Origin of the sequence: Veillonella seminalis, from assembly GCF_003992065.1 — a bacterium.
In the GTDB taxonomy this organism is placed as follows: domain Bacteria; phylum Bacillota; class Negativicutes; order Veillonellales; family Veillonellaceae; genus Veillonella_A; species Veillonella_A seminalis.
The window spans coordinates 57,672-112,059 of sequence record NZ_RQUZ01000010.1; the positions used below are offsets into that span (position 1 = coordinate 57,672).

Annotated in this window: 47 protein-coding genes, 7 tRNA genes and 1 other annotated feature; of the genes, 7 read left to right on the plus strand and 47 right to left on the minus strand. The window is 42.6% G+C overall.

The annotated features are described in order from the left end of the window. The first annotated feature begins 153 nt into the window (after positions 1-153). From EO126_RS07820 to EO126_RS07830, 3 genes are all read left to right on the plus strand, one after another. Positions 154-1,434: a Fic family protein gene (locus EO126_RS07820; RefSeq protein WP_164726724.1), complete on the plus strand. Its 1,281-nt coding sequence runs from the start codon at positions 154-156 to the stop codon at positions 1,432-1,434. 164 nt (positions 1,435-1,598) lie between these two features. Then, entirely contained in the window at positions 1,599-2,585 is a 987-nt protein-coding gene (locus tag EO126_RS07825; RefSeq protein WP_127008364.1) for a virulence RhuM family protein, read from the plus strand. A 136-nt stretch (positions 2,586-2,721) separates the two neighbouring features. After that, positions 2,722-3,801 carry a tyrosine-type recombinase/integrase gene (locus EO126_RS07830; protein WP_127008366.1) on the plus strand — a complete coding sequence of 360 codons (1,080 nt, stop codon included), beginning with the start codon at positions 2,722-2,724 and terminating at the stop codon, positions 3,799-3,801. A 229-nt stretch (positions 3,802-4,030) separates the two neighbouring features. On the opposite strand, the gene EO126_RS07835 is transcribed toward EO126_RS07830, so the two are convergent. The 5 genes from EO126_RS07835 to EO126_RS07855 all read right to left on the minus strand — a co-directional run bounded on the left by EO126_RS07835 (position 4,031) and on the right by EO126_RS07855 (position 9,897). Beyond that, the gene (locus EO126_RS07835; RefSeq protein ID WP_127008368.1) at positions 4,031-5,200 is read right to left on the minus strand and encodes an iron-containing alcohol dehydrogenase; all 1,170 of its coding nucleotides are present in this window, start codon (positions 5,198-5,200) and stop codon (positions 4,031-4,033) included. A 167-nt stretch (positions 5,201-5,367) separates the two neighbouring features. Further along, the gene (locus EO126_RS07840; protein ID WP_127008370.1) at positions 5,368-6,519 is read right to left on the minus strand and encodes an aldose epimerase family protein; all 1,152 of its coding nucleotides are present in this window, start codon (positions 6,517-6,519) and stop codon (positions 5,368-5,370) included. A 179-nt stretch (positions 6,520-6,698) separates the two neighbouring features. Continuing rightward, a complete protein-coding gene (locus EO126_RS07845) occupies positions 6,699-7,766 on the minus strand; it encodes a GTP 3',8-cyclase MoaA (protein ID WP_225723688.1) in 1,068 nt (355 codons plus the stop codon). Positions 7,767-7,855: 89 nt separating this feature from the next. Then, positions 7,856-8,293 (minus strand): MOSC domain-containing protein, encoded by a 438-nt coding sequence (locus EO126_RS07850; RefSeq protein ID WP_006556323.1) that lies wholly within the window; start codon positions 8,291-8,293, stop codon positions 7,856-7,858. 269 nt (positions 8,294-8,562) lie between these two features. Beyond that, a complete protein-coding gene (locus EO126_RS07855; protein WP_006556322.1) occupies positions 8,563-9,897 on the minus strand; it encodes a nucleobase:cation symporter-2 family protein in 1,335 nt (444 codons plus the stop codon). Between the two features lie 654 nt (positions 9,898-10,551). On the opposite strand from EO126_RS07855, the gene EO126_RS07860 reads away from it, so the two are divergent. Then, the gene (locus tag EO126_RS07860) at positions 10,552-11,550 is read left to right on the plus strand and encodes a YihY/virulence factor BrkB family protein (protein WP_127008374.1); all 999 of its coding nucleotides are present in this window, start codon (positions 10,552-10,554) and stop codon (positions 11,548-11,550) included. A 196-nt stretch (positions 11,551-11,746) separates the two neighbouring features. Here EO126_RS07860 and EO126_RS07865 read toward each other — a convergent pair whose 3' ends face one another. After that, a complete protein-coding gene (locus EO126_RS07865) occupies positions 11,747-12,937 on the minus strand; it encodes a M20 metallopeptidase family protein (RefSeq protein WP_127008376.1) in 1,191 nt (396 codons plus the stop codon). A gap of 196 nt (positions 12,938-13,133) precedes the next feature. Here EO126_RS07865 and EO126_RS07870 point away from each other — a divergent pair, with 196 nt between their 5' ends. Then, positions 13,134-13,868, plus strand: coding sequence for a LysE family translocator (locus EO126_RS07870; RefSeq protein ID WP_127008377.1), 735 nt, complete (start codon positions 13,134-13,136; stop codon positions 13,866-13,868). Between the two features lie 153 nt (positions 13,869-14,021). On the opposite strand, the gene EO126_RS07875 is transcribed toward EO126_RS07870, so the two are convergent. Next, positions 14,022-14,345, minus strand: coding sequence for a nitroreductase family protein (locus EO126_RS07875; RefSeq protein ID WP_206168764.1), 324 nt, complete (start codon positions 14,343-14,345; stop codon positions 14,022-14,024). Positions 14,346-14,695: 350 nt separating this feature from the next. On the opposite strand from EO126_RS07875, the gene EO126_RS07880 reads away from it, so the two are divergent. Continuing rightward, positions 14,696-14,959, plus strand: coding sequence for a winged helix-turn-helix transcriptional regulator (locus EO126_RS07880; RefSeq protein ID WP_240631456.1), 264 nt, complete (start codon positions 14,696-14,698; stop codon positions 14,957-14,959). 94 nt (positions 14,960-15,053) lie between these two features. On the opposite strand, the gene EO126_RS07885 is transcribed toward EO126_RS07880, so the two are convergent. Together EO126_RS07885 and EO126_RS07890 are read right to left on the minus strand one after the other, a co-directional pair. After that, a complete protein-coding gene (locus EO126_RS07885) occupies positions 15,054-15,278 on the minus strand; it encodes a DUF6290 family protein (RefSeq protein WP_127008381.1) in 225 nt (74 codons plus the stop codon). A 563-nt stretch (positions 15,279-15,841) separates the two neighbouring features. Beyond that, entirely contained in the window at positions 15,842-16,765 is a 924-nt protein-coding gene (locus EO126_RS07890; RefSeq protein ID WP_164726725.1) for a zinc metalloprotease HtpX, read from the minus strand. 161 nt (positions 16,766-16,926) lie between these two features. Here EO126_RS07890 and EO126_RS07895 point away from each other — a divergent pair, with 161 nt between their 5' ends. Continuing rightward, the gene (locus EO126_RS07895; protein ID WP_127008385.1) at positions 16,927-17,448 is read left to right on the plus strand and encodes a metallophosphoesterase; all 522 of its coding nucleotides are present in this window, start codon (positions 16,927-16,929) and stop codon (positions 17,446-17,448) included. A gap of 202 nt (positions 17,449-17,650) precedes the next feature. Here the strand turns inward: EO126_RS07895 and EO126_RS07900 are convergent, their stop codons facing one another. The 38 genes from EO126_RS07900 to EO126_RS11065 all read right to left on the minus strand — a co-directional run. Next, positions 17,651-18,250: a LemA family protein gene (locus EO126_RS07900; RefSeq protein ID WP_127008387.1), complete on the minus strand. Its 600-nt coding sequence runs from the start codon at positions 18,248-18,250 to the stop codon at positions 17,651-17,653. A gap of 202 nt (positions 18,251-18,452) precedes the next feature. Continuing rightward, a complete protein-coding gene (locus tag EO126_RS07905; RefSeq protein WP_127008389.1) occupies positions 18,453-19,034 on the minus strand; it encodes a DJ-1/PfpI family protein in 582 nt (193 codons plus the stop codon). 77 nt (positions 19,035-19,111) lie between these two features. Next, complete coding sequence (locus EO126_RS07910) at positions 19,112-20,443, minus strand: RNA-binding domain-containing protein (RefSeq protein ID WP_006556310.1); 1,332 nt, start codon at positions 20,441-20,443, stop codon at positions 19,112-19,114. Positions 20,444-20,626: 183 nt separating this feature from the next. Further along, positions 20,627-20,701, minus strand: a tRNA-Arg gene (locus tag EO126_RS07915). A 111-nt stretch (positions 20,702-20,812) separates the two neighbouring features. Beyond that, a complete protein-coding gene (uraA, locus tag EO126_RS07920; RefSeq protein ID WP_006556309.1) occupies positions 20,813-22,093 on the minus strand; it encodes a uracil permease in 1,281 nt (426 codons plus the stop codon). Between the two features lie 154 nt (positions 22,094-22,247). Further along, complete coding sequence (locus EO126_RS07925; RefSeq protein ID WP_127008391.1) at positions 22,248-23,537, minus strand: FtsW/RodA/SpoVE family cell cycle protein; 1,290 nt, start codon at positions 23,535-23,537, stop codon at positions 22,248-22,250. Positions 23,538-23,539: 2 nt separating this feature from the next. Then, positions 23,540-24,190, minus strand: a complete 651-nt coding sequence (gene trmB, locus EO126_RS07930; protein ID WP_006556307.1) for a tRNA (guanosine(46)-N7)-methyltransferase TrmB — start codon at positions 24,188-24,190, stop codon at positions 23,540-23,542. 464 nt (positions 24,191-24,654) lie between these two features. Continuing rightward, positions 24,655-27,711: a YadA-like family protein gene (locus EO126_RS10755; RefSeq protein WP_164726726.1), complete on the minus strand. Its 3,057-nt coding sequence runs from the start codon at positions 27,709-27,711 to the stop codon at positions 24,655-24,657. Beyond that, positions 27,680-30,190 carry a hypothetical protein gene (locus EO126_RS07955; protein ID WP_127008393.1) on the minus strand — a complete coding sequence of 837 codons (2,511 nt, stop codon included), beginning with the start codon at positions 30,188-30,190 and terminating at the stop codon, positions 27,680-27,682. The genes EO126_RS10755 and EO126_RS07955 overlap by 32 nt, the downstream gene beginning before the upstream one ends. Before the next feature lie 233 nt (positions 30,191-30,423). Continuing rightward, a complete protein-coding gene (locus EO126_RS07960) occupies positions 30,424-30,957 on the minus strand; it encodes a hypothetical protein (RefSeq protein WP_164726727.1) in 534 nt (177 codons plus the stop codon). Positions 30,958-31,623: 666 nt separating this feature from the next. Next, positions 31,624-31,699, minus strand: a tRNA-Val gene (locus EO126_RS07965). A gap of 7 nt (positions 31,700-31,706) precedes the next feature. Further along, positions 31,707-31,781: transfer RNA gene (locus tag EO126_RS07970), tRNA-Glu, on the minus strand. Between the two features lie 6 nt (positions 31,782-31,787). Continuing rightward, positions 31,788-31,863 (minus strand) — tRNA-Lys (locus EO126_RS07975). A gap of 8 nt (positions 31,864-31,871) precedes the next feature. Further along, a tRNA-Gln gene (locus tag EO126_RS07980) sits at positions 31,872-31,946 on the minus strand. Between the two features lie 33 nt (positions 31,947-31,979). Next, positions 31,980-32,055: transfer RNA gene (locus EO126_RS07985), tRNA-Asn, on the minus strand. Positions 32,056-32,062: 7 nt separating this feature from the next. Continuing rightward, positions 32,063-32,137: transfer RNA gene (locus EO126_RS07990), tRNA-Gly, on the minus strand. A gap of 251 nt (positions 32,138-32,388) precedes the next feature. After that, entirely contained in the window at positions 32,389-33,216 is an 828-nt protein-coding gene (gene larC / locus EO126_RS07995) for a nickel pincer cofactor biosynthesis protein LarC (protein WP_006556302.1), read from the minus strand. Positions 33,217-33,218: 2 nt separating this feature from the next. Then, positions 33,219-34,283: a nicotinate-nucleotide--dimethylbenzimidazole phosphoribosyltransferase gene (locus tag EO126_RS08000; RefSeq protein ID WP_006556301.1), complete on the minus strand. Its 1,065-nt coding sequence runs from the start codon at positions 34,281-34,283 to the stop codon at positions 33,219-33,221. Further along, positions 34,280-35,320, minus strand: a complete 1,041-nt coding sequence (gene cobT, locus EO126_RS08005; protein ID WP_127008395.1) for a nicotinate-nucleotide--dimethylbenzimidazole phosphoribosyltransferase — start codon at positions 35,318-35,320, stop codon at positions 34,280-34,282. The genes EO126_RS08000 and cobT overlap by 4 nt, the downstream gene beginning before the upstream one ends. A gap of 9 nt (positions 35,321-35,329) precedes the next feature. Then, positions 35,330-36,193: a prephenate dehydrogenase gene (locus EO126_RS08010; protein WP_006556299.1), complete on the minus strand. Its 864-nt coding sequence runs from the start codon at positions 36,191-36,193 to the stop codon at positions 35,330-35,332. A 105-nt stretch (positions 36,194-36,298) separates the two neighbouring features. After that, the gene (locus EO126_RS08015; protein WP_006556298.1) at positions 36,299-37,651 is read right to left on the minus strand and encodes an MATE family efflux transporter; all 1,353 of its coding nucleotides are present in this window, start codon (positions 37,649-37,651) and stop codon (positions 36,299-36,301) included. 27 nt (positions 37,652-37,678) lie between these two features. After that, positions 37,679-38,026 carry a hypothetical protein gene (locus EO126_RS08020; RefSeq protein ID WP_006556297.1) on the minus strand — a complete coding sequence of 116 codons (348 nt, stop codon included), beginning with the start codon at positions 38,024-38,026 and terminating at the stop codon, positions 37,679-37,681. Between the two features lie 220 nt (positions 38,027-38,246). Then, the gene (hemL, locus tag EO126_RS08025; RefSeq protein ID WP_006556296.1) at positions 38,247-39,536 is read right to left on the minus strand and encodes a glutamate-1-semialdehyde 2,1-aminomutase; all 1,290 of its coding nucleotides are present in this window, start codon (positions 39,534-39,536) and stop codon (positions 38,247-38,249) included. Between the two features lie 101 nt (positions 39,537-39,637). Continuing rightward, on the minus strand, positions 39,638-40,612 hold the full coding sequence (gene hemB, locus EO126_RS08030; RefSeq protein ID WP_006556295.1) for a porphobilinogen synthase: 975 nt from the start codon (positions 40,610-40,612) through the stop codon (positions 39,638-39,640). 151 nt (positions 40,613-40,763) lie between these two features. Continuing rightward, on the minus strand, positions 40,764-42,293 hold the full coding sequence (cobA, locus tag EO126_RS08035; protein ID WP_006556294.1) for a uroporphyrinogen-III C-methyltransferase: 1,530 nt from the start codon (positions 42,291-42,293) through the stop codon (positions 40,764-40,766). Continuing rightward, positions 42,290-43,228 (minus strand): hydroxymethylbilane synthase, encoded by a 939-nt coding sequence (hemC, locus tag EO126_RS08040; RefSeq protein ID WP_006556293.1) that lies wholly within the window; start codon positions 43,226-43,228, stop codon positions 42,290-42,292. The genes cobA and hemC overlap by 4 nt, the downstream gene beginning before the upstream one ends. Beyond that, the gene (gene hemA, locus EO126_RS08045) at positions 43,225-44,511 is read right to left on the minus strand and encodes a glutamyl-tRNA reductase (protein WP_006556292.1); all 1,287 of its coding nucleotides are present in this window, start codon (positions 44,509-44,511) and stop codon (positions 43,225-43,227) included. The genes hemC and hemA overlap by 4 nt, the downstream gene beginning before the upstream one ends. Further along, positions 44,480-45,115: a precorrin-2 dehydrogenase/sirohydrochlorin ferrochelatase family protein gene (locus tag EO126_RS08050; protein ID WP_006556291.1), complete on the minus strand. Its 636-nt coding sequence runs from the start codon at positions 45,113-45,115 to the stop codon at positions 44,480-44,482. The genes hemA and EO126_RS08050 overlap by 32 nt, the downstream gene beginning before the upstream one ends. Before the next feature lie 139 nt (positions 45,116-45,254). Then, a complete protein-coding gene (locus EO126_RS08055) occupies positions 45,255-45,866 on the minus strand; it encodes a DivIVA domain-containing protein (protein WP_006556290.1) in 612 nt (203 codons plus the stop codon). A gap of 17 nt (positions 45,867-45,883) precedes the next feature. Beyond that, on the minus strand, positions 45,884-46,669 hold the full coding sequence (locus tag EO126_RS08060) for a YlmH family RNA-binding protein (protein ID WP_127008397.1): 786 nt from the start codon (positions 46,667-46,669) through the stop codon (positions 45,884-45,886). Between the two features lie 8 nt (positions 46,670-46,677). Next, the gene (gene proC, locus EO126_RS08065) at positions 46,678-47,478 is read right to left on the minus strand and encodes a pyrroline-5-carboxylate reductase (RefSeq protein ID WP_006556288.1); all 801 of its coding nucleotides are present in this window, start codon (positions 47,476-47,478) and stop codon (positions 46,678-46,680) included. A gap of 12 nt (positions 47,479-47,490) precedes the next feature. After that, positions 47,491-47,982, minus strand: coding sequence for a cell division protein SepF (locus EO126_RS08070; protein WP_006556287.1), 492 nt, complete (start codon positions 47,980-47,982; stop codon positions 47,491-47,493). Between the two features lie 26 nt (positions 47,983-48,008). Next, positions 48,009-48,695 (minus strand): YggS family pyridoxal phosphate-dependent enzyme, encoded by a 687-nt coding sequence (locus tag EO126_RS08075; protein ID WP_006556286.1) that lies wholly within the window; start codon positions 48,693-48,695, stop codon positions 48,009-48,011. A gap of 116 nt (positions 48,696-48,811) precedes the next feature. Further along, positions 48,812-49,675, minus strand: a complete 864-nt coding sequence (pgeF, locus tag EO126_RS08080) for a peptidoglycan editing factor PgeF (RefSeq protein ID WP_006556285.1) — start codon at positions 49,673-49,675, stop codon at positions 48,812-48,814. Then, positions 49,659-51,482, minus strand: a complete 1,824-nt coding sequence (locus EO126_RS08085) for a radical SAM protein (RefSeq protein WP_127008399.1) — start codon at positions 51,480-51,482, stop codon at positions 49,659-49,661. The genes pgeF and EO126_RS08085 overlap by 17 nt, the downstream gene beginning before the upstream one ends. Before the next feature lie 133 nt (positions 51,483-51,615). Continuing rightward, positions 51,616-52,161 (minus strand): glutathione peroxidase, encoded by a 546-nt coding sequence (locus tag EO126_RS08090; protein ID WP_006556283.1) that lies wholly within the window; start codon positions 52,159-52,161, stop codon positions 51,616-51,618. 245 nt (positions 52,162-52,406) lie between these two features. After that, on the minus strand, positions 52,407-53,642 hold the full coding sequence (locus tag EO126_RS08095; protein ID WP_127008401.1) for a sodium:solute symporter family protein: 1,236 nt from the start codon (positions 53,640-53,642) through the stop codon (positions 52,407-52,409). Positions 53,643-53,823: 181 nt separating this feature from the next. After that, positions 53,824-54,034: a binding site (T-box leader), on the minus strand. 248 nt (positions 54,035-54,282) lie between these two features. After that, positions 54,283-54,388: EF-Tu C-terminal domain-related protein (locus EO126_RS11065; RefSeq protein WP_164726728.1), on the minus strand; the 106-nt coding region annotated here is incomplete at its 5' end.

A 54,388-nucleotide genomic window follows, 5' to 3' on the forward strand; every position in this document is an offset into this window, starting at 1 on the left:
TCAATATAATTGAAAACTTAAAGAAGCGCAAAGGGAAATATATAGCATTTTTTCTAAAATGTTGGAGATAAATTTTTAACTCCTCTATTTTTGTAAAAATGTTGGAGATAAATTTTTAACTCCCCTATTTTCCCGAAAATGTTGGAGGTGCTCATGCAAAACAAACCTTTAAAAACAATCTTTCACATAGATGAAACCCTAGTTGATGAGATTTACAAAAGTAGATTTTATGCTCCTTATACTCAAAAACTAGGAATTTATACAAAAAAAGATTCTCGTGATAATACTTATGAAATGTTCACTTGTATTACCCCTGAAATGATGCTCCGTGAACAACGGATTAATGATTTAATATTAAAATTAGAACGCATTATACATCCAATTCCGCCTATAGCAATTAAGCAATTCTTTACTTCGTGTCTAAGAGATGAAATTAAAGCAACAAACGATATTGAAGGTGTCCATAGTTCAAGAAAAGAGATTGATTATGCATTAGAGCAACAACAACATCCAGAAGAAAAGAAAAATACACGCCTCTGGGGAATTGTTAATAAATACCAAAAACTCATTACTAATGAAAACATCTCTTTTAAAACATGTGAAGATTTAAGAATATTCTATGATGATTTTGCCTTAGATGAAGTTGTGAATGATGATCCTAAAAATATACCAGATGGAAAATATTTTCGAAAAGATAGTGTATCTGTAAATGATGGATTTAAAGATATCCACACAGGCTTATCTCCAGAAGATAAAATCATTTCTACCATGACTATTGCTTTAAACATATTAAATGATATTAATACGCCATTACTGACTAGGATAAGTATTTTCCATTATCTTTTTGGCTATATACACCCATTCTATGATGGTAATGGTCGTACATCCAGATTTATAACTTCTTATTATTTAGCCCATAATAAAAATCCACTGTTGGCAATTAGATTATCTGTAACAATTAAAAGAGCCAAACGCTTTTACTATAAATTATTTGAGGATGCCAACCAACCATTAAATAGAGGTGAATTAACCTACTTTATATTGGGCTTTTTGGCTATATTTGAAAAATCACTAACAGAAACTATAGAAATACTTGAAAAAAAAGCTAATGATTTTAATATTTATCAAAAAATACTCTTCTCAAGCGATTTGAAAAAACCAGATAAAAAAATATACAACGTACTACTACAAGCAGCTTTATTTTCTGATAATTTAGGTGCCACTGTAAAAGAAATTGCAGAAACTATTGATCAACATGAAAACACAGTTCAAAGAAATCTTCAACGAATGCAAGAAGAAACTAATTATGTACTCGTTCACCGTAACCAAAGGGCTTACAGATATGAGTTAAATTTAAACAATTTTTTAATTGCTCATCATGCTGATTTAGAAGATTTAAAAGAACTTGAAGAATTAATATCTAAACATAAATAAAAAATGTCCCCCACCCTGCGCCAACAGGATGAGGGAATAAGCTTATTATATCGCCTAGAAAGCAAAAAAAAAATAATAACTGAAATAGTTTGTTCAAATTATAGAAATAAGAAAAAGACCTTTGAGATATTGCAAAGGTATAGAAAATTTAGAAGGGCAAGTTCATGGATAATATAATTATATATAACACAGAAGATGGAGAAACTAATGTAAAACTATATGCCAATGATGGAACTGTATGGATGACACAAAAAAGTATGTCACAATTATTTGAATGTTCTACAGATAATATTTCGCTCCACCTTAAGAATATTTTTTCAGATAATGAACTAGACAAAAAAGCAGTTACCGAGAATTCCTCGGTAACTGCAGCTGACGGTAAAACCTATCAAGTAACACTCTACAATCTTAATGCCATTCTAGCAGTAGGTTTTCGAGTCCGCTCTAAAAGAGGTGTTCAATTCAGAAAATGGGCTAATACAACATTAAAAGAATACATGCAAAAAGGATTTGTTATTGATTCCGAACGCCTTAAAAATCCAGATGGTCGCCCTGATTACTTTGATGAGTTATTAGAGCAAATCAGAGATATTAGGGCAAGTGAAAAACGTTTTTACCAAAAATTAAAAGATTTATTTGCCTTATCGTCAGACTACGATAAAACAGATGTTGAAACCACAAAATTTTTCACTGAAACACAAAATAAGCTTATTTATGGTGTAACAGGAAAAACAGCTGCTGAACTTATCGTATCACGAGCGGATGCAAACAAACCCAATATGGCATTAACCTCTTGGAAAGGTAAAATTGTACGAAAACAAGATATTACTATCGCCAAAAATTACTTAACTCATAATGAGGTTGATTCCTTAAATAGATTAGTATCCATCTTTTTAGAAAGTGCCGAACTAAGGGTAAAGTTAAAAAAAGACCTGACTCTTACTTATTGGCGAAACAGTGTAGATAAACTGCTAGTAGATTATGATATACCTTTATTAAATACACTTGGTCAAGTATCACATGCCTCTATGGTCAAATTAGTAAATAATACCTATACCGACTTTGATGCACGAAGAAAAAAAGAAGATGCTAAGCTAGCTGATTTAGAAGATTTAAAAGAACTTGAAGAATTAATATCTAAACATAAATAAAAAATGTCCCCCACCCTGCGCCAACAGGATGAGGAATAATGCGACACTTAGGGCGTGCCACTCACCATATAATAATTATAACACGCTCTAAGTCTATTAACCATACCCAAAATTAGACAAGGAGCGTGATTTTTTTATGAGAAGAGCAAATGGAACAGGCTCAATCTACAAAATGAAACACAAGAATTTGAGAAAGCCCTATAGGGTGGTTATTACTACCGGCTTTACTGATGACGGTAAAGCGATCCGCAAAACAGTAGGTACATTTAAAACCGCTAGAGAAGCACAAGAATATTTGAGCAATTATAAAGGCAATCCGACAGAGATTACTAATCGAATAATTACCGTTGAGCAGTGTTGGCAGTGGATGCTTGACATCAAAACACGCAAAGGCGTGGGTTTAACACCATATAACACCGCCAAAAAGAAAATTGAACATTTATTTAAATTGCCTATGACTGATGTGCGACTGGCTGACTTACAGGCTGTTATTGATGCGTACGCCGATAAAAGCCGGTCGTTAATTGTACAAATTATGTGTGCATTTCACGGCTTATATGAAGCCGCCGACAAAAACGATGTGCCCGTTGCTAAAAACTATGCAAAATATATCATACTACCACCGGAACCGGAGAAAGCGGAGATACATAAGCCGTACACTATGCCAAAGATATTGGAATTATGGCAGTCTGATGATATAGTCGCCAAATGGCAACTCGTGTACATATATACAGGCATGCGCCCTAATGAATTAGTTAAAATGCGTCTTGAAGATGTGCATATTAAAGAACGTTACATGGTGGGCGGTTCTAAGACCGCCGCCGGCAAAAACAGAATTATCCCCATCGCTGAATGTATTGTCCCAATTATTACAGAGATGCACGCACAGGCTAAATTCAAAAGGCTTGATACGTTTATCCCACTCGACAAAAATGCCGATTTGATTAGAAAACGCATCAAAAAAGCATCTGGGCACTTACCACATGACGGACGGCACACATTCGCTACACTTGCCGATGAATATAAGTTAGATTCAAATATCACTAAACGAATCCTCGGGCACAGCTTGCGAAAAGACATCACGCAAAATGTATATATCCACAAAGATGCAAGTGCATTGATAGCAGCCGTCAACCTATTACCAAATTATTATGATATTAAAAAGGTTGTGCAAGAGTTGAGCAACAAGCAAGAAATTACCCCTATGAACGCCTAAGAAGAAAATGAGAAACGCTGTGAATATGCATGCTCACAGCTATCTTGATTTATTAAATTATAACCAATCTTTATCTGATAGCATTGTATGTTATTTTAGAAAAGGCGTAAACGAGTTTTCGATGAATGGAACAAAAGAGGCGGTCAATAGAAATAAGACCGCCTCAAAGGAAATGAAAATATTCTGTTTGGAAAGAAATTTGTGCTGTTTGGAAACACAATTCCCACTTCTACAACGCACTTTGGTAAATTGCCAAGATATCTTCCGTCGTAAAGTTAGTATACGAAGTCGGATAGCGATTGGAGCTTGTGGCAATCTTAGGCAATGCTTCAGCCGGAATGCCCACTTCCGTTAAGGTTGTCGGTGCTCCGATTGATTTGAAATAAGCACGCAAAGCATCGATACCGGCCAAGGCCAAGGTTGCTTCGTTGGCGTATTCGTCTTCGCTGAGTCCCCATACATTCTTAGCGAAGCGTACGAAACGAGGTACATGATCTTTAAAGATATAGCGTAATAACATCGGATGCACGATGGCTAAGCCGGCACCATGCGGAATGTCGTAAAAAGCGGACAATGCATGTTCAATCTGATGGGCCATCCAATCCTGTTTTTTGCCAAGCCCCATAATGCCGTTCAAAGCCAAAGTAGCGCCCCACATCAAGTTGGAGCGTGCTTCATAGTCTTCCGGATTCTTAATGGCAATCGCTGCATTGGCCATGATGTTTTTAAAAGCCGCTTCAATGAGGGCATCGCTCAAGTTGTTGGTTTCCGGCAAGGAGAAGTACTGTTCCATCAAGTGAGACAGCATGTCGCAGATCCCGTTAATCATCTGATTATGCGGCATGGAATAGGTATAAACCGGATCCAAGAAAGAGAATTGAGGATATAGGGCATCGCCATAACCACCCATTTTCTTTTGCAATTCCCAATTGGTCACAACGCCGCGATTATTCATTTCACTGCCCGTGGCCGACATGGTTAAAACAACGCCAAACGGTAACGCATCGGTTACGTTTTCACGTTTCATAAACATGTGTTCCCACCAATCATAGTCCGGTGCGGTTTTAGCTACCGCAGCGATGAATTTCGAGCAGTCAATAACGGAACCGCCGCCGACAGCCAAGATAAAATCTATTTTATGCTCACGACATAAATCGGCCCCTTCCTGTACTTTTTCAGTACGAGGATTAGACATAATACCGCTCAATTCAACAACGTTTTTGCCGGCCGCTTTAAGCTGTGCCATTACATCTTCGTAAATGCCGTTTCGTTTAATACTGCCGCCGCCATAGGTCAAAAGCACGTTTTGCCCGTACTTGGCAAGTTCTTGGCCCAACTGAGCCACGCAGGCTTTACCGAATACGATTTTTGTAGGATTATGAAATGTAAATGCGTCCATAAGGTCCTCCTTTTTACCTGTATCACAACTGCCTAAGGCCCTAACCACGCTATCAACACAATAATCAAGGGCTTTTGTCAGTTACATCAACTTATGAAAAACCGGTCGTGCTTGGCACAACCGGTCAAGTAACTCTATATTAATCTTAATCTAAATCGCTATTTTTGTCAGCCATTTAATAAATTCACTTTATACGTAATATGACGTTCATAAATCGTACCGCCTTTTGTCAATGATTCGCCGAAATTAGGCATGTTAACATCATTCGGTGCGAATTGCGGCTCTATGCACAAACCGCTGTAAGGCCCGTAATAGACGCCATTACGGCCGGTTTCATCCAGCCAGTTACCGGTGTACAGTTGAAAACCGGGTGCATCGGAATAGACTTCCAGTGACAAATCATCTACATGCATAGTGCCACATAAAGACAAGCGTTTGGTCATATCGTCCATATCGCTGAAGTGAGTATTAACCGGTGCCGTAAACTGTTTATTAGCGGTAGGCAGACGCAATACATAATGATGATCATAGCCTCTGTATTCCTCCAGTTCATCCTTATAGGCAGTCAAACTGTTCCCTAACGTACGCCATACGCTGAAATCGAACGGTGTCCGCTCTACTATAGCAATATGACCGGTAGGAATCTGGTTTTCACCAAACGGCATGTAACGCACCGCATCTAAACGCAATTGGTGATTCGTTATCAACGACTGCACTTTACGGGCTTCCTTCGCAACAATATCAGTATTAGTACAAGTATCAGAATCCGTGCCATTCAAATTAAAATAGCTGTGTCCCGTAATATTAACGACTGAATTTCTGGACGTCATATAGCGATATGTTAAATTAACGTCTGTCCCATTGACAATAATATCCAGCTGTACGCGCAAGTCACCGGGAAACCCGTCTTCTTCACTGCGTATAAGCGTCGCCAAGGTGATTTTATCATAATTAAAAGCCTGTTTAGCGCTTTGCGGCACTAAATGCCAAACGGCAAAACTTAAACTATGTTCACCGCTATGTAATAAATTGGGTCCGTTATTCGACTGCCAACTATACTCAGTGCCGTCAATTTCACAGCGAGCATCGGCAATCCGATTGGCAACGCGGCCAACGGTAGCACCCAAATAGGCCGTGCCCCCTTCATAACCGCTCAATGAGTTATATCCCAGAACAATATTACGCTGTAACGGTTTAACAATAAAATCGACGATGGTGGCTCCTCTGTCGATTACGCGCAGTTTAATCGTATTTGATTCCAATTCATACATAGTAACCGGGTCGCCATTAGCCGTTGTTCCCCAATCCAATCGTTTCATTACACCACCTCATTCATTCCGTTCAGGCTGACCGTCCTACACCCTATTGTCAGCCTTGTCTGACGTTTATCGCCTTAAAAGGTACTTAATTTTGTACCCTATAAAGACACTTAATTCAATACCCCCGTAAGGCACTCAATTTAGCTCTTATAAAAGAACTTAACTACGAAGATACTTATTTAGCCTCCGATACGCCACATGGCACGTTTAGGTGCCGCCATATCCGGTCCTTCGTGCTGTTCACGACGCAGTTGCAATACATCCTTAATATGTTCAGCCAACTCCTCAGATGACTTCCCTTGACGCACCAAGCTGACTAAGTCTGCTTCATCGTCACGCAATAAGCAAAGACGCAAACGACCGTCCGATGTAAGTCGCACACGATTACATTCATGGCAATAGCTGTGACTCATTGGGAAAATAAAGCCGACCACCGGTCCCTGCGGCAAGGCATAATACGTAGCCGGACCGAAACCGGTTACCGATTTATTCTTAGCATTCTTTTGCGCGTCGTTCTTTCTTGCCGCGACACTGCCCGCATCGCCGTCTTCATTACTACCGGTCTTACCCTTTTTGCCCCCGTTTTTTTCAACCGGAATCAAAGGTCCGCCACAGATTCTGGTTAATTGAGCCTGCCATTCTTCAAAGGTAGGACCTCTGAACGTTTGCCCCTGGAACGGCATGTATTCGATAAAGCGCCAAATAACCGGCCATTTTTCCATATACGCCAAGAGAGAGCGCACCATGTCATCGGACATAGGCTCCATCAATACCGTGTTTATTTTAACGGACGTAAACCCGGCTTCGAAGGCCGCCTCAATACCTTTGATAACGGCCGGCAATTCACCGGTTCGTCCGGTTCGCACATCAAATGTCAATTCATCAACCGCATCAAGACTGATGTTCACGCGATCAAGGCCAAGCTTATGGAGCTCTGCGGCCCTTTTGGCAAGCAAACTGCCGTTAGTCGTCATGGATACGTCTTCAAACCACTGCCGTCCCTGCAATTTACGAAGTAATTCGTCCAAATGCGGATAGAGGAGTGGTTCACCGCCCGTAAGGCGCAAAGCTCGCACGCCTAATTGGTGGAACGCCCCCAATATGGTAAGCCATTCATCAGGCGACAATAAATTCGTCTGACTTTCCGGCGTAATCGCCTCTGGCCGGCAGTAAGGGCAGCAAAAGTTGCAGGCTTCTGTCAGCGAAAGACGCACATATTCAATTGTCCGTTGCCAATTATCCTGCACCATACAATTCTCCTTTAAGCAATGTTGCTGTATCCGATACCGAATCATTCGGTACCGATGTATCCAAAGCTGATTTATTTAAAATAAAATTAGTCGTTACTGACGGTCACTTCATCGCCTACGCGAATTTTGCCGCCTTCAAGCACTTTTGCAAAAATCCCCTGAGTCGGCATAATACAGGAACCGACCTGTTTTTGGATTTCACAGCCGGAATGGCATTCCTTGCCAATCTGGGTTACTTCAAGCAAAACGCCGTCGCCGATGGTAAGCTTCGTGCCTACCGGCAATTCATATAAAACGAGACCTTCCACGGTGATGTTTTCAGCAAAATCGCCGGGTTTTACATCGGCCCCTTTAGCACGCATCAAGTCGATACTTTGAATGCCGAGCAAGCTGATTTGACGGTGCCATTTGCCGGCATGAGCATCGCCGGCCATCCCGAAATCCGTCAATAATTCCGCTTCCGGAATATTGTGTTTTTTTTGCCCCTTTTTTTCACTTATGGAAATAGCAATAATCTTTGCCATATATATGTTAAGTCCTTTCTGTGGTATACTATAATGCATTTATTAGTAATAATGATTCTATGTCTAGTATGCCACTGCAGACGCCGGTTTGTATGTTGCTCCGGCAACGCTGCATTGATTGTTTTCAATATTACGAGTTTTATTATATCATGCTATAATACAATTTAATACTATTAGTCAAAATAATGCCATATATATTCAACATAACACTACAAAAGGGACTATAACAATTCAGCTATAGCCCCTTTATTTTTTCAAAATTCAGAAGATTAATCCTCTTCGTCCACCGGTTCTTCGTGACCCACACCGTTGAAGAGTAAGTTCAAAATAACGGCGGTCAAACTGCCAAGGGTGATACCGCTATGCAAAATAACGGCAGTCCAACTTGGGAAGTTGTGATAGAAGTTTGGTTCGGTCAAAGTTACCATACTCATACCGATACTTACGGCTACGAGCATTAAGTTGTAGTTGCCTTCGAAATTTACTTTAGAAAGAGCACGAATACCGCTGGCGATAATCATACCAAACATGGCAATACCGGCACCGCCCAACACGGAATTTGGAATGCACGCAACAATAGCTGCCATCTTAGGCACTAAACCGAGCACCACGAGAATGAGACCGGACACAGCTACTACGAAACGGCTTTTTACGCGAGTTACTGCCAAAAGGCCTACGTTCTGAGCAAATGCGGTGTATGGGAAGCTGTTAAAAATACCGCCGAGCATGGTGGATAAACCGTCGGCACGCAAACATCTGGCGAGACCTTTACGCCCCATCGGTTTGTCTACAATTTCACCGATAGCCACGCAGTCGCCGGTCGTTTCAACCATAACTACAAACATAACGATAATCATGGAAATAATGGCGCCCACGTCAAAAGTCGGATAACCGAAGGAGAATGGCGTAATGAAGCCTACCCAATCGGCTGTGGCCACTTTACTGAAATCAGCCACGCCCAGAATGGTAGCAATAATGGTGCCACCAATGAGACCGATTAAAACGGAGATGTTACTCAAGAAACCTTTACAGTAACGATATACAATAATAACAATAGCTAAAGTAGCAAAGGCCAAGAATAAACTCATAGGGCTGGCAAATTCAGGTGAAGTCGGTTTGCCGTAACCCGTAATCCAACGTACCGAAACCGGTAATAAGGTAATCCCGATAATCGTAATGATCGTACCGGTTACTACCGGTGGGAATAAACGAATCAAGCGGCTGAAATACGGTGCCACCAGGAAGGTAAACAGCCCGGCCACGATAATGGCTCCGTAAATGGCCGTCATACCGCCTTGGGTCCCGATAACAACCATCGGCGTAACCGAGGCAAAGGTAACGCCTTGAATCATTGGAATACGGGCACCCACTTTCCAAAAGCCCAAGGTCTGAATCAATGTGGCAATCCCACAGGTAAATAAATCCGCATTAATTAAGTGAATTAACTGTTCCGCTGACAAATGCATAGCCTGGGCTACGATAATCGGTACCGCTACCGCACCGGCATACATGGCCAATACGTGTTGCAAGCCATAGGCAAAAAGTTGCGTTGCCGGCAACATTTCATCCACGGGATGCACTTGGCGTTTTGTGTCTTCGCTCATGAGAACCTCCTCAAACTAACAACCTGCTTAATACCTACACATAACTATATTCCCTCATATATAGTTATATTTTATACAGTTTCCATAAATAAGACAAATATCCATTCACCAAATTCATAAACAGAACTTGCTTTTTAATAATTTATTCTTATTTAAAATCAACTATATATTTCTCTTATTTATTAAACAATGATTGCTTCATTTTGTCAAAATTATTTTTTGAAAAACAAATCTTCTGTTCGCAGTAACGCAGGCTCAGCCTCTATTTACAATACATTGTCGGCAAGGCCGCATACACGGCCGCCTATTGCCGTGGCCGTTTCAAAACTTTGAGCTGCCTTTTTAATCGCTTCAAAATCCATACTACAATCTCCTTAATATCTGCCCGTTCGTACTTACTAACGATATTCACTGATTCACGCTTATTATCGTCTTTATTATATGATTAAATAGTATCGCAGTCATTTAAAATCGGCAACTGCTTTAATGGCGATATGAGGCTATAAAGTATATTTTTTCATCAAAACACTATAATTTTTCTCAAAAATATGTTATAAAATAAGTATATCGATAAAATCTAATATATAGATACATGAACTTTTTACCATATATCTGCCGTCGATATACGAAATTATTTATAAGGAGTTAATAACTATGAAGTCATTTATTAATGGGGCAAAGCGCGTTGCGAAAGATTACAGTGAGCATAACATTGGCCGCTTGTCCGCTGAAGCAACGTACTATATTATTCTTTCTATAGTGCCCTTCTTAATTATTGCTTTAACAGCTATTTCCGTATTTCTTAGTCAAAATACTGATATCCTTGATCAATTTCTGGCACTCTTACCGCCGGATTCACAACATACCATGGAAACGCTTATCGATGATTTAACCAAAAATCAAAGCGGTACGCTCTTCTCCATCGGTATTATTACCGCCTTCTGGACCATGTCAGCCGGCACGCGTGCCTTAATTAATGCCCTTAACACGATGCTCGGTCTCGACCATGTGGAAGAAGGCATGATTAAGATGTACAGCAAGGCTTTCTTCTTTACCATTATCGGTACCATAACAGGTCTGTTGGGTCTTATCCTTTCCGTATACGGTCCGGCCTTCTTACAGGTGGTGCAGCGCTTCATCTTTATTCCAAAAGAAATTGTCAGCCTCGCCACCATGGTAGCGACTTTATTGCCTTTGATTTCGTTTACGCTTGTGCTCACCTTGTTTTACCACTATGCACCGCGCAAAGAAACTGATAAGGACACGCCTAAAACTACAAAAGAACGTATCAATAAACTTATTTCCTGGAAGCGATCCTTTGCCGGTGGTCTCTTAGCTACGATTCTTTGGTTAGCACTTACTTACGGCTATCGTTTCTATGTTACGAATTTCGCCGGCAGTTCCTCTACCTACGGCCCGCTCGTTGGTATCATGATTCTCTTCGTGTGGATTAACTGGTCCGTACAGGTTATCCTGCTCAGTGCCGAAATCGTACGCGACCGCTCCTTTGACGCTGAGTTAAAAGCGGAAGCAGTTAAGCTTAAAATGGAACAAATCGAACAGCTTAACAAAGAGGAACAAGAAGAAAAAGAACAGAAAAAGCTGGAAGAAAAGGAAAAATTAGAGAAGGACAAAGAATTAAATAAATTTTAAGCGGCAACGCCAAAGGTTATAAGCGGTAACGTAAAAGATTATAATCGTTAACGCAAAAGAGCTACCACAAATGTCGGTCTGACATCTGTGACAGCTCTTATTTTTTATGTCTACTTATCGATTTTAGGCTGAGTCTGTGCTATTTTAAGCTTAAAACCTCGCAACAGCCCAAAGGCATTGCGATTATTTTGCCATACTATTCGGCATGTTCTTCAAGCCACTGTAACGCATACTGTGCGTACATAGCGGAACCGATTGGTAAAGCTCGTTCGTCAATTTTGAAGAAATTACTGTGATGGGAATGAACCGCATCAATTTCAGGGTTGGCAATACCGAAAAAAGCAAAGCAGCCCGGTTTTTCTTCCAAATAATAAGCAAAGTCTTCACCGGCCATTGTTTTTTCCATCAGGACCACACTATCTTCGCCAACCAATTCAGCACCTACACGATGAGCCAACTCGGAGCTGGCCGGATCATTAATAGTCGGCGGTACCATTTGACGGAATGTTACCTTGGCCGTTGCACCGTAGGCAGCCGCCGTTTCATTAACCATGTGAGTCATTGTCTTTTTCAAATCATCGCCGATGGCATGTTTGAAGTAACGAGCGGTCCCTTCCAAACGAGCGGCCCCGGAAATAACATTATAACGCGTACCGCTGGTCATCTTACCGATGGTAAGTACCACAGAATCGAGCGGACTGAAATGACGGGACACGATAGTCTGCAAATTCATCACGATAGCCGACGCCACCACGGTCGCATCCACGGTCAAATGTGGCTGTGCCCCATGACCGCCCTTACCTTCAATGTCAACGCCGATTTCAAGAGCGGCTGCCATGCGTTCGCCGGCTTCCACGGAAATCTTGCCCACCGGCAAATCAATCCAAATATGGGCCCCGAACACGCTGTCTGTTTCTTCAAACCAGGTGCCAAATTGTTTCATATACTTAGCACCTTCACCGCTTTCTTCAGCCGGTTGGAATACGAGATACACCTTGCCTTTGATTTTGTCCTGCAAAGTTTTCAACATCTTGGCGGCACCCAATAAAATGGCCATATGTGCATCATGGCCGCAGGCATGCATCTTCCCATCGTGTTTAGCGGCAAAGTCATAGCCTGTCTGTTCATCAACGGTAAGTGCATCAATGTCGGCACGAAGCATGATGGTTTTGCCCTTTTGTGGGCCTTCAATCCACGCTACGATGCCTGTGTTTTTTTCAGGATTAATTACATACGGAATGCCCAATTTATCCAGCTCGCCGGCTAAATATTTGGTTGTTTCCTGCTCTTCAAAACTTATTTCAGGATATTGATGCAAATGGCGACGCCACGCAATAATATCTTTAGTATATTCTTCTTGTAATTTTTTTATTTCAGTTGAATTCATAAATTCGCCTCCCAATCTCTTTGTTTTCATGGTAGTTTACCGGAAATGGTTTGTCAAGGTTTCCGGAGCAAAATTCCTATTTTATTACTATGATTTTAAAAAGCGAGTGATTCTGCGTTTTTCTTCTATAGCGAGTTTTAAAAATAATATGTTATACTGACTGTATGCATTTACCGATTGAAGGGAGTTTTTCTCAATGGATTTAGCTTTATTTCCTTATTTTTTAGTATCATCAATACTCTTAACCCTGGCCCCGGGGCCGGATAATTTATATCTTTTGGCAAATAGCATCGCCGACGGCGCCAAAGCCGGCATTACCTTGGCAGGCGGTTTAGCTTCGGGCATTGTCTTTCATACCTGCCTCGTTATTTTAGGCGTAGCCGCTTTGGTAAAAAGTTCACCGATTGCCTTTACCGCTTTAAAATATGTTGGTGCGGCGTATCTGTTCTATCTTGCTTATGGTGCATTTACGGCCAAAGTTGCGGATACAAAAACCGCTTCAAATACCAATGACGGAACCGAAGCTGTAGTTTCAAATATCAATAACGAAACCGAAGCTGCGGCTTCAAACAGCCAAACAACTAATGTATCAAACGGTCAGTCATCAATCAAATCTTCGAGCGGTGAAACCTCAGGCTTTGCCATCTACCGCAAAGGTCTTATTATGAACATCTTGAATCCTAAAGTTTTGTTGTTCTTCCTTGCTTTCTTGCCACAGTTCGTTGCTCCCGACAGTGAATCACCGGGTCTTGCTATTGCTATGCTAGGGGCTGTTTTCAGCTTACAAGCGTTCATTATCTTTTCTATCATTGCCCTTTGTGCCGGTAAGCTCCGCGGTTTCTTAAATCAAGGGCCTAAATCGCAACGTATTTTAAATCGCGTTCAAGGCGTGGTATTATTGGGGATTGGTTGCCTATTGCTGCTATTCTAAAGGAATAGGCCTCAACATAAGCGATACTGTTATTGGATTAAAGTCAACAATTTATTGAATTATAAGACTAACAACATATTTTAACTGAACAATCAAAAAAAGCCGAAGTGTCATATTACAACGACACTACGGCTTTTTACTTTAAAGAATCTGCTAAAGACTCAAGATTTCTTCTACTTTTTCAATGTTGAAACCTTCGATTGGGCAAGAGTCAACACCGAGCATAGCAGCCATTGTCAACATATTGCCAAGTGCGATGTAAGTCTGTTTGCTGGCCCAGTCGAACATAGCGCGATCGCTGTCGATCAATTTGAAATCGTTAGTCTGGAAGTTGCCGTACGCACCACGCATCATGTTCTGCACGTCTTCCGGCATGTGTTTGATATCTTTCATGATATGAGTGATGTAATCAGCATCAGCTACTGTATCAGCTTTTTTGCGAGCCAAAATAATCATGAAATGGCTGGCACCGTTCAAGCTGTTCTGAGCCCCCTAGGATACAGGGAACAATTTGTCTTTAATGCTCTGTTTTTCAATAATAACGAATTTCCAAGGTTCAAAACCGAAGGAGCTTGGGGACAAACGACCTGTTTACAAAATTGTGTTGAAACCAGCTATAAATAGCATATAAACGTTAGGTTGAATACATATGCCGGAAGAAATATACAAGTCAGAATGAATCACACTAAGGAGAATCCCATGAGTACTGAAACTAAATCTGCAAAGCACAAAAAAGAAAAACCAACTCCCTGCCCAGCACAATTTGCCCGGTCTCCGTTACCCTTGAAATCATAAGCGGCAAATGGAAAGGCATTATCTTATATCATCTGTTCTCCGGCAATAAGCGTTTTAGCGAGTTGAAAGCTTTAATCGAAGGCGTTACCCATCGTAGTCTTACCTTGCAACTGCGCGAATTGGAGGAAGATGGAATTATAACTCGCACAGTGTTCCCTGTAATTCCGCCCCATGTAGAATACGCTTTGTCTCCTTTAGGTCGCACCATGGAACCGATTATCAACGCCATGTACGATTGGGGCGTTGCTTACAGCAAACTGGACATTAAAGAGACACAAAACAGCGTCTCAAACTAATCAATTACACACAAAAAGACCGTAACCCGGGGGCGTGAAGGGGCTCCGGTTACGGTCTTTTTGCTGTCATTTCAAACTTCTATTTGCAGTAGCTCTATCGAATCATAGAAACTAACAGAGCTGCACGGGAAACGAATTTACCCATTAATTCTTTTTTATAAGCTTCGTGCAAAGCTTCAACACTAACTAAATCATAACTGTCATTGTAAGTTTCGAAAGCTAAATTACGAACTGCCTGAGCTGCTTCCGAATTTTGCATTACTGCATAAGTGTGTGCCAATTTCTTTTCTACGTCTGCCAAATTAAATGAATACATCATGATTAACACCTCCTTCAAATGAGCACTTTCTTCTTTTCTCTGACTACATCATACAACATCTGAAAGTTAAGTCAACCGGCCTGAAAACGCCATTTAAATAAGTAATAACGCTCAGTTATGTACTCGTATGAATATATTTTCTTTCTCGGCTGAAAAATAAATATCTATTGTTACTGTTCATTCTTATATACCCCTCCTCAAACATCCTGATTTGAGGCAAAAATAAAGCCGCACAACACGTATCGTTGTGCGTTTTTTCACACTTTCTTATTATATACGGTCTATTGTTAACCAAGAGAAATATATGGGATTCCGTCATAACTGCCCTTTATGATGAAAAAGAGATTTTTACTCGGTAACGACTTCGAAAATTTCCTTCGTACATGACCAGCTTTTATAAGTAAAGCTTCGGATTTTTCAAAAAATCAAGATTTTCGCTACCAAACCAAAGCCCGTATTGCTGTATAATTTAATTATAGCAAAAACCGTAACAGATGAATGAAAATTTTATCAAATATATCCTTATTGATAAAATTCCTTTATTTTTAAGCCTTAAATTTCGATTATCCTTGCTGTGACAATTCATACAGCTTAGCTACCCGTTTACGCAACGGCGGATGGTCACTCACCAACTGATTGATAAACCCCTCCGTATCACCATAGCGTGTCAATTTTGCCAAAGCAGAGGCCAATGCCTGACCAAGCCCCAACTCATGAGCAAAACGATCCGCCCGATACTCGGCAATCCGCGACCCAAAAGGAGCTAATAATACATAACCAAAGTTAGCCAAGCTATGTAGGATTCGCACAATAAAGCGAATAAAAATAACGATAGCCATAAAAACAACTGCTAAAATATTAATAAACGGAATATACCGTAACACATTGTATACGGTAGTAATAATCAGCATAAGAAGCTCAAAGGCAATAATTATAGCATTATACACATTGAGCATGGCTGCCGATGTCATGCCATAGGTCGTATCGCGATGAACAAGATGACTCAGTTCATGAGCTAAAATTCCTTTCAACTCATACTCGTTCATTTCATCAATCAACCCCATAAGAACGACTACACGATTATGCCCCAAAGCAAAGGCATTAATTTGTTTACTGTGTTGCACATACAACGTATACCGATCCGGATCAACACCGGCACGTCGACAAACATCACTCCAGCAATTATTCAAATACACGGCTAAATCGCCCTGTGGTTTACTGATATTTTTAAATTTTAAAAACAGACCTTGAATCGGCGGCAACTGGAATAAAATAATGGATGTCAAAAAGAAAAGAGCCACCCAAACACAGCATATAGTAAAGCTTTCTACCGGTAAGCCGAGTCGTTGTAAAATGTCCACTATAAACGGCTGCTCCAATATGGTAGGCGTACCGAAAAGGCCTATAATCCAGTCGATGAAGAACAATATAACCGACGCTACAGCACCATAAATAAGGCCTGTAATAATAAGCAATAAAAATCCCATACCTATCCCTTTCTGTCTGTTCTCCCCCAAGAACATTAAATATCGACTGACTGAGTTCGATCCCGGTTTGGTCCACCATTCAAGAAAAAACTCAAGTCACAATATCCCTAATTTACCGTTTTCTTATACTTAAATTATACCCTATGACAGGAGTAAGAACCATGATTTATTTCACCAGCGATTTACATTTAGGTTACCAAAAAGTTATTAAAAATCGAAATCGCCCCTTTGATTCCGTCGAAGAAATGAATGAAACCCTCATTGCGAACTATAACAGCCGCATCACACCTAAGGATACGGTATATCTTCTCGGTGATTTAACGCAAAAGCTTGAGCCCAAAGAAGCTAACTCTTTGTTGGCTCGTCTAAATGGCAAAAAAACACTGCTCATTGGCAATCATGATAAATATAAAAAATATGACGCTAAAATTTTTAAAGAAATGTGTGATTACAAATATCTCACTGATAAAGAAGTCCCTATTGCCCTAATGCATTATCCGATTTTAGCTTGGAATCGCTACCAACACGGCAGCATGATGCTGCACGGTCACATTCACTCAACCGGCGAATACAACGAAGCAAATCGTGAAAAAGGAATCCGCCGTTACGATGTGGGCATCGACGCCAATCACTTCTTCCCCGTCTCATTGGATGAAATATTAGAGTTCTTTGGGATTAACTAAAAACCGCAAATCACTTTCAAAAAATGGTATTTCGGCCATTACCATGATAATATAAACTCACCGGTCGACAAAGCAAGATTTCTCTATGAAAATATTGTTGAGTTGAGGGCATAAAAGTAATAACTAAAATAACAAAAGGAGCTAACATGAAATGCAGTTTTTACTTACAATTCATGATAGCTCCTTCTTTTAATTTTTTACACTACTGATTAATCTTATCTTTTATTTGTTCTGTTTTATCTTTTAATACTTCCGTACCTTTAATCGCCAACTCTTTTATTGCTTCTGTATTTGCACCACTGAACGAATCAATACCAATTTCATTATTAGGATCAAAATAAGGGGCTTCTTTAAAGCCAAGTGCCGATGCTACAAATACCATTGGTATTTGTGCTATTTGGCTATTGTAGCCTTTAACGACATAGTTATAAATCTCACGTTTTTCAGTCAAAATTTGCTCATTTTTACTAATATTCTCTAAGAATTGACTATAATGAGTACTAGACTTTAATTCCGGATATGTATTTGCTAAGGCTTTAATAGAAGTCACTGCTTCAGATGTAGCTTTAGCCATTTCAGTATAATTATCAGAAACCTTAAGTTGGATTACTTTTTCATAACTGCCATAACTATTAACTAAATCCGCAAACTGATTAACAATGGCTACTTTACGTTCTACTACTACCTTAATATTAGAGCGAGCTTCTTTAATTTCTTGATTTAAACCCTGTAACCGATTATACCTTGTAATAAAGTAATAAACGAGAAAAATCACAAGAACCCAAAACAAAAAACTCATCATAATAACACTCCCTATCCCAATTTAATAATAATCCCCACACGCTTTTAATACACTCATATATCCCTACCGATGTAATATCAAAAGCCATCATTGCTGTACAATTTTATTATAACAAAAAAGCGAAAACATATGAAAGCAAATTTTATCAATTACATGCTGATTGATAAATATCTTTCATTTTTATTTTATAATAACCTAAAAATTAAAACGTATCCCTATCCGCATCAGCATTCCAGTGATATTCCATTCCCTTACAAATATCTATCGCTTTAGCTTCATCAAAACGGTCACGCACAAAACCTAGGGCCATATCAATACCGGCCGAAACGCCTGCCGAGATATAAATATTGTCAGTATGTACCCAACGAGCCATACGATTCCACTCAACTTCGGGACGACAACTTTTCACCCAATCAAAAGCTCGTTTATTTGTTGTCGCCGGTTTACCGTCCAACATTCCGGTTTTGGCCAACAAAGCAGCACCGGTACAGACAGTCAGCACGAATTCGGATTTTTCAGCAGCTGCTTGAATCGCTTCAAGAAATGCTTTATTGTCTACTTGATCACGACTGCCCCAACCACCCGGAATCAAGAGATTTCCGCCATCTTCAATGACCGACATTGGTTCTGTTTCGATACGGATATTTTGCTCATTGGTAATAAGACCGCCGTTCAAAGATACGAAACGAATTTTATAATCCTCAATTCGATTTAATACTTCAACCGGACCAAACGCATCAAGGGCTGTGAAATTATTATAAAGAACTACGTTTACATGTTGCATAGTATACCTCCTTATCTATGATTCTATTTACCTTTAAAATAACCAATATCGCTTCATTTGTAAATAGTATTAAGGTTTCACTTTTTTACCGGCTCATACCGAATATTACGGCTTCCACCCAGTTGTACAATCTGCCCCTTATCTGTCATTGATTTTAAAATACGACCGGCTGTAGACTGACTGACATTCAATAATTCCTGTACATCTTTTCGAGTAATCACTTGCTTCTCCTCCAAGTGATGCATTATTTTCTCCTCATTCGAGCTGACAAACGGAGCCACTGTCTCTTTGATTACCTGTGATTTCTCCGTCACTTCTCTCATAGCATTCATATTAGGCAAAATAATTTTAAACGTATTATTAGTAACGCGAAGTTGTGGCTGTAACGGAGCTCCAACATAAGCATCCATAATTTTTTGCATACCTGTGCCATAAGCCTCAATGAGTTCTAAACGATAAAAAACATTAGCAAGGTTCGGATTTCGACACACTGAAACGCCTGCTGTCACATCTTCTAACTCTAACCCCGGCAGCAAGCCTCCCAGAGAAACAAATTCTAGTCGATCCTCGAAAATACTGATTAACGTACTGGCACTAAATGAATAATCTCGGTGAACTAACGTATTAAGTAATGCCTCACGAACGGCAACCTCCGGATAATCACGGGTATCAATACGACGAAGTTTTTCAAAAGTTGAACCTATTTGATTATGTAGATCAATATAATCGTAAACTTCATTCATTTGTTGCATAAGCGAACCGGAGAATTCTCTACGATCTTTAAATATATTTTGATTACTTCCTTGAAATATGGCTGCCTTAATAGTATAAGGACACTGTTCTGAGAGAAGTAACCCCAAATTCGTATATAATCCATCAGAAGATACCAATTTTAAAGTTTTCAACTGTGGTAATCCGAAAGGAACTTTTCGAAGGTCAAACTCTCTTTTTGTGGATTCAAAAGTTAATTCCTGATTGATAGAGCGCATATCCTCAAATCGATCGCCATCTGTCTCCTTAATCATTTGACGAATAGCCGTATCAGTTGTCGGAACAGATGAATAGCCTTGTCGCACATAAACACCTTCAGGCCTAAGACCTTTCTTAGCTAAATAATAAGGACGATTAGTACCTCGTTGAACACTAATGGCGATGATAGACTTGCCCTCGTAGTTCACTGTTTCATAGTGAATAAACATAGTAACATCCGGCTTGATAGAGTCTCTCACCATATTCGAGATTTGCAATGCACATTCATCAGCATGTTCTACACCTACTACCGTACCATCATCATTGACACCAACATAAATAGTGCCCCCGTCACAGTTTGCAAATGCTATTATCTCTTTTTTTATATCCTCTTGTATAATTGCCTTCAATTCAACAGTTTCGGTTTCTTCGAATTGCATTCTAATCACTCCTTAGATTTTCCCCATCTATATTCTAACCACACTCTAACTTTTCCAATCAAATTCTAACCATTTTCTAATCAATTTCTAACTACATTCTAATCATTCTAATCAATAATGTCAATTAAATTTGATTAGAATAGAATAAAGGCCTCTCGAAAATTCGAGAAGCCTTTATTTATCTGGTGCGCCTAGCAGGATTCGAACCTGCGCACCCGGTTCCGGAGACCGGTGCTCTATCCCCTGAGCTATAGGCGCATATTGGGATAACCTCTTTTTTCAAAACAATCATGAAAAGTGAATGCAAGAAACCGTCAAGGTTACCCAATTATTATAACAGTGCCAATTATACACTGTCAAATACATGACTTAGTCGTGTTTAAGCTGTTTATTACCAATACCTGTTTTGCGAAGAATGGCGAAACAAAGGCTTAAAATAACAGCCACTACGGTAGCAAGGCCCATGCCTTGAAGGACAACCGGACCAAGTGTTACCTGAGCGCCGCTGAGACCTGTAATCATAACGATGGACGTTAAAATCAAATTATCAGGACGGGTATAATCAACCTTACGTTCAACGAGCATACGCAAGCCGGATGCCGCAATGATACCGAACAACAAGATACTTACACCACCCATAACCGGTACCGGAATCGCATGGATTAAAGCAGCAATTTTACCGATAAAGGAGAAGATAATCGCTAAAACGGCAGCTCCGCCAATAACATACACGCTGAATACACGCGTGATGGCCAAAACGCCGATATTTTCACCATATGTCGTATTTGGCGTAGCACCAAAGAAACCGGAGAGAATGTTAGCAATACCATCGCCCAACAACGAACGTTCAAGCCCCGGATCTTTCATGAGGTCACGACCTACGATGTTACTGGTTACTACCAAGTGGCCTACATGTTCCGCAAACACAACGAACAAGGCCGGCATAATCATCAAGATTGCATTAATATTGAAAACCGGTGTGGTCATATGAGGCAAGGAGAACCAAGCTGCTTCGGATACTTTTGAAAAATCTACCACGCCCATGAAGGCCGCTAACACATAACCGGATACAACACCGATTAATACAGGAATTACCGCAAAGAAACCGCGGAAAATAACAGTACCCAAGATAGTTACAATCAAGGAGAACATAGAAATCGTCACAACTTGTGTGTGCGTCATGCCCAAGGTCTGCCAGCTGTCGCCGACGATACCGGCCATACCCATAGCTACCGGACCGAGTTCCAAGCCGATAACGGCAATAATAGCCCCCATCGCAGCCGGTGGGAATAACAAATCAATCCAACCAATACCTACGGCACGAACGATGAATGACAACACGATAAATGCTAAACCGAAAGCAATAAACCCGCCTTGTGCCGCTTCATAAGACATGCCGGCTGCCATAACGGATAATACCGGCGCAATAAACGCAAAACTGGAACCTAAATAAGAAGGAATTTTTCCTTTACAAATAAATAAGTACAGAATGGTACCAATCCCGTTCATAAATAACGCCGTTGCCGGATCCGCTTTTAATAAGTACGGAACCAATACGGTAGCCCCGAACATAGCAAATAAATGTTGAAAACTCAACGGCAACATGGCCACATTTGACGGCCGTTCAGATACGTCAATAAAGTCTTTCATTCCTCTAAATCCTTTCTGAAATCCTTGTTTTAACACATAAAAGATCGTTTAATTTATTTAATGCCGTCAATTGACGGTTAAATACAGATATTCAACAACACACTAAACAGCTAACGTTCGTAAAAAACCTTCACGCTAACGCGTTAATCCTGTTCTATCTGACACCACCGGCAGTCGGTCTGAAACGACTACGCGTTTCTTCACGAAGTGACGGTGCCACACCTTGTGCTCCAATTCGACGATTAGCCAATTCATTGCTTCGTGAAATGCTGAGTAATATCGCAATAGCCAACATATTCATTACTAATGATGAACCGCCGTAAGAAACAAACGGCAACGGTACCCCGGTAACCGGCAGTACACCGCAAACCATCAACATATTGAAAAAGGCCTGTCCGCCAATAAGGCAAGTTATCCCGATGGCTACTAATTTACCGAATAAATCGCAAGCATCGGCAGCCACCCGTAAGCCGTAATAAACGAATAAGAATACGACTGCGGTTAACAACAACGCTCCAATTATGCCCGTTTCCTGTGCCCAAACCGCAAAGGCAAAGTCTGTATGTGCTTCCGGCAAGTAAAAGTATTTGGCGGTCCCTTCACCGAGGCCCTGCCCTAAAATGCCGCCGGACCCGATGGCCAACATACTTTGAACACTTTGATAACTAAGTGTCTGTGCATGTCCCCAAGGATCAAGCCATGCCAAAATACGTTCTAAACGATAGGGTGACATCATAACGAGAACCACAAAGCCGGCTATGACAATGCTGCCCAACACCATCAAACGCTTACGAGATTCCTTGCTCATTTTGCCCATTACCATCAAAAGCAACGGAAAGGCCAAAATCAACACGGCAGTCCCCGTATCCGGCTGAATTAAGGTCAATGTGGCAAACGCAATCGGAGCCCACAAGGCTTTTGAAATATTAAACTGCGTCTGAAATTTATACGGTTTGCCATAACAATCGTGTTTTTCAAACAATTCCACTGTCGGATAGCGCTTACGCCAATCATCAATGCATTTAGCGGCCCACAAAATAACAGCCAACTTAGCAAATTCAGACGGCTGAATCGAAGCGCCAAAAGGCAACGGAATCCAACGACGTGCACCGTTAATGACTTCACCGGCCACAAAAACTACCAGCAAAGCAATCAAAACGACCAACATGATGCTGTTTAAGGTATTTGAATTTTTAAATCTCCGATAATCCAAACGATACAGCATTCGCCCGAAAAACAGGCCTACACATAAATAGAATATGTGTTTTACGATATTACTGGAAAAAAACGAACCTTGCCGCACCAAATCAACGGATGTGGCACTATATATATTGAAACTGCCGATAATAATCCAAATGCCCACCATTACCATAATGGCTTGTGCATCATTACGGAACAACATTTTCAAACTGAATGCAGGCTTTTTTTTAACCTCTTGAGCCATGGCTACGCCTCCTCAGGTTTGATTGCTTCCAAACGGAAAATAGGCTGTCCTTTTTTACTGAATTTTTCTTCGTATTCGGTCATTACATTCGGCATATCCGTGCTGTGTAAATCGTAAGTTACATTTTTTAATGTCCAACCGCATTCTTTAAATTCTTCTAAAGAGAACAAGAAGAGTCCTTCATTGTCGGTTTTGAAATGAATTTCGCCCTGTGGTTTTAACAAACGAGCGTATCTGTCTAAAAACGTACGGTATGTCAAACGACGTTTGGCATGACGTGCTTTTGGCCATGGATCACAGAAGTTAATGTAAAAACGGTCAACTTCGCCCGGTGCTACAACATCTTCAATACCGGCAATATCAAATAAAGATACCTTGGCATTCGGTAAATTTCGTTCAAATACCTTCTGTGCCGCATAATATAAAACGCCCAACTGCACTTCAAAGCCTACGAAGTTAGCATCCGGATAAGTTTCTGCCATGCCGGCTATAAAGCGGCCCTTACCGGTACCTAGTTCAAAGTATAAAGGTTTGGTTGGATCTTCAAACAGCTCACGCCACTTGCCTTTATGTACCTCGTGGTTTTCCAAAATTACATGGGAATCATATTCATGAATAGCCTCGTCAATCCAAGGTTTTCTACGTAATCGCATACTATCTCCTTCACAACTATATGTTAAAATTCTCTATTTAATTAATTATATAGTATTGCCGTAAATTGCACAACGGAACAGAGGGAGAATATGAAATGAGTGACGCAAAAAGAGGGAGATAGAGCAAAAACAATGAATCAATGCAATGGTTATAGGACAAAACAATGGAGCAAAAACAATAAAATAAAACAAAGAGGCTGTATCCAAATGCAATTTTACTCACATTTTAGATACAGCCTCATTTGCTTAAGAAAAATAGTTACTACTGCATTTTTTAGTCAAGCCGCGTCCCCTGCATTCACTGACTGCCACGATTGACTAAAATTGCTTTGTGGAAACTCTTGCTTAGCTCCCCTGTGCCACCTCCTGCCTTAACACTAACTACAGAAATGTACTGCTATATACACCCTTACAATTGTGTATCGCTATTTACACCCTTACAATTAGGTACTGCCTTGATTCAACTATCGCGCACTCATTAAGGACTGAACCAATTCTTCCAACTTCTGAATTCGTTCATTTTGACTTTCGTTCTGAGCTTTCAAATCATCAATTTCACTGGTTTGTTTTTCAACATACTCAATTAAACGACCTTTGCTCATGCCGGCATACGGATTGGAATTACCGAACTTCAAGCTGACGCCCATGTTCATCATGTTTTCGCCATTACCCATAGATCCGCCGATACTGAATAAAGTGTTTTCATTCGGACGATAGAAGGCACCCAAGGCTACCGCGTTAGAGCCATGATAAGTACCCATACCGGCCGTGAAGTTCCACTTGTTATCCGGATCGTAATCGAGTGGATGCAAGGCTGCCAAAGCGGCGGCACCGGCATCGGATTTATTAACCTTCGAATCCAGTTTGGAAATTTGATGTGCATTGTTTTGAACGGCTGTTGCTACACCACCGATAGCTGTTGACAATTCTTCACGAACCATGTAAACCTGGCCGGTTGTAGCGGCACTGCTTCCATCGGCCGAAAGTTCTACAGCTTTGACATTCTTAATTTCCTTGTCATTAGCATTGATACCATCTTTGGAAATGTACGTCATGTTATCAACGGAAATACTGTTGCCAACTTTCAAGTCGTCACTTAAGGATAAGTTGTACTCATTCTTGCCTTCCACTTTCACAGCGTTGATATTATCATCGCCGTTAATCGTAGTTGCACCAACAGAACCTGCTATAGTGCTGGCAAAATCTTTCAACTGACCTTCTGTCGCTGCGCGGTCTTCAACAACATTATCAGCATACCACTTCGTATTGGTTAAACCGGTAATCGTACGGCTTGCAGTTTCACCTTCACCGGATTTCTTACCGTCAATAGTAATACCGCCAACTGTGATTTTTTCATCAAGACTAAATTTGACACCCTTAGTCGCATCATTAGCATCGACTTTTTCAACCTTAACACCGGTTTCGATATCGCCTACTACATTGGCTACGCCAGCTTTACCTTCGATGTTTTCAATCTTAGTGTTGATGTTAGTAATGTCTTTGTTGATATTGGTGATGTCGTTGTTAATCTTAGTGATGTCTTGCTTAACATTGGTTACATCGCCTTCAACCTTACTTACACGAGTTGTCAAGTTGGAAATATTGGTTGTATTATCGTTTACTTCCTTAACAAACGCCGGATCTAAACCAACTGTGATATCATTACCGCTCTGGGAAATCTGAATTTTAGAGCCGTTAACGAAGTTAATCACAGAGTCTTTCTTAATGGAGCGTTCGCCGGTAACATTCCCATCTTCACCAGTAGTTCCACCAATGCGTACACTACCATCAGCACCGTTCTTCACGGAGATTTCGCCGTAAGCATTTTTACCCGGTTGGCCATCTTCACCGGCAGGGCCTTGTGGACCAACCAAGCCGATGCTACCAGGCGTACCGTCTTTGCCATCCTTGCCCGGTGTACCGATAACGACTTCATTACTCAACTTCAAGTCATAAACTTTCTGACCGTTAACGTCTTTCACAGCCATAGTGAGATTGTTTTCGCCAATATAATCGCCTAGCTCACCATTTTCACCGGCTGTTGCAGATTTACCGTCGAGAGTAAGTTCGGTATGCGCTCCACCGACAGAAGTTACAACGTTAGAAATTGCTGCATTCAACTGATCTTCGGTTGCGGCTCGACCACTTACGATACCGGTAGTTGGATCCCACGTAATATTAGTGAGGCCTGTAATCGTATCGGTAGACGCAATTGTGTAATTTGTAGAACCATCAGTTTCCGTCTTAGGCGTAATCTCAACATTATCACCGGCAGTCAGAGTTACCTTATTGGCTTTCAACTGTGAAACGTTAACCGCATCTTTATCATCGACACCGTCAGCAACATTGATAATACGTTGGTTACCGCTATCCAAGCCGGCTTCACTTAAAGTTACCTGACTGCTATTAGCATCGGCCGCCTGTCTGAACGTAGGATTGTTTTCATCTTGCGGCGGTGTAAAGGTTAACTGACCTTCTTCCAAGTCGACGAATTTGGACAACTGAATATCGTAAATTAATTGACCATCAACTTCTTTTACACTCATAGTGAGGTTGTGATTTTTAACATATTCACCATGTTCACCGTTTTCACCCGGTTCAGCCGTTTCACCATAGACAGTAACTCTGTTATGATGTTCCGGCTTATTGGCAATTTGTCTAAGTTGAGCCATATTAACAGCATCAGTATCAAACTTACCTGGTGCCACGTTAACGATACGTTGGTTACCATTGTCGAGACCCGTAGGACTTAACGTCACTGAACCTCTTGCTAGATTTGTTACAGCATTTAAAGCTTCACCGTCTTTAGTATATGTCTGCGTATCCGCATCATATGTGGCCCCTCTTAAATCACTGTACCACTTACCATCTTGGTCTTTAACGAGCCACTTGTCGTTTTCATCTTTCATAGAGTCAGATGCAATTGTGATACTACCATCAGCCAAGTTAAGGTTCTTTGCTAATTTAACGGTTAAGCCACCATCAGCTGCTACCACGCCGATATTTTTATCCGTGAGTAGTTTCGCATCGCTAATGCCACCTTTAACTTCTAAAGTTTCGTTAAGCTTCTTAGGAATGGTTACATTTTCTGTATCCCCGGCAAACTTCAAACCATCTTCCAACGTAGCTACTGTATGCTCTTTATCCTTTTCGTCAACATATACGATACGAGTCATACCGTCTTTGCCGTCTTTGCCGTCCTTGCCAGGCGTACCGATTACGACTTCATTACTCAACTTGAGATCATAAACTTTCTGACCATTGACATCTTTAACAGCCATGATGAGATTATTATCGCCAATGTAGTCGCCTAAGGCACCATCAGCACCGGCTTTGGCGGATTTACCGTCAAGAGTAAGTTCGGTGTGAGCTTTAGCAATTGATTCCACAATTTCTAGTTGGGCTACGTTGACTGCATCTGTATCTTCACTACCGGCCGCAACATTGATAATTTGTCTTGTAGATCCTGCACTGCCTACGGAAACAGCGTCATTTCCAGACTGCCATGCACCTCTTTTCATTTACAGCAGAGAAGAAATCACTATGATCAGCAACCCAAGCATCTATTTTACTTCCTGCCTCAGCTCGTTCTGAGGATGTAGTTGCATCATAATAGGCATCTGTCAACCCATTATATTCAGCTATTAAAGGCTCAAGCATAGTTGTAAGCTCATCATATCGTGCTTTTTGGCCAGTGGATATCAATACTGCTTCAAACGAACTATTATCGCCACCTAAGGCATAACCAATTTTACCTTTTTCACGGTCTGCTACTGAATACGCACCAATAGCAACTCCATTCTCTATACTGCCCTTTGAATTATAACCAAGTGCTACAGCTCCTTGTTCCTTTGCACTTGCATAAGTACCTATAGCCGTCCCTCTCTTTTGAGCGGATGTCATTCCGCCAAAAGTAGCCCCCTGTTTATTTGCTCTCGAATAAGAACCGACAGCTGTATTTAAATAGGTTTGTCCTATTTTCCTCCAATCTGAACCATCCGATGTATCTTTTAAGAAGTAAGCATTAAGTCCGCTGGCCTCAAAATATTTTTCCTGTTCTTCCGGCGAAAGTGCATTATACGCATCTCCATCTATGTACCCATTGTGGGCAAAACTTTGATAACCAATCGCTACAGAATTATGACCAGCTGCAACATTACTTCTTCCAACAGACAGTGATTGGTAGCCTCGCCCATTGGTATAAGCGCCGAGAGCCGAGGAATTATCAAATTCAGCAATACTGCCGGCACCAATAGCCGATGCACCTTCACCCAATGCCTTCGAACTTTCACCAACCGCCAAAGATTGAAAAGCTAGAGCCTGTGTACTATTCCCTATAGCGGTAGAGCCTTGTCCTTTAACTTTCCCATAGTTTCCCAATACAACCTGAGCAACACCGCCAAAACTTTTTGCATCCCCACCAATAAAAATACCGCTTCCTGCATCCTTCGGATCGGTATCATAGTCTTTAGCATTTCTACCAATGACGATACTTCCATGAGCGGACTCAGCATTCTCGCCAATCACCAATGCATATTGTGTATTAACATTGAATATTTTTGCACTATCACCAATAGCAATAGTCCCCGGGCCTATTGTCGAGGCATTCCGTCCAATGGCAATCGCATTTTTCCCCTTAGCGCCATCATTATTCCAGTTTGTACCATCCGGTGATTCACTATCATCAGCATTTACAGAAAAATAGTGAACCTTTTCCTCACTAATTTTATTATTTAGTTTATTATTAAGCGCTTTCAACTGTGCCACGTTAACTGCGTCAGAATCTTCACTACCGGCTGCTACATTAGTTATCTGTCTGGTCGCATCTTCTTTGCCTACAGATACTGCACCAAAGCCTGATTGCCAAGCATTACGCATCTGGTCTCTTTCTTTTACAGCAGCGAGGTATTCAGGATGTTTTGCGTTCCATGCATCTAATGCCTTCCGAGCCTCTGCTTCTGCCGCCGATCCTACATCAGTATTACTATAAGCAATTATTAATTTATCATATTCAGCTTTTAAGGACGCAATTGTCTCTAAAACTTTATTGTACCTTACATTTTCTCCACTAGATTCCAAAGCCTTTTTAAAAGTACTGTTATCGCCACCTAAGGCATAGCCGATTACCCCTTTTTCACGCTCTGCTTTTGAAGCCACCCCCAAGGCGACCCCTCTTTCCGTGTAGACCTTAGTACTTACCCCAAGGGCAATACCCTGCTCACCCTCTACGATCGTGTAAGATCCTACAGCTGTTCCCCAATAATCACCTGCTTTTGCCTTCATACCGATAGCAATACTTCCTACGTGTTGTGCTTCAGCTCTATCACCGGCAGCAAAGCTGGAAGTTCCTGAGGCTTTAGCCATAGAACCTATGGCAGTGGACTGATTACCGGTAGCTTCAGTTATATTACCAATCGCTAACGTGGCCGCACCTAACGCTTTAGTCAAATGACCGATAGCTATAGAACGCGGTGTAGGTGTCCACATATTTTTAGTACTGGAAAAACCATAACCTTTATTATTTTTTAAATCATTTCGTTCTTCCTCAGGTAAAGCCATAAATTCGCTCATCGTATACTCTTTAAAAGTCGTACGATAATATAAAGTATTATCTTGTGATCCTATTGATAGATCTTGCCGTGTATAATCCTTCTTTTCTTCAACTGGCAACGCCTTGTAAGTTGCCTCATCAATACCCGGTTCAACCCCTGCTATTGCATAATTCCCCCAAGCTTGGGAATAATTCCCGATACTCCATGCATCACTTCCCATTGCTTGGCCTTCCATTCCAAATGCTTTTGCATTCTGACCGATAGCAATCGAATTTTCACCCGTAGCACCATCATTATTCCAATTCGTATCTTCAGGGGCTTTACGATCCTCAGAGTTTACAGAGAAATAGTGTATCTTATTATCATCCAACTTATTAGTAAACTTAGTATTAAGATCTTTCAATTGAGCCACGTTAACAGCATCAGTATCTTCACTACCTGCTGCCACACCGGTAATTTAACGAGTCGCAAAATCTGTACCTACCGAGGCAGCACCAAAATACGATTTATAGGCAGCCGTAATTTTTAATAAGGCCTGCTGGCTAGCGGTCAATTTTGTCTTAGCTTCTTCGGCTGCAGCTCTTAATGCTTCATTATCTCTATCAGCTTTCCATGCCGCATCTTTTTCTTTATAATCTTTTTCATTTGCTGTAATAGCCTCTACAGCTGCATAATATTCGTCTAGCCAAGATACGTAAGTAATTCAATATCACTAGTAAATGCAGTATGATCTGCTATATAGCCGTAGGTGTCATAACCTCTATCGGCTACACTACTAGACCCGATTGCCACAGATGAGCTTTTAGTAGCAACAGCATTATGGCCGATTGCAATTGAATCTGCCCCGGTTGCGTTATTATAACTTCCTAAGGCCATTGAATAATCACCGGCAGCATTTGCATGATGACCCATTGCAATGCTGCGTTTTCCTGAAGCCTCCGCGATAACCCCCATACCAATAGAGCCACTGCTTTGAGCTTTTGCTCTATCACCGATAGCAATGGATGATTCATTCAAAGTTTCCGTATTACTTATCGCGGTATTACCAATAGCAATACCGGCTTTGCCATAAGCCTCAGCTCCAGGACCTACGGCAAGAGAGCCTTCTCCCAATTGTAATTTTGCAATCACCGCATCATACACGGCCTGCTGATCAGTAGTTAAATCAGCCGCTAATACATCCGCCCCCGGATATAGCACTGAACTCGTAAGCAATGACACAACTAACAGTGTTCTGGATTTCTTACTCATATAACATACCCCTTTCAAGTACCTATACCTAATTATCCCCATAATGTAAGAAAATAATCCTTCACCTATCGTCTTCTATATTCAGTTTTAATCCCCTAAAAAGATGACTAAATATCATATTATATATCCACATTAATCATTTATAATATAATAATGACATATTTATCAAATTTAATCAAATCTTTTCTTAAAATTAATTAAAAATTTTATTATTTTTCCCTTCAAAAAAATGCCCTTAAATTCTGCATTCTTTGATTTATTTACATTTATTTTTGATGTATCTATCTCTTATTTTTATATCATATCGATAACATATTAATAACTTAAAATTATATATTCTATTTAACAAAGTGCAAAAAATAAAAAAATGACGTTTAAGAAACCGTCACTTTATCATGTTTACGTATTAAAATACCGAAAATTATTCAATCTGAAAATATTAGTTATAAATCGATGCTAATAGATGTTATATCGAAAAAAGTTAATGACTTTTTTCGACAAGTGTCCCCGAACGTTCGCGAAACCCCGTTATTAGTGAAGTGATATTTATATACCCAACTACCCGTTAAAATCTAAAAATAAAAAGAGCTCTTGATACCCATACAGTGTATCAAAAGCTCTTTTTCTATGTGGTGGACGATGACAGGATCGAACTGCCGACATCCTGCTTGTAAGGCAGGCGCTCTCCCAGCTGAGCTAATCGTCCATGTAGTTGGTGACCCGTGGGGGAATCGAACCCCCGATACCGCCGTGAAAGGGCGGTGTCTTAACCGCTTGACCAACGGGCCGGAAAGTGGTGACTCATCCGCGATTCGAACGCGGGACACCCTGATTAAAAGTCAGGTGCTCTGCCAGCTGAGCTAATGAGTCATATAAATTGGCAGGGGTAAAAGGATTCGAACCTTTGAATGACGGAGTCAGAGTCCGTTGCCTTACCGCTTGGCGATACCCCTATATATACAAAGGTATTAACCTGAGTAAAAAAATGGCTCCCCGAGTAGGACTCGAACCTACGACCGATCGGTTAACAGCCGATTGCTCTACCGACTGAGCTATCGAGGAATGAAAATGGAGCGGAAAACGAGATTCGAACTCGCGACCCCCGCCTTGGCAAGGCGGTGCTCTACCACTGAGCTATTTCCGCATTTCACAACAGAAACTATTCTACACCGTTAACGATATATTGTCAAGTAGTTTTTTTAACTTGACTGCATTCAAAGTGTCTTGTCCCTGACTGCTTAATTATGATACCAAAGAACTTAGTCCCATGTCAACACTTTTGTAAAAAAAATTATACAAACTTTTTACAAAAATATCAGCTCACCGTTTTAAGCGAGCCGATACGGTTTAATGCCATATAAAACACTATATAAAACACTATATAAAACGCTCTATTTACGCCTCAAAGAGAGTAAATACGTTAGGGATAGGTAAATCCATGAAGCCGAGGCCTACACCCTTTTTAGGTGCATTTTCGGCTTTATCCATCATAGTTAGCAGAGCCATTTGTGTTTCTTCCTTAGTTGGAGCCGTTGCGCCCGGTTGGAAACCGTTCACGTTCAATGTTTTAACCAAAGCTGCTCCCGTCGGCGTTACCAATTCCCCCTGCACCGGGGTCACATAGGTAGGAAACCCCTCCAATAGAGCCGCCGTAGCCGGCGTCGGAATATCCATAAGACCATGCTCACATTTCACTTTCCCCTGCCCTACATGGAGCGGTGAGAAGATAATACCTGTCACATCAAGGTACTCCAAGCAGATCATGGTACCCACGATATCAATGATACAATCAATGGCACCCACTTCGTGGAAATGCACTTCGTCCAAGGTCGTATTATGCACTTTGGCTTCCGCCATACCTAAATTTAAAAACGCAGTCAAAGCTTTTTCCTTTACCCAATCGGATAAAGGAGCCGCTTCAATGAGTGCTTTAATTTCCGGATAATTACGACGTTCGCCATGAGCATGCGTATGAAAGTGAATGCCGTCATGAGTGTGCACATGGGCGTGACCATGACCATTCCCCTTTAGTTTCACATCAAAATACGTTCCTTCGACGCCCATTTTTTCACGTTGCTCATGAATCAGCGAAAAGCCGCTTAAATTGAGCGGTGTCAGCGATTTTTTTAAATAATCGAACGGTACGCCGTAATTAAGCAATGCCCCAATCATCATATTACCGCTGATACCGGACGCACATAAACCATGCAAATACTTACTCATAATTACCGCCCATCCTGACGTTTGTTGCCCGGTCCGTCTTCAGCTACGGTCACCGTTGCTTCGCCGAAGGTTTTCATGTCGTTCAACATATGAAGCGACGCATCCACTACGGATAATCCCATAACGGAACCCACGGCTTCGTCCATTTCTAAATCATAATACAAGAACGGGCTGATGCCCAAGAATTTCATCTGTGCTTTGTGAACCGGTTCGTTATAGGCTGCCGACTGGAATACGAAGTCCATCACGGCCGGATTAATAGCCCGAGCCACCAATAAAGCAGAACCGGTTACGGCGTTGTCAAATACAACGGCCATGCGATTAACGGCCGCACCAAGATAGAAACCGACCATAGCCGCAATGTCTAAAGAGCCTACGCTTTGCAACACTTTTAAAGGTTCATCGCCGCTCAAGGCATAACGCTGCAACGTAGCACTCAAACGGTCCGCTTTTTCCTGAATCGACAAAGTGCATTCATTATCGGTCAACAATTCGGCCATCGGGTAGCCGGTAATCGCCGCCGTAACAGCCAAACCGCTCAATAAACTGCGTTCGCCCACATTACCGAGTGCTACTGCCTGTACGCCTTTAGCTGCCAATTCATCGGCCATCTGAAAACCGACTTCCAAGGTAGCTTCCATTTCTTCAGCTGTCATGGCCGGTGCTTTACCGAAGAAACGGGCCCCGTTGGCTACTTTTTTATTGACAATACCTTTTACAGCCGCAGTATCTTGTTCTAAACCTACGTCTACAATCGTTACGTCTGCTTCCAATTTTTTAGCGGCCGCCCCGGTCGCACTGTGACCACTGCCGAGACGAGTCACGGCAGCCAAGCTTTCCTGGCCTTTGGTATGGTTTTGCATACCGTCAACAGCTGTATCACCGGCAAAAATCAGCACGCCGTTTTTAATATGGTTCGGCTGTTCCACATTGTAGATGCCGGCCAAACGAACGGCGATTTTTTCCAATTGAGCCAAACTGTAAATCGGTTTGGTCAAATTATCTACACGAAGCTGGCACGCATCCATGCATGCCTGATTCAACGGTTTAATCACAAAGTCTCTCATGCTTGGTGCCCTCCTTCTAATTCCTGATACATGCGCACGGCTAAATCAAGCATCCCCATTTGAATGGATCCGCCCGATGCTTCACCGAGGCAAAGGCCAAGGTTAACATAGGCTTCAAGACCCAATGTATTAAGAGCTCTGTTATGTGCTTTTTCAGCGGATAAATGGGACGCCATTACATAATCCATGCTTTCAGGTACCAAGGAATGAGCCACCAACGCGCAAGCGGTGGTATTGAAACCGTCAATGATTACCATGGCATGAGCCGCGGCCGCACCGAGGATAATCCCGGTAATGCAGGCAAATTCCAAACCGCCTACGGAATGCAAGATGCCGAGGCCGTCGTTTTTATCTATATCAGCATATTTTTCCAACGCATCGTGAACAACTTTTTGTTTAACTTTAAGGCGTTCATCGGAGATGTTCGTGCCGCGACCGGTGGCCTGTTCCGCCGTAATACCGGCGAATTTAGCTGTCATAACGGCACTGGCCGTCGTATTGGCAATCCCCATTTCACCTACGAGGAATACATTATAGCCTTCAGCTACTTTTTCATTAACGAGGGCAATGCCCACTTCCATAGCCTGAATGGCTTCTTCTTTGGTCATAGCCGGTTCTTTTAAAAAATTGCGTGTTCCCATGCGGATTTTATTATGACGTAACCCCGGCACCCAGTTCATGTCCGCTTTGATACCCACATCGACTACTTCCATGTCGGTACCGCAATAGTTGCCCAGTGCATTGGCACCGGCCCCTTTCGGAATCAGGTAATTCTGCGTCATGCCAACGGTTACATCAATCGGATAGGCACTAACCCCCATTTCCGCCACACCGTGGTCGGCGGCCGCAATAATCATGCAGCGTTTCGGAATCGACGGCGATGGTTGACGTGCTACCATAGCGTATTGCTTTACCATGTCTACCAATTTGCCAAAACTGCCGTACGGCGTGGCACGATCCCAAACGGCTTGCACCGCATCACCGATGGCGGCGTCTTTTGGGGTAATCTTTTTACAAGTTTCTTCAAATAAGCCCATCATATCCTCCTATAACAGGGAAAATTTATCACGAATGTGCTTGGCATCATTCAAATACGATTCTAGTGTATCATCATCTGCCGTTAAAAGTAAATTTTTAATATTTGATATTTGTTGTTCTAAATCCGATAACGCACGGACCACTTCCGTACGGTTGCCCGTTATGATTTCTCGCCACATGCCGGGATTACCGCCCGCCACACGTGTAATGTCGCGAAACCCGCCGGCCGCCAGTCTTAGGCGTAAATCACCGAATTCATCACCGCCCGCTATAGTGGCAACCATAGCAGCCACCATATGAGGCATATGACTTATGGTAGCCATAAAACCGTCATGGACGCTCATAGGGATCTGCTCTACCCGACCGCCCAAAAGCTTGCCCATTTCGGCCAATTCTGCCGCCGCAGCTGCATCCCAACCGGATTCGACATCATCTTCCAACACAATCCATGTACAGTTTTTAAACAAATCGGCTTTCGCCATGCCATAACCGCCTTTTTCAGAGCCGGCCATAGGGTGAATTGACACAAACTTGGCACCTTGTGGCAAATACTGTTTTACTGTACGAGCAAAATTCGTCTTCGTACTGGACACATCGGTTATAAGAGTGCGAGGCCGAATGAGCGGTGCCAACTCCTCAAACAGCCTCGCATTAGTGTCCGGCGGCAAGGCGAATACCAAAATATCCGCCTCTGCTACCACTTCTTTAGGATCTTTATAGGCATGCGTCACTGTTTTGTCGGCTAACGCCTGCTCACAGATTTCCGAACGCCGTGCATACCCGATTACTTCATAATCTGTAAATTGTACCAGTCCTTTTGCCAAAGAACCGCCAAGTAAACCTAACCCAATAATCCCAACCTTACGCTTCATACTTCTTCCTCTAACTCTCTTTTTACTAAGTCTACTATGCTACACAAATCTCTTTGCCATTGAATATTCAACCAGCTGTTGCTCGATGTTTTTCAAAAAATCTCATCAAGCCGTTTCTTCAATCAGCTTCTTATTCTTCCATTTACCGCTGTGCCAACGCCATACGAATATAACGGCACGCACACCTTCATCAATGGCCATGGCAATCCAGATGCCGGCGAGCCCCCAATCGAGCCAAATGCCCAATACATAGGACAAAACAACGGCACAGAGCCACATACCAAAGATACCTACAATCATCGGCGTCCTGATATCGCCGGCCGCCTGTAAACATTGAACCATAATAATATTGACCGTTCGCCCGATTTCCAAGAAAATTTCAATCAGAAGAATCGTTTTACCGAGGGTAATGATTTCCTGTTCATCCGTGAAAAAGGCAAATATATAATCACTCAGTAAATAGAACGACACGGATAAAGTCATACTGATGGCCATGCCCAGCCACATCGTATGCCACACTCGTCCGGAAATTTCGTCTTCCCGATCCGCACCGACCAAAAAGCCTACGATAATTTGGGCCGCATTGGCCAGCGCAATGGTGTACATATAACAGAACATGGAAATAATATAGGCATATACCTTTGTATTAATAACCATGATACCGAAAATATTAACCATCTTCATAATCGTAGTCTGGGATAACTGATAGGACAACGTTTCCCCGCCGGACGGTACGCCGATATGCAATAAACGCTTCAACGTTTCTTTCGGGAACGGTTTTAAGTACGACCAGGACAATTTAACATTGAGCTGGGTTTTGAACAGATAGAATACCAAAAGTAATCCTAAGCCCTTGCTCAATGTCGTCGAAATAGACACGCCCAAAACGCCCATGGACGGAATCGGCCCCCAACCGTAAATGAGCACCATGTTACTGAAAATGTGTACCACGTTCATAACGAAGGCTACACACATGGTGATAATCGGCAACGAAAAACCGCGGAAAGTGGCCACAAAGGCCGTATAAATCCCCGTAATCGGAATACTGGCGGCTACGATAGTCATATAAAGGCTCGTATCATCGATAATCTCTTCCGGTACACCGAGCCACTCGAAAAGCATCCGATGGGCCACTAAAATAAACAGCGCCGCCACAGAACTGAACACGAAGTTAAAGGCAATACTCACCGTCGTTACTTCGTTTATCTTGGTCGGATTTTTGGCCCCCAAATATTGAGCAATCAATATGGTGGTAGCCGTACTCATAACAGTAATCAAGAAGATGAAAATATTCATAATCTGATTCGCATTGGCTACGGCAGCTACCGCTTCCTGGGAATAATGACTCATCATGAACTGGTCAATATTACCAATCAGCATCTGTAAGAATATTTCTATAAAAATAGGCCAGCTCAAAGTGACAACGGACAAGCTGGCGCTTTTTCTAACACCGCTCATACTAACCTCTTATTCTCTTTTTACTTTTTATATTTTAATTAAGGCATCATGTTCAATCAGGCATTGCCAATCGGATACCAGATTGTATTTAGCCTTAGCTTGCGCCATATCCCAGTTTTCACCTTCCGGGAACCAATTGCCTGGCAGACAGCCGCCTTTGGCAAAATTAATGGCAAAACCCATTTTACGAACTTCTTTGGAGGCCCACCATGCGCCGATCGCATCGCGGCCGACTAAGTAGATATTCTCCATTTGAGTGGCTTTCAGCCAATGAGCAATTTCATCCCAATATTCCTTGGGGATCACACTGTTATGCAAACATTCCTGCAAACTCTTGCGAGCTGCGGCCACCATTTCGGGAGTTAATCGTTCCATAATCATATCTCCTCTGTATTAGCACAAGACCCCTTCCAAATGGCAGGGGTCTAACATTTGATTATCCAATTTTAATTATAACATCGCTATGGCCACTTCGCCACCTTGCAATGGATTAAATACATACTTGCCGAATAATGAAATCATCCGCTACGGCCATGTCCATTCGTAGCATGCGCCAATCGTATCAATTCAGATTCTCAGCAAGCTGTATCAGCTATTATAAAGTTGCAAATGCTTCATCGGCTACCGCCAGAGTATGTTCAATATCCTGTGCGGAATGTTTAGCCGACATGAAGTTACTTTCGTATTGGCTTGGTGCATAATAAATGCCGTGGCTCAAATTGTAATGGAAGAATTTTTTGAACGCTTCCATATCACAAGCCGATGCGTCATCAAAATTATGTACCGATTTATCGCTGAAGAACAAGGTAAACATAGAGCCCACATATTGAACCTGAACCGGTACATTATGTTTAGCACCCAACTCTTTAAGACCTTGGCAAAGTGTTTCAGTTGCCTGATTCAAACGTTTGAATACAGTCGGATCCTGTTGTAAAATGCTGAGCGTTGCCAAACCGGCTGTTACGGCAATCGGGTTACCACTCAAAGTACCTGCCTGATAAATAGGACCGGCCGGTGCAACCTGGCTCATGATTTCACGGGAACCACCGAATACGGCCATCGGTAACCCGCCACCTACGATTTTGCCGAGACAAGTTAAGTCCGGTTTGATGTTGTATTTCTTCTGGGCACCGCCGGAGCTGGCACGGAAACCGCACATTACTTCGTCAAAAATAAGCAATGCGCCGTGAGCGGTTGTCAACTCACGAAGAGTTTCCAAGAAGCCCGGTACAGGCGGTACACAGCCCATATTGCCGGCTACCGGTTCTACGATAACCGCTGCAATGCTGTGACCTTCTTTTTCAAATAAGGCTTTAACCGCTTCAATATCATTGTACGGAATGGTCAACGTATCGGCAGCTACACCGGCCGGTACGCCGGGGCTGTCAGGCACACCGAAGGTAGCCAAACCGGAGCCGGCTTTTACCAATAACCCGTCGCTGTGACCATGATAGCAACCGATGAATTTAACGATTTTATCACGCCCCGTATAACCGCGCGCCACACGCAAGGCACTCATGGTCGATTCCGTACCGGAGTTAACCATGCGGAGCATTTCCATATTCGGCATGAACGCCTGGATTTTTTTAGCGAGTTCCGTTTCCAGAAGAGTCGGTGCCCCATAGCTGGTACCGCGTAAAACGGCTTCCTGCAAAGCAGCTACTACTTCGGATTTGGCATGGCCCAAAATCATAGGGCCCCAAGATAAAACATAATCAATGTACTCATTGCCGTCAATATCATAAATGCGGTCGCCGGATGCAGAGCTGATAAATGGCGGTTCGGAGCCCACACTGCGATATGAGCGCACTGGGCTGTTAACGCCACCCGGCATATAGACCTTAGCTTCATTAAAAGCTTGTTTAGATTTATCTAATGTAAACATAATCTTCTCCTTACGATATTAACAACAACGGCATGAGAATCGAGTTTTTGCCGGCCCTAAAGGCTCCAAAAAACAACGACTTACATTAAAACGTGTTTCAATTATTTACGCAACCAACGAGCTACATCCATGGCATGATAAGTGATGATGATTTTGGCACCGGCACGTTTCATGGACAATAAAGTTTCCAAAACAATGCGTTTTTCATCAACAAGACCCTGCTGAGCTGCCGCTTTAACCATGGCGTATTCACCGCTTACATTGTAAACAGCCAACGGATAGTCAAAGTTGTCGCGTGCTTCACGAACAATATCGAGATAAGAAAGCGCCGGTTTAATCATGATAATATCGGCACCTTCACGAATGTCGAGTTCGATTTCGCGCATGGCTTCCAAGCGATTTGCTTCGTCCATCTGGTAACCTTTACGGTCGCCGAATTCCGGTGTGGAATGAACGGCATCACGGAACGGACCATAGTAAGCACTGGCGTATTTAGCGGCATAGCTCATGATGGATACGTTGGTAAAACCGGCATCGTCAAGAGCTTCTCGGATAACGGCTACACGACCGTCCATCATATCAGACGGAGCTACCATATGAGAACCTGCCTGAGCATGGCTTACGGCAACTTTAGCAAGCAACGGCAATGTTTCGTCGTTCAAAACTTCGTGGTTTTCAACACAACCGCAATGACCGGTGCTGGTGTATTGGCAAAGGCATACGTCGGAAATAACAATGAGTTCCGGTACTTCTTTACGAATGGCTTTAATAGCCTGTTGTACCGGTTGTTCCATATCCCATGCAGACGAACCCTGCGGGTCTTTATAGGTTGGCAAACCGAATATTTCAACGCCCAAAATACCGAGGGCCTGTGCTTCTTTAGCAATTTTTACCGCTTCATCCACGGACAAATGGTATTGTCCCGGTAACGATGTAATTTCCTCCTTAACACCGGTCCCCGGCACAATAAACAACGGATAAATTAAATCCTCTACTTGCAATGTTGTTTCGCGTACCAAAGCTCTCATAGCCGGTGTTGTCCGCAAACGGCGCGGACGATAGGTTAAGTCTAACATTATTCATCGTCTCCTTTATGTAATACTACGCTTCTATTGTAGTACGGTTTGCGTAAGCAAGCCAGTTTTATTTTGTTAAACATATATATTTTGCCTAAATGCCATGCCAAGAGTGTCAGCCGCAGCTGACACTCTGACAGTTTCATTTTATTTATTTTGTTTCAGCAGCGTTAGCTACATCCGCTTTAATCATATCAACCATGGCCGGAATGGTAAAGGTTTTGCCGATTAAATTAGGCTGAATACCGTGTTCCACACAAGTGGCGGCCGTGATAGGTCCGATACAGGCAACGCGTGCTTTTTTAATTAAAGCCGCACCGTCTTCACCGAGCATACTCAATGTATTTGTTACCGTGGAGGAGCTGGTGAACGTAATATAATCCGCTTCACCCGCTGCCAATGCATCACGCAAAATATCCGCCTGGGAATTATCCAACAGGGTTTCGTACAAGCGAACAACCGTCACATCAATACCGGCTTCGGTAAGACCGTTGAAAATCACTTTACGAGCCACTTTAGGCTGAATCAATAACGCTTTATCGCCTTTTTCAAGGATTGGTTTTAACGCCGTTACTACGGATTCGCCTTTATAATCTGCCGGAATAATATCGGCTAAAAGGCCTTTATCATGCAATGCTTTAGCAGTGGCACTGCCAATCGCACAAAGCTTGGCTTCGCCCAATACGCGGCTGTCTTTACCTAAGCCTTCCAAGGCTTCAAAGAAGAAACGTACACCTTCAGCGGATGTAAAAATAACCGTTTTATAAGAATGCGCATTAAGCAATACATCTTTTTCCGGCTGCCCTACCGGCAAAGCCTGTGTTTTAATAGCTGCCGCTTCTACTACATTGGCACCTAATTCTTCTAGTTTCTCAGTTAACACACTGGCTTTAGAACGAGCTCTCGTTACGAGTACTGTTTTGCCGAACAACGGCTTATTGTCAAACCAGCGCAAAGAATCGCGCAGGCCCACAACATTCCCCACCGTAATAATGGATGGCGGTTTAATTCCGGCTTTTTTAACATCTTCGGCTACATGTTCCAAAGTAGATACCAACGTTTGCTGTACCGGTTTAGTGCCCCAACGAATTACGGCTACCGGCGTTTCTTTAGGACGACCGTATTCCATAAGCTTCTGGGAAATCATCGGTAAATTACCGATCCCCATAACAAAGCTGATAGTGTCAACAGCGGTAGCAAGACCTTCCCAGTTGATGCCGGATTCGTTTTTAGTCGGATCTTCATGACCGGTTACGATGGCAAAAGAAGTCGCCATGGCACGTTGTGTTACGGGAATGCCCGCATAGGCCGGTGCCGAAATACCGGATGTTACGCCCGGCACAAATTCAAACGGTACGCCCGCTTTGGCAAGTTCCAAGGCTTCTTCACCGCCGCGACCGAAAATAAGCGGATCGCCACCTTTAAGACGAGCTACCACTTTACCTTCAAGGCCGTATTTAACTAATAATTCGTTGATTTCATATTGATGTAAGGTATGGTTTTTACACTGTTTACCGGCATAAATAAGTTCTGCATCCGGTTTGGCCCAGCGCAGTAAATGCTCATCTGCCAAGTAATCATAAACAATAACGTCCGCTTTTTCGATACATTCACGGCCCTTGACCGTAATTAATTTATAATCGCCGGGGCCTGCCCCAATCAGATACACTATACCGGTCATTGAATTACACCCTCCTGAATCAACTCATCGATGATATGTTTACCGCCTTCTTCGTATAAGGCTTTAGCTAAGTTGCGACCGATAATATCAGCCGTTTTCTTAGGTCCGGTTAATTCCCCTTCATAACAGTTTTTACCGTCAAGCGATGAAATAATCGCTTTTAAGGTCAACTGACCTTTATGAATCGTGCCATGAACGCCCATCGGTACTTGGCAACCGCCTTGTAACTGACGCAAGAAGCTGCGTTCCCCACGAGTACACCACATGGTATCTTCGTCGTTGAGTTTTGCCAACATATCGAGCATTTCCTGATCGTCACTGCGGCATTCGATAGCTAAGGCCCCCTGGCCTACCGCCGGAATCAATTCATCGGCTGTGAAAACCTGGGTAATTTGATCAGCCAAACCTAAGCGTTTAAGCCCTGCCTGAGCAAGCACGATGGCATCAAAGTTTTCTTCTTCCAATTTACGAAGTCGAGTCTGCACATTACCGCGCAAGACGTTGATTTGTAAATCGGGGCGATGATGCAAGAGCTGAGCCTGACGACGCAAGCTGCTGGTTCCCACTTTAGCGCCTTGCGGCAATTTATCAAGGGTTTTATATTTTGGCGATACCAATGCATCACATGGTACTTCGCGTTTTGTAATCGCACCCAATGTCAAACCTTTCGGCAAATCCGTCGGCATATCTTTCAAACTGTGAACGGCAATATCAATGGAGCCTTCGCGCATGGATGCTTCCAATTCTTCCGTGAAAAGACCTTTACCGCCGATAGCAGCTAGCGGTTTTTCCAAAATACGGTCACCTTTAGTACTGTGATGAACGAGTTCTACTTCACAGCCGGGAAACAAGCGCTTCAGCTCCGAGCCGACAAATTCAGCCTGCCATAAAGCCAAGGCACTGCTGCGCGTACCTATACGAATTATATTTCTCATAAGGATTTTCGCTCCTTTTCTAAGTCAAACATATCGTGGAACAGTTTCCAGTATTCATTTTCTTCATCTTTACCGGCTACTTCGCCAAAGCGAATCATCGGATCGCGCAATAATTTACGCACAATCATGCGCGACATATTGTCCATGATTTTACGAAGGCGATCATCGGCATCCGGCAATTTTGCCAAGGCACGATGTAATTCACGTTTACGAGTACGTTCCGCTTTATCGCTGAGAAGTACCATCATCGGGCGTACCGACAAGTAGCCCAATTTTTCTTCAATATCATCAATTACTTCCGCAATAATCGGTTTTGCTTTTTCCGCTTCCAATTCACGTTGATGTTTATTCGCTTCAACAACACTTTCCAACGAGTCAATATTAAACAAGTACACGTCATCAATTTGGGAAACGTCCGGATCGATGTCACGCGGCACGGCAATATCAATCATAACTATCGGATTACCCTTGCGTTCTGCCACAATTTTAGTCGCTTCTTCAGGGCCGATAATATAATGCGGCGCCCCGGTGGATGTAATCAAAATATCCGCCTCTTTGGCTTGATTGATAAAGCTGTCAAAGGAAATAGCCTTGCCTCCGAATCGTTTTGCCAATGCTTCCGCTTTATGATACGTACGATTGGACACAAAAATACTCTTAACCCCTTTAGATTGAAGATGGGTTGCCGTCAATTCACTCATTTCACCGGCGCCCAAAACGAGTACTTTTGCCTCACTCATCGGTTTTGTCAAACAATCTTCCGCCAAATTTACCGCCGCATAACTTACCGATACCGGCGTATTGGCAATACCCGTAACGGTACGTACTTTCTTGCCCACGCTAATGGCGCGTTGGAAAATAATATTAAAAATAGGACCGGTCAAACCGCGGCTGTACGCTGAAATATACGCCATTTTAAGCTGGCTTAAAATCTGACCTTCCCCGAGCACCAATGAATCTAAACTGGATGCTACATTGAATAAATGAGCCAATAAATCACGACCTTCATACATGAAGAACCAATCATCTTCAATGGTCATGTCTTCAACACCCTTTAAGTGTTGCAATAAATGAAGCATAAATTCTTTCGGATTTTCCACATCTTCCAATACCGCATATAATTCGGTACGGTTACATGTAGATAAGAGCACACATTCCGCTACCTGTTCGTGTTCGTACACATGATTGATAGCTTCACTGATTTCCGTTTTATCAAACGAAAATACTTCGCGCACATTAACAGGAGCACTTCTATGATTTAGACCTAATACGATTAATTTCATCGCTCAATATATCCTCCACACATTTCCAATCACCCTCTATTATCTTAATCAACTCTTCTTGACCTAAATATTTTTGCCAAAATTCTTCGCGTTCCGCCGGCGTCGCCAAAATCTCACGTACTGTTTTACGCATCGCTCTAAGAGCCGGCAACATCTCGGCTACCGCCTCATAGCGATTGGCCAAATCTTTTTTTATTAAACGACTCAACCGCGGACTGACGCGCCCCGTAAATATGGCAAATTCCAAATCGCCCACAACTACTGTCGCCGGGAAAGTAAAATCACAATCACTGCGATCATCGGCACGGTTCACCAACGCCCCCAAGTCACGTGCTTTTTGAGCACATTTTGCATTGAGTTCACTGTCGCTCGTCGCCAACAACACAAAATCGACGCCTAAATCAACAGATTCATCATATTTTTGCTTGTACCAAACCAGTTGTCCGGATTTGGCCCAAGCAGCAATGGCATCGGTCACTTCCGGACTTACCACGGTCACCTTGGCACCTTCTTCAAGGAACAAAGCGATACGACGTTCGGCGACGGCACCACCGCCTATTACCAAACACCGTTGTCCCGTGAGTCGCAAGGCCATTGTAATCATAGTGCCTCACCTCTTTTCGCACAACAGTTTATACTTATATTATAGTCTGTTTCTTTTATACACTTCATGAAATTCTTTCATATGTCCATGATATCAAAATCGGCTTGATATAACATCAAGCCGATTCATATGCTATTTATTATTTATTATCTTCAGTTGTTTCAGTTTCAGCCGTCTCACTAACAGTGTCTTTAGCTGCCAACACATCTTCGGCTACACCGGCATTACTGTGAATTGTTGAGTTGTCTTTAGCCGCTGCGGCAATTACTTCATCAATATCAACCGATTCAAGTTGAACTTTGCTATCGCCTAACACATAGCTATCTGCCATTTGCAATTGAGAGTTCAATAGAGATTCCATACGAGCTTTGAAAACGGCTACTTCGTTGCGAATTACCGCATATTTTTCACAGCCTTCACGCAACTGGCGTTCCGCTTCTTCTAAAATGTGACGACGTTGTTGTTCCGCTTCTTGGATGATGAGATCTGCTTCTTTACGAGCCGAGTTTTTAACATTTTCACCCGTTTCTTGAGCCAATACCAAAGCATCATTCATAGTTGCTTCCATTTTTTCATATTGAGCAATGCGTTTTTCCAACTGCTCAATTTTGTCTGTCATTTCACGATTTTCGCGATATAAGGTTTCATAGTCATGAACCAGTTCAGCCATAAATGCATCTACTGATGCTTTGTCGTACCCACGAAAGCCTGTTTCAAACTCTTTATTGTGAATATCCATTGGTGTAATCATATAGCTTACCTCCTAATTTACATGAATCGTTTGAGATAGACGCCGATGCGTCCTTTACGGGATGTTCCTGTAATTTCCTCAATCTTCATTCGTCCACGACCACGCAGCGAAATAATATCTCCTTCTTTGACTTCCTGTGCCGGTCCCTTGGCCGGTTGCCAATTGACTTGCACCAGCCCCGCGTTAATTGAGCTGACCACTTTGGTACGGGATACGCTGAATCCGGAAGATGCTACCGCATCCAGACGCAAAGAAGCTACCGTAGTACGTATTTCTTTAATTTTTTCTTCTTTCGGTTGAATTTCGGATATATCCATATCTTCAACCGAAACAGATACCATGGCAATCTTTGTAAAATTCTGTTTCACATAATCAGCCATGGCTGCATCCACTATTAATTGAGCACCACCGGTTTGCATAATAATGTCACCGAAATTGGTGCGCTCAATACCAAGCCCCATGAGCGAGCCCAACACATCACGATGAGTAAGCAAGCGGAAGCGCGGTTCCCAAGACACTTTTAAGGCTTTAATGCCTAAATCTACATTGCCTTGAAAATCTGCTTCTACAAATGCTACGCGAATGCGCTCGGCTCCTTCATAGCCACCACCGAATTCTACCTTCAGTTGCGGTAAATTCGCTTTAATTGCGTCGGCAATCACAAGTCCTGCCGGCGACATAAACTCAGTCACCCGATATGGCTTGCCCGCCACGACTTGCTCGGCTAAGTCGAGCATGCGACGAGCTTCTTCGCCACTACCGGATGCTTCAAAATATCGAATTAATTTTTCTTTATCTTTCACAAATCCTCCTAATGCTTGCCTAATTCCAAAGAGCGTTCATAACAAGCGATAACACCCTCTTGTAAGGCTGAGCGAAGGCCTTCTTTTTCCATTTTGGCAATGCCTGCAATCGTAGTTCCGCCCGGAGACGTTACTTGATCACGCAATACCGCCGGATGCGTCTCCGTATCCAGTGCCATTTTACCGGCACCGAATAAAGTATAGGCAGCCGCTTTAATGGCTACTTTACGGGTTAAACCCAACCGTACGCCCGCATCAGCCAAGGTGTCCATAATAACAAACGCATAGCCCGGACCGGACCCGGAAATAGCCGTCAGTCGTTCCAAATCGACTTCGGAACAAACTACAGCTTCACCGATAGCATTAAATAAGGCACTCAATTTAGCCGTAACGGTTTCATTACCTTTGGTACCTGCCGTTAACGCCGTCAAGCCGGCACCTACCGCTACCGGTGTATTCGGCATGGCCCTGTACCATATTGCCTGCGGTATTGCTTTTTCAAGCCGTGCCAAGGTAATCCCGGCCGCCACCGACAAACAAATCGTACCTGCCGACAAATTTTTCAACTTTGGTAAAACTTCAGGCAATACTTGCGGTTTCACTGCCCAAACAACAGTGCTTATTTCTTTTATATCAGGCAGCTCAGTACCGGCGTTGACGTTTAATTCTTCACGCCATGCAGCCGCACTGGCTTCCGTTTTAACTAATACATACACAGCTTGGGGCTCTACCAAGCGATTAGCTACAGCACCACGTAAAATGGCACCGCCCATCGCACCGGCTCCAATGAATAAAATTCGGCCTGCCATGCTGACCTCCTATTATAATTGAGGTTCTTTCCAAGAGAATTGATCCGACATGTCATTATAGCTCTTGTCGTTATAATCAACTGTTACATTTACCGGTACACAGATAAAAATATCTTTACCGATTTTTTCCAATTTGCCGTCTAAAGCAAATGTGGCGCCGCTCACAAAATCAACAATGCGCGCCGATTCATGAGGGTCGGTTTTTTCAAAATTAATTACTACGGGACGCATATCGCGTAACTCGTTAGTAATGCGTTCGGAATCTTCAAATACTGTTGGTTCAACAATGACTACTTTCATTGAATTAGGACGTTGTGCCACGGTGTTATATCCTCCTGTTTTTGCGGGGCGAAATGCGGAACTGGTTGTATTGGTCTGCGGGGCTACCTGCGGAGCCGGTTCATCATAATCAGGACCTGCATTATCCGTGTATTCCTCTTCATCATATACGTCATGGTCATTCCCAAAAAACATTTGCTTAATACTATTCCAACTTAAACTCATTAATAACCCCTCCTACAACGCGCTATTTAATCATATACTCGGTTACCAAAAATTGCGGTGCCAACGCGAATCATATTCGCGCCTTCTCCCAAAGCCACTTCAAAGTCATGGGTCATTCCCATGGACAAATACTCAATCTGTCCTTCAGGAAACTTGGATTTCATATCCTCATATAATGCATGGGCTACTCGAAAAATAGGACGAGCCTCTTCAGGATTTTCGAAAAAAGGTGCCATACACATCAATCCTCTGACTCTTACATTCGGCAATGTCTTCGCATAATCGCGCACTTCCGGAAAGTCCTCTACCGTCAACCCGGACTTACTTGCTTCCCGAGCCACATTGACTTGTAACAAAACATCTTGTATTTTGCCACATTTAGCGGCCACTTTATTTATTTCATCTAGTAGCTTACTGCTATCTACAGAGTGTATTAGGGAAAACAATGGAACAGCTTGTCGTACTTTATTTGCTTGCAAATGACCAATCAAGTGCCATTCGAGCTCAGGTCCGTTGTATGTCAACAACTTCTCCTTAGCCTCCTGTACTCGATTTTCTCCCACTGTGCGGACGCCCAATTGCGCCACCGTTTCCACCGCTGATACGGGATGATTTTTTGTCACGGCTATGAGCGTTACTCGGTCTGTCCGACCTGCCTTAGCCATGGCATCAGCCATCCGCTTTTGCACAGCTTCCAACGCATCTTTAATCATAGCCTACCCCCTTATGCACCGGCATACGCTCGTTAGTGCATGTAAAAAAATACTTTCATGCGATAATATTATATAATAAATAAGATAAAATGCCAATGAAAATATGAGTAAAACAGTCATTTCTTCTTTTTTCTGAGCATTGCAAATAATGCCATTCGACCGGTTTTACCAAACTCGCGTCGATAAGAATAACAGCCTGCGGCCGTCATGCTGTCTGTAGGAGACACGGTAATATGCTGCAAAGGTACTCCAAACTGACGTAAATCTTGTACGATAAACTGCTGTAAATTAACGTGCGGCGTCTGAATTCCCTTGTCAGCCCGATAGCGGTAACCCACTATTTGATCCGGAATATATGACGCTTCGCGAAACGTATCGGCCAGCTCTTCACTCACTTCGAATGAATCGTAATGAATGGACGGTCCCAAGTAGACATGACAATCTTGCGGCCGAGTACCGTAAGCATCCGCCATAGCCTGCATCGTTAAAACCGGCACATGACCGATTGTACCGCGCCAACCGGCATGAATCACCGCCACCGCATGATGAGTCGGATCATACACCAATACCGGCACACAGTCGGCTACGAGAAGCAATAACGGCACTTCTTCCAATCGAGTAAATATTGCATCACTGTTCGGTATGGCTTTGTCCATCTGAAACGCACCGGCGCCGACATTCTCAGCGGTCACTTCCGAAATTTCCGTACCGTGTACCTGTTGGGCACAGGTCAAAAGTTCGGGCCCTACCCGTAAATGTTTGGCCAAACGGCGACGATTTTCCCAAACCGCTTCAATATCATCCCCTACATGAAGTCCCAAATTAAAAGAATCAAACGGTTTCTTCGACACCCCGCCAAAACGTCTGGTTACACCGTGCATCAACGGAAAGCCGGTCAAAGCGGCGGCCGCTTCAAATTCAAACGGTCGCCCCGGGAACCCGCCACCTTCACGAATTACGGTTCTATTCTGTCGTGCCATAATCACACCCCGCTTCACTACATACGCCACAACGTCTACAGCCGGCCTGACATGGGACCGTATATGTTTCCGTCAGACTTCGTTGCCATTCATTCGCCAAATACCCTTTTGCAAGTTGCATATCCAGCATATCCCAAGGCAACGGCTCCATTAAATCACGTTCTTTATATAAAGCTTGGTCCATATCAAAATCAAATTCTCGACAGGCATTCTTAAAGCCTTTGGCTCCGCCTTGCTCGGCGGCCAAAGCGATAATGTCACCCAATCGTCGGTCACCGCGTGCCAAAACGCCTTGCACATACGCTTCTTTCGGTGATTCTACGAGCACCTCGATACGACGATTCTTGCTGAGAGCTTTTTTGATTGAATTCAGCTTCTTGGTTACCTCTTTTTGATGCGCCATGGGCATCCACTGAAACGGCGTAAACGGTTTCGGTATAAACGGATTGATACTCAATGTTAAGCGGCCCTTACAGCCCGCTTCCTGCATATAACCGAACACATCATCGGCCATAGTTACAATGGCCTCAATATCTTCATCCGACTCCGTCGGTAATCCCACCATAATATAAAGACGAATATGCGGAATACCCGCCTTGGCTGCCAAAGTTACAGCCTTACGCATATCTTCGTTGGAAATTCCTTTATTTATAACGCGTCGCAATCTGTCGCTACCGGCTTCCGGCGCCAACGTAATCGTCTGTTGACCGCTGGCTGCCAAACCGTCCACTACCGCCTGCGTCAACGAATCGGCCCGTAAAGACGCGCAGGAATAACGAAGCCCTTTGGACCGTATATATTCAACCAATTCATCAATATCGGGATAATCGGAAATGGCGGCTCCCATGAGCCCCACTTTTTTGTTCAATTCCGCCGCTCGATCAACACCGACCTTTAACAAGTCAAGCCTCCGTAAACGCGGTGTGCGATAACAATAACCGGCCATACAAAAACGACAATGCCGACCACAACCGCGAGCCACTTCGACAATATACATAGCTCCGAATTCGGTGTAATCCGTAGCAATTACCGTTTCTCCCACTGTTTCAAGCTGCCGCCAGTGACGTGTAATGCGCGGCACAATTCCGGTTTCACCGGTGTTTTCGTTTCTGCCTGTTTCTGCACCTGCTGTGCCTGATTCATCCGATGTTTCACCTAAAAATTTATAGCCTGTAAAATCATCGTTTTCATCATATTGCGGCTCATATAAAGACGGCACATAAACACCGGTCAACTTACTGAGTTTTAATAAAATCACCTCACGCGATTCATTGGCTAAACGGCCTGCTTCAATGACCGTCAACATTTCGGAAACAAGTTGTTCCCCTTCACCGATGATAAACGCATCAATAAAATCTGATAAAGGTTCCGGATTAAAGGTAGCACAAGGTCCGCCCGCAATCACGATGGGATCTCGTTCAATGCGGTGAATACGTTTCACCGGTACACGACCCAATTTTAAAAGTTGCGGAATATTAAAATAATCCATTTCAAAAGTAATATCGATACCGATAACATCACATTCATTGAGTGGCCGTTGCGTCTCCACACTCATAAGCGGCAAGCGATGTTTTTCATAATCACGAAGCTCCGATGCAGCCGGCATAAAATACCGTTCACCGCAACTCGTATCACGTAAATTCACTTCTTCATATATAATCTGCAATCCCAAATTACTCATACCCACAAAATATGTATTGGGATATACCAACCCTACTTTAAAAGGCTTATGGGGATTGCTTTCAACACGGCTTACTTCATTCGCTCTAAGCGATTGCAAGCCATTTAGTATTTCATTTCTTGTCACGGCTCAACCTCCTCGAGCAATCATCATCTTATTTATTAATTATAGCACGAAATGAAGAACCATATAAAACAAAAGGAGTGTCCCCTTGTAAGGAACACTCCTGTGAATTTATATCCAGAAAATATCTGTACGATTATTCAGCTAAAGCTGCTTCAATAGCTTCTTTCATTTCTGACGGTTCAACAGTTGGTTCGAAACGACCGATAACTTCCCCTTTACGATTAATCAAGAACTTGGTGAAGTTCCATTTAATGGAATCATCGCCCATGAATTCAGGGAACTTTTCATTCAAAAAACTGTTCATGAAATCAGCTTTTTCACCGGTGAAACCTTTAAAGCCTTGCTGAGCGGTCAAATAGGTAAACAAAGGAATTTCACCTTCACCGCGTACAACAGCTTTACCCATAACAGGGAACGTTACTCCGTAATTTAATTTGCAGAAACTCTGTACTTCTTCATTGGTGCCCGGTTCCTGCTCCAAAAATTCATTAGCCGGTACTGCAATTACGCTGAATCCCTGATCTTTAAAGGATTCATACAATGCTTCCAAACCTTCATATTGTGGTGTAAAACCACATTTACTGGCCGTATTGGCAATCACCAAAACCTTACCTTCAAATTCTTTTAAACCAACTTCTTTCCCTGCTTTGTCTAATACACTGTAATCATATACGCTCATGACGAGTCCTCCTGTTGCATCAAATAAGTATCTCTCTTTCGATGATTTAATTGTACACAATCTTTTTAATTGTTATCAACTATATTTTATGCAATTTAATTTTAAAAATATTTTTTGATTTAAAAAGGCGTTTTACTCTTCAAAAAAGCCATTCAGACATAACTTGCGGTTTCTCAAGGCCCACAAATTATACTAAATGGCTTTTATTATAACCCTTACTATTTAATTCAACTATCTACTCAACTTTAATTCAACGAATTAACCATACCTTCTTCCACGCTTTTCCCCTCAAGCGCTTCGTCAGTTGCAATTGCCTGTTTACTGATTGAAGTACAAACACCGAAAGTAATGCTGCACACGATCCATTCCAAATAAATGACATGCGGTACGATGCGAACTGCAGGTACAAAATTCCATATTAACAAGGTCACCACGGCTGCCACTAAAGTATAGAAAGCACCGATGCGGCTGCAGTATTTAGGTGCGAACAAAGTCATCAATACGATAACCGTGAAGGCCTCCATCAAGCTTAAGCCCTGCATCAACGTAGCGATGATACCGCTGATTGTCAAAGCGAAGATGAATGTCATAAGCCCCATAACCACGATGGCCACTTTAGTAATGAATGTATAACGTTCGTCGGTTACATTCGGATTGATGAAACCAACCGGCAACATGATAAGACCGCCTAAAATAAAGCCTTTACGAGCGATGCCTACAGTTTTGGCCCCCAAGGAAATTTGAATGATACTCTGCAAGGATAAATTAACCGTAATCAAAGTGACAACCCATGTCAAAATGCTCATCCCACCTACACCGTCTACCAAATCGAGCATATGAGGCATCGGTGCCTGTGCTTCAATCGCTGCCGTACCGCCCATCAAGCTTACCGCCATATAAGCAGCGGCCGTAATACCGATATATTTAAGCGTCACGTTCAGCAAATTGGAGATGCTCGCGGACCACATGCCGCCCATCATGGTAACCCCGATGAAAACGACTGAACTCATAATCATGCCCGTAGTCACGGTGAAAACGCCCGGCAACAAAGCCGCTAAAATAGTGCCGCCGGCCACATACTGCAAGCTCATTACACAAAGCTGAACCATGATCTGAATCACGATGCCGGCAATGCGGCTCTTTTTATCATAATAACGTTCCAGCATTTCAGGTACCGTCGTAATATTCAAGCGGCGATACCGTTTTGCCACCGTAAGCCCCATAACGATGGCACCGAGCCCCCAAGCCGCCGTATACCAGCCGGCAGAAATCCCCTTTACATAGGCTTGTTCATCCACACCGATGGTTGACGCCCCGCCAACGGCAAAACCTACAATAGATACAGTAATTAGAGGTGTCGTCATGCGTCGACCGGTCAGCACATAATTTTCCGACTTGCCCGTTGTCAGTTTGCACGATGCCCAAGAAATCACGAAGAGTAATACCACATACAGCCCTACAATCACAGTTGAAATAGTCATAAAAGTCGCTCCTTTCTGTGGTGATTGGGGCATATCACCGGCCCGTCCGCCTTTTTTGCAAACAATTCATGATGACAAAATCGCCAACTATGAAATAAAAAATCGCCCCTAAAAAGGGACGATGACGAATCGCGGTACCACCCTCATTGACGATTTCCGAGTATAAAAAAAGAGGGTTATACCAAGGGACGGAATATCCGCGGTACCACCCTCATTATCTCGAATCGACCAACTCATAGTTCTTCTAACGACAACCACGCCGGCGCAACCTACTCAATTTCAGCTTTGCAGTTCAGAAAGGAACTTCACACTGTAATCACTGCCGTTTTACACCAACCAACGGCTCTCTGCGCATGCCTTACAGGGCTACTTTCTTTCGCCATCACTTTTACTTCGCTTCCTGCTCAGCTTATCTGCAAACTCTTTGCTATATAGCTAAGTACTCCGCTTTTTTAAATTGAAATCATTGCATGAAAAACATTTGTCCGTGTCAAGCGAAATTTTATATTTCTCAAAATAATCTTCCGACCTTACATAACTACATTTCTTTCGTTTTGACCATGCGTTAAATAACAAAAATGCCGTCCGGGTAAAACCCGAACGGCATCTTATTATTTTGTATCAGCGTACAAAACTAAAATTATTTGTCAATAATTTCAGTAACAACACCAGCACCTACTGTGTGGCCACCTTCGCGAATAGCGAAACGAAGACCGGCTTCAATAGCGATTGGTGTAATCAATTCA

Coding starts and splice junctions, on each gene's coding strand:
- EO126_RS07820 (WP_164726724.1), top strand. CDS start 154: ATGCAAAACAAACCTTTAAAAACAATCTTTCACATAGATGAAACCCTA.
- EO126_RS07825 (WP_127008364.1), top strand. CDS start 1,599: ATGGATAATATAATTATATATAACACAGAAGATGGAGAAACTAATGTA.
- EO126_RS07830 (WP_127008366.1), top strand. CDS start 2,722: ATGAGAAGAGCAAATGGAACAGGCTCAATCTACAAAATGAAACACAAG.
- EO126_RS07835 (WP_127008368.1), bottom strand. CDS start 5,200: ATGGACGCATTTACATTTCATAATCCTACAAAAATCGTATTCGGTAAA.
- EO126_RS07840 (WP_127008370.1), bottom strand. CDS start 6,519: ATGAAACGATTGGATTGGGGAACAACGGCTAATGGCGACCCGGTTACT.
- EO126_RS07850 (WP_006556323.1), bottom strand. CDS start 8,293: ATGGCAAAGATTATTGCTATTTCCATAAGTGAAAAAAAGGGGCAAAAA.
- EO126_RS07855 (WP_006556322.1), bottom strand. CDS start 9,897: ATGAGCGAAGACACAAAACGCCAAGTGCATCCCGTGGATGAAATGTTG.
- EO126_RS07860 (WP_127008374.1), top strand. CDS start 10,552: ATGAAGTCATTTATTAATGGGGCAAAGCGCGTTGCGAAAGATTACAGT.
- EO126_RS07865 (WP_127008376.1), bottom strand. CDS start 12,937: ATGAATTCAACTGAAATAAAAAAATTACAAGAAGAATATACTAAAGAT.
- EO126_RS07870 (WP_127008377.1), top strand. CDS start 13,134: ATGGATTTAGCTTTATTTCCTTATTTTTTAGTATCATCAATACTCTTA.
- EO126_RS07885 (WP_127008381.1), bottom strand. CDS start 15,278: ATGATGTATTCATTTAATTTGGCAGACGTAGAAAAGAAATTGGCACAC.
- EO126_RS07890 (WP_164726725.1), bottom strand. CDS start 16,765: ATGGGATTTTTATTGCTTATTATTACAGGCCTTATTTATGGTGCTGTA.
- EO126_RS07895 (WP_127008385.1), top strand. CDS start 16,927: ATGATTTATTTCACCAGCGATTTACATTTAGGTTACCAAAAAGTTATT.
- EO126_RS07900 (WP_127008387.1), bottom strand. CDS start 18,250: ATGATGAGTTTTTTGTTTTGGGTTCTTGTGATTTTTCTCGTTTATTAC.
- EO126_RS07905 (WP_127008389.1), bottom strand. CDS start 19,034: ATGCAACATGTAAACGTAGTTCTTTATAATAATTTCACAGCCCTTGAT.
- EO126_RS07910 (WP_006556310.1), bottom strand. CDS start 20,443: ATGCAATTCGAAGAAACCGAAACTGTTGAATTGAAGGCAATTATACAA.
- uraA (WP_006556309.1), bottom strand. CDS start 22,093: ATGAAAGACTTTATTGACGTATCTGAACGGCCGTCAAATGTGGCCATG.
- EO126_RS07925 (WP_127008391.1), bottom strand. CDS start 23,537: ATGGCTCAAGAGGTTAAAAAAAAGCCTGCATTCAGTTTGAAAATGTTG.
- trmB (WP_006556307.1), bottom strand. CDS start 24,190: ATGCGATTACGTAGAAAACCTTGGATTGACGAGGCTATTCATGAATAT.
- EO126_RS10755 (WP_164726726.1), bottom strand. CDS start 27,711: ATGAAAAGAGGTGCATGGCAGTCTGGAAATGACGCTGTTTCCGTAGGC.
- larC (WP_006556302.1), bottom strand. CDS start 33,216: ATGAGTAAGTATTTGCATGGTTTATGTGCGTCCGGTATCAGCGGTAAT.
- EO126_RS08000 (WP_006556301.1), bottom strand. CDS start 34,283: ATGAGAGACTTTGTGATTAAACCGTTGAATCAGGCATGCATGGATGCG.
- cobT (WP_127008395.1), bottom strand. CDS start 35,320: ATGGGCTTATTTGAAGAAACTTGTAAAAAGATTACCCCAAAAGACGCC.
- EO126_RS08010 (WP_006556299.1), bottom strand. CDS start 36,193: ATGAAGCGTAAGGTTGGGATTATTGGGTTAGGTTTACTTGGCGGTTCT.
- EO126_RS08015 (WP_006556298.1), bottom strand. CDS start 37,651: ATGAGCGGTGTTAGAAAAAGCGCCAGCTTGTCCGTTGTCACTTTGAGC.
- EO126_RS08020 (WP_006556297.1), bottom strand. CDS start 38,026: ATGGAACGATTAACTCCCGAAATGGTGGCCGCAGCTCGCAAGAGTTTG.
- hemL (WP_006556296.1), bottom strand. CDS start 39,536: ATGTTTACATTAGATAAATCTAAACAAGCTTTTAATGAAGCTAAGGTC.
- hemB (WP_006556295.1), bottom strand. CDS start 40,612: ATGTTAGACTTAACCTATCGTCCGCGCCGTTTGCGGACAACACCGGCT.
- cobA (WP_006556294.1), bottom strand. CDS start 42,293: ATGACCGGTATAGTGTATCTGATTGGGGCAGGCCCCGGCGATTATAAA.
- hemC (WP_006556293.1), bottom strand. CDS start 43,228: ATGAGAAATATAATTCGTATAGGTACGCGCAGCAGTGCCTTGGCTTTA.
- hemA (WP_006556292.1), bottom strand. CDS start 44,511: ATGAAATTAATCGTATTAGGTCTAAATCATAGAAGTGCTCCTGTTAAT.
- EO126_RS08050 (WP_006556291.1), bottom strand. CDS start 45,115: ATGATTACAATGGCCTTGCGACTCACGGGACAACGGTGTTTGGTAATA.
- EO126_RS08055 (WP_006556290.1), bottom strand. CDS start 45,866: ATGATTACACCAATGGATATTCACAATAAAGAGTTTGAAACAGGCTTT.
- proC (WP_006556288.1), bottom strand. CDS start 47,478: ATGGCAGGCCGAATTTTATTCATTGGAGCCGGTGCGATGGGCGGTGCC.
- EO126_RS08070 (WP_006556287.1), bottom strand. CDS start 47,982: ATGAGTTTAAGTTGGAATAGTATTAAGCAAATGTTTTTTGGGAATGAC.
- EO126_RS08075 (WP_006556286.1), bottom strand. CDS start 48,695: ATGATTAAAGATGCGTTGGAAGCTGTGCAAAAGCGGATGGCTGATGCC.
- pgeF (WP_006556285.1), bottom strand. CDS start 49,675: ATGGCACGACAGAATAGAACCGTAATTCGTGAAGGTGGCGGGTTCCCG.
- EO126_RS08090 (WP_006556283.1), bottom strand. CDS start 52,161: ATGAGCGTATATGATTACAGTGTATTAGACAAAGCAGGGAAAGAAGTT.
- EO126_RS08095 (WP_127008401.1), bottom strand. CDS start 53,642: ATGACTATTTCAACTGTGATTGTAGGGCTGTATGTGGTATTACTCTTC.